This window comes from Paenibacillus sp. FSL H7-0942, from assembly GCF_045040715.1.
Classification (GTDB): Bacteria; Bacillota; Bacilli; order Paenibacillales; family Paenibacillaceae; genus Paenibacillus; species Paenibacillus amylolyticus.
This window is the reverse complement of the sequence record NZ_CP150279.1, coordinates 1,384,111-1,441,781: the sequence shown is the minus strand read 5'-3', so window position 1 is coordinate 1,441,781 and position 57,671 is coordinate 1,384,111. Positions and strand designations below refer to the sequence as shown.

The 57,671-nt window shown below is 46.6% G+C and carries 48 protein-coding genes (2 of these 48 only partly in view); 23 read left to right on the top strand and 25 right to left on the bottom strand.

Annotated elements, in window-relative coordinates; translation table 11 throughout:
• On the bottom strand, positions 1–665 hold the beginning of the coding sequence (locus MHI48_RS06350; protein WP_405143449.1) for a GAF domain-containing sensor histidine kinase. It extends 1,060 nt beyond the left edge of the window; only the first 665 of its 1,725 coding nucleotides appear in the window; it begins with the start codon at positions 663–665; its stop codon lies beyond the left edge, outside the window.
• A gap of 42 nt (positions 666–707) precedes the next feature.
• A complete protein-coding gene (locus tag MHI48_RS06345) occupies positions 708–1,190 on the bottom strand; it encodes an ArpU family phage packaging/lysis transcriptional regulator (protein ID WP_253506193.1) in 483 nt (160 codons plus the stop codon).
• A 749-nt stretch (positions 1,191–1,939) separates the two neighbouring features.
• Here MHI48_RS06345 and MHI48_RS06340 point away from each other — a divergent pair.
• The 3 genes from MHI48_RS06340 to MHI48_RS06330 all read left to right on the top strand — a co-directional run bounded on the left by MHI48_RS06340 (position 1,940) and on the right by MHI48_RS06330 (position 4,817).
• Entirely contained in the window at positions 1,940–2,383 is a 444-nt protein-coding gene (locus MHI48_RS06340; RefSeq protein ID WP_082219000.1) for a helix-turn-helix domain-containing protein, read from the top strand.
• A gap of 42 nt (positions 2,384–2,425) precedes the next feature.
• Complete coding sequence (locus tag MHI48_RS06335) at positions 2,426–2,842, top strand: ImmA/IrrE family metallo-endopeptidase (protein ID WP_133386683.1); 417 nt, start codon at positions 2,426–2,428, stop codon at positions 2,840–2,842.
• 175 nt (positions 2,843–3,017) lie between these two features.
• A complete protein-coding gene (locus tag MHI48_RS06330) occupies positions 3,018–4,817 on the top strand; it encodes a 5'-nucleotidase C-terminal domain-containing protein (protein WP_405143446.1) in 1,800 nt (599 codons plus the stop codon).
• Positions 4,818–5,413: 596 nt separating this feature from the next.
• On the opposite strand, the gene MHI48_RS06325 is transcribed toward MHI48_RS06330, so the two are convergent.
• Positions 5,414–7,198, bottom strand: a complete 1,785-nt coding sequence (locus MHI48_RS06325) for a proline--tRNA ligase (protein ID WP_405144603.1) — start codon at positions 7,196–7,198, stop codon at positions 5,414–5,416.
• Positions 7,199–7,567: 369 nt separating this feature from the next.
• Positions 7,568–9,514 carry an FAD-dependent oxidoreductase gene (locus MHI48_RS06320; RefSeq protein ID WP_405143444.1) on the bottom strand — a complete coding sequence of 649 codons (1,947 nt, stop codon included), beginning with the start codon at positions 9,512–9,514 and terminating at the stop codon, positions 7,568–7,570.
• A gap of 436 nt (positions 9,515–9,950) precedes the next feature.
• Here MHI48_RS06320 and MHI48_RS06315 point away from each other — a divergent pair, with 436 nt between their 5' ends.
• Complete coding sequence (locus MHI48_RS06315) at positions 9,951–10,622, top strand: exonuclease domain-containing protein (RefSeq protein WP_405143442.1); 672 nt, start codon at positions 9,951–9,953, stop codon at positions 10,620–10,622.
• 57 nt (positions 10,623–10,679) lie between these two features.
• Here the strand turns inward: MHI48_RS06315 and MHI48_RS06310 are convergent, their stop codons facing one another.
• The 3 genes from MHI48_RS06310 to MHI48_RS06300 all read right to left on the bottom strand — a co-directional run bounded on the left by MHI48_RS06310 (position 10,680) and on the right by MHI48_RS06300 (position 12,882).
• Positions 10,680–11,651 (bottom strand): WYL domain-containing protein, encoded by a 972-nt coding sequence (locus tag MHI48_RS06310; protein ID WP_340019498.1) that lies wholly within the window; start codon positions 11,649–11,651, stop codon positions 10,680–10,682.
• A gap of 151 nt (positions 11,652–11,802) precedes the next feature.
• Complete coding sequence (locus tag MHI48_RS06305; RefSeq protein WP_405143439.1) at positions 11,803–12,507, bottom strand: hypothetical protein; 705 nt, start codon at positions 12,505–12,507, stop codon at positions 11,803–11,805.
• A gap of 207 nt (positions 12,508–12,714) precedes the next feature.
• On the bottom strand, positions 12,715–12,882 hold the full coding sequence (locus tag MHI48_RS06300) for a hypothetical protein (RefSeq protein WP_200868507.1): 168 nt from the start codon (positions 12,880–12,882) through the stop codon (positions 12,715–12,717).
• Positions 12,883–13,214: 332 nt separating this feature from the next.
• Here MHI48_RS06300 and MHI48_RS06295 point away from each other — a divergent pair, with 332 nt between their 5' ends.
• The 6 genes from MHI48_RS06295 (at position 13,215) to queF (ending at position 17,353) form a co-directional block, all read left to right on the top strand.
• Complete coding sequence (locus MHI48_RS06295) at positions 13,215–13,670, top strand: hypothetical protein (RefSeq protein WP_036611459.1); 456 nt, start codon at positions 13,215–13,217, stop codon at positions 13,668–13,670.
• Positions 13,671–13,688: 18 nt separating this feature from the next.
• On the top strand, positions 13,689–14,393 hold the full coding sequence (locus tag MHI48_RS06290; protein ID WP_036611462.1) for an AIM24 family protein: 705 nt from the start codon (positions 13,689–13,691) through the stop codon (positions 14,391–14,393).
• A 386-nt stretch (positions 14,394–14,779) separates the two neighbouring features.
• Positions 14,780–15,460, top strand: coding sequence for a 7-cyano-7-deazaguanine synthase QueC (gene queC, locus MHI48_RS06285; RefSeq protein ID WP_253509410.1), 681 nt, complete (start codon positions 14,780–14,782; stop codon positions 15,458–15,460).
• A complete protein-coding gene (gene queD, locus MHI48_RS06280; RefSeq protein ID WP_036611465.1) occupies positions 15,457–15,948 on the top strand; it encodes a 6-carboxytetrahydropterin synthase QueD in 492 nt (163 codons plus the stop codon). The genes queC and queD overlap by 4 nt, the downstream gene beginning before the upstream one ends.
• On the top strand, positions 15,941–16,714 hold the full coding sequence (queE, locus tag MHI48_RS06275) for a 7-carboxy-7-deazaguanine synthase QueE (protein ID WP_405143436.1): 774 nt from the start codon (positions 15,941–15,943) through the stop codon (positions 16,712–16,714). The genes queD and queE overlap by 8 nt, the downstream gene beginning before the upstream one ends.
• Positions 16,715–16,861: 147 nt before the next feature.
• The gene (gene queF / locus MHI48_RS06270; protein ID WP_036668798.1) at positions 16,862–17,353 is read left to right on the top strand and encodes a preQ(1) synthase; all 492 of its coding nucleotides are present in this window, start codon (positions 16,862–16,864) and stop codon (positions 17,351–17,353) included.
• Between the two features lie 154 nt (positions 17,354–17,507).
• On the opposite strand, the gene MHI48_RS06265 is transcribed toward queF, so the two are convergent.
• Positions 17,508–17,720, bottom strand: coding sequence for a hypothetical protein (locus MHI48_RS06265; RefSeq protein WP_036611471.1), 213 nt, complete (start codon positions 17,718–17,720; stop codon positions 17,508–17,510).
• 253 nt (positions 17,721–17,973) lie between these two features.
• On the opposite strand from MHI48_RS06265, the gene MHI48_RS06260 reads away from it, so the two are divergent.
• Positions 17,974–19,248, top strand: coding sequence for an MFS transporter (locus MHI48_RS06260; RefSeq protein WP_036668794.1), 1,275 nt, complete (start codon positions 17,974–17,976; stop codon positions 19,246–19,248).
• A gap of 421 nt (positions 19,249–19,669) precedes the next feature.
• Here MHI48_RS06260 and MHI48_RS06255 read toward each other — a convergent pair whose 3' ends face one another.
• The 8 genes from MHI48_RS06255 to MHI48_RS06220 form a co-directional block, all read right to left on the bottom strand.
• Complete coding sequence (locus tag MHI48_RS06255) at positions 19,670–20,158, bottom strand: prolyl-tRNA synthetase associated domain-containing protein (RefSeq protein ID WP_405143433.1); 489 nt, start codon at positions 20,156–20,158, stop codon at positions 19,670–19,672.
• 58 nt (positions 20,159–20,216) lie between these two features.
• On the bottom strand, positions 20,217–21,062 hold the full coding sequence (locus MHI48_RS06250; RefSeq protein WP_083669829.1) for an EcsC family protein: 846 nt from the start codon (positions 21,060–21,062) through the stop codon (positions 20,217–20,219).
• A 194-nt stretch (positions 21,063–21,256) separates the two neighbouring features.
• Complete coding sequence (locus tag MHI48_RS06245) at positions 21,257–22,237, bottom strand: family 43 glycosylhydrolase (protein ID WP_282319151.1); 981 nt, start codon at positions 22,235–22,237, stop codon at positions 21,257–21,259.
• 623 nt (positions 22,238–22,860) lie between these two features.
• Entirely contained in the window at positions 22,861–24,282 is a 1,422-nt protein-coding gene (locus tag MHI48_RS06240) for an arabinan endo-1,5-alpha-L-arabinosidase (protein WP_405144600.1), read from the bottom strand.
• Positions 24,283–24,338: 56 nt separating this feature from the next.
• Entirely contained in the window at positions 24,339–25,181 is an 843-nt protein-coding gene (locus MHI48_RS06235) for a carbohydrate ABC transporter permease (protein ID WP_036611483.1), read from the bottom strand.
• 26 nt (positions 25,182–25,207) lie between these two features.
• Entirely contained in the window at positions 25,208–26,098 is an 891-nt protein-coding gene (locus MHI48_RS06230; protein ID WP_036611613.1) for a carbohydrate ABC transporter permease, read from the bottom strand.
• Positions 26,099–26,255: 157 nt separating this feature from the next.
• The gene (locus MHI48_RS06225; protein WP_405143430.1) at positions 26,256–27,596 is read right to left on the bottom strand and encodes an ABC transporter substrate-binding protein; all 1,341 of its coding nucleotides are present in this window, start codon (positions 27,594–27,596) and stop codon (positions 26,256–26,258) included.
• Positions 27,597–27,728: 132 nt separating this feature from the next.
• Positions 27,729–28,640 (bottom strand): glycoside hydrolase family 43 protein, encoded by a 912-nt coding sequence (locus MHI48_RS06220; protein ID WP_051154000.1) that lies wholly within the window; start codon positions 28,638–28,640, stop codon positions 27,729–27,731.
• 396 nt (positions 28,641–29,036) lie between these two features.
• Between MHI48_RS06220 and MHI48_RS06215 the strand changes: the two genes are divergently transcribed.
• The 4 genes from MHI48_RS06215 (at position 29,037) to MHI48_RS06200 (ending at position 32,318) form a co-directional block, all read left to right on the top strand.
• On the top strand, positions 29,037–29,954 hold the full coding sequence (locus tag MHI48_RS06215) for a transcriptional regulator (protein WP_036668788.1): 918 nt from the start codon (positions 29,037–29,039) through the stop codon (positions 29,952–29,954).
• A 272-nt stretch (positions 29,955–30,226) separates the two neighbouring features.
• Entirely contained in the window at positions 30,227–31,144 is a 918-nt protein-coding gene (locus tag MHI48_RS06210; protein ID WP_405144598.1) for a helix-turn-helix transcriptional regulator, read from the top strand.
• Positions 31,145–31,227: 83 nt separating this feature from the next.
• Positions 31,228–31,737, top strand: a complete 510-nt coding sequence (locus MHI48_RS06205) for a DinB family protein (RefSeq protein WP_405143428.1) — start codon at positions 31,228–31,230, stop codon at positions 31,735–31,737.
• An 11-nt stretch (positions 31,738–31,748) separates the two neighbouring features.
• Entirely contained in the window at positions 31,749–32,318 is a 570-nt protein-coding gene (locus MHI48_RS06200) for a YdeI/OmpD-associated family protein (protein WP_340032125.1), read from the top strand.
• Between the two features lie 80 nt (positions 32,319–32,398).
• Here the strand turns inward: MHI48_RS06200 and MHI48_RS06195 are convergent, their stop codons facing one another.
• Positions 32,399–33,265: a helix-turn-helix domain-containing protein gene (locus tag MHI48_RS06195; protein ID WP_405143426.1), complete on the bottom strand. Its 867-nt coding sequence runs from the start codon at positions 33,263–33,265 to the stop codon at positions 32,399–32,401.
• A gap of 170 nt (positions 33,266–33,435) precedes the next feature.
• Here MHI48_RS06195 and MHI48_RS06190 point away from each other — a divergent pair, with 170 nt between their 5' ends.
• Positions 33,436–34,950, top strand: a complete 1,515-nt coding sequence (locus MHI48_RS06190) for a glycoside hydrolase family 43 protein (protein ID WP_405144596.1) — start codon at positions 33,436–33,438, stop codon at positions 34,948–34,950.
• Between the two features lie 453 nt (positions 34,951–35,403).
• Here the strand turns inward: MHI48_RS06190 and MHI48_RS06185 are convergent, their stop codons facing one another.
• Positions 35,404–36,327 carry an S-layer homology domain-containing protein gene (locus tag MHI48_RS06185; protein WP_047841909.1) on the bottom strand — a complete coding sequence of 308 codons (924 nt, stop codon included), beginning with the start codon at positions 36,325–36,327 and terminating at the stop codon, positions 35,404–35,406.
• Positions 36,328–36,688: 361 nt separating this feature from the next.
• On the opposite strand from MHI48_RS06185, the gene MHI48_RS06180 reads away from it, so the two are divergent.
• The 3 genes from MHI48_RS06180 (at position 36,689) to MHI48_RS06170 (ending at position 40,861) form a co-directional block, all read left to right on the top strand.
• Entirely contained in the window at positions 36,689–38,431 is a 1,743-nt protein-coding gene (locus tag MHI48_RS06180) for an ABC transporter ATP-binding protein (RefSeq protein WP_405143423.1), read from the top strand.
• Positions 38,424–40,241, top strand: coding sequence for an ABC transporter ATP-binding protein (locus tag MHI48_RS06175; RefSeq protein WP_282319157.1), 1,818 nt, complete (start codon positions 38,424–38,426; stop codon positions 40,239–40,241). The genes MHI48_RS06180 and MHI48_RS06175 overlap by 8 nt, the downstream gene beginning before the upstream one ends.
• Before the next feature lie 104 nt (positions 40,242–40,345).
• Entirely contained in the window at positions 40,346–40,861 is a 516-nt protein-coding gene (locus MHI48_RS06170; protein WP_405143421.1) for a hypothetical protein, read from the top strand.
• Between the two features lie 18 nt (positions 40,862–40,879).
• On the opposite strand, the gene MHI48_RS06165 is transcribed toward MHI48_RS06170, so the two are convergent.
• Positions 40,880–41,311, bottom strand: coding sequence for an Lrp/AsnC family transcriptional regulator (locus MHI48_RS06165; protein WP_315371320.1), 432 nt, complete (start codon positions 41,309–41,311; stop codon positions 40,880–40,882).
• Positions 41,312–41,442: 131 nt separating this feature from the next.
• Here MHI48_RS06165 and MHI48_RS06160 point away from each other — a divergent pair, with 131 nt between their 5' ends.
• Positions 41,443–42,195 (top strand): MBL fold metallo-hydrolase, encoded by a 753-nt coding sequence (locus tag MHI48_RS06160; RefSeq protein ID WP_315371321.1) that lies wholly within the window; start codon positions 41,443–41,445, stop codon positions 42,193–42,195.
• A 524-nt stretch (positions 42,196–42,719) separates the two neighbouring features.
• Here MHI48_RS06160 and MHI48_RS06155 read toward each other — a convergent pair.
• Positions 42,720–44,225: an alpha-N-arabinofuranosidase gene (locus MHI48_RS06155; RefSeq protein WP_051449607.1), complete on the bottom strand. Its 1,506-nt coding sequence runs from the start codon at positions 44,223–44,225 to the stop codon at positions 42,720–42,722.
• Positions 44,226–44,407: 182 nt separating this feature from the next.
• Here MHI48_RS06155 and MHI48_RS06150 point away from each other — a divergent pair, with 182 nt between their 5' ends.
• A complete protein-coding gene (locus MHI48_RS06150; RefSeq protein WP_047844139.1) occupies positions 44,408–45,313 on the top strand; it encodes a transcriptional regulator in 906 nt (301 codons plus the stop codon).
• A gap of 120 nt (positions 45,314–45,433) precedes the next feature.
• Here MHI48_RS06150 and MHI48_RS06145 read toward each other — a convergent pair whose 3' ends face one another.
• From MHI48_RS06145 to MHI48_RS06125, 5 genes are all read right to left on the bottom strand, one after another.
• The gene (locus tag MHI48_RS06145; protein ID WP_405143418.1) at positions 45,434–46,228 is read right to left on the bottom strand and encodes a C40 family peptidase; all 795 of its coding nucleotides are present in this window, start codon (positions 46,226–46,228) and stop codon (positions 45,434–45,436) included.
• Between the two features lie 526 nt (positions 46,229–46,754).
• Positions 46,755–50,030, bottom strand: a complete 3,276-nt coding sequence (locus tag MHI48_RS06140) for a glycoside hydrolase family 48 protein (protein ID WP_405143416.1) — start codon at positions 50,028–50,030, stop codon at positions 46,755–46,757.
• 88 nt (positions 50,031–50,118) lie between these two features.
• Positions 50,119–53,112, bottom strand: coding sequence for a glycoside hydrolase family 9 protein (locus tag MHI48_RS06135; protein ID WP_405144593.1), 2,994 nt, complete (start codon positions 53,110–53,112; stop codon positions 50,119–50,121).
• A gap of 341 nt (positions 53,113–53,453) precedes the next feature.
• The gene (locus MHI48_RS06130; RefSeq protein WP_338707948.1) at positions 53,454–55,190 is read right to left on the bottom strand and encodes a methyl-accepting chemotaxis protein; all 1,737 of its coding nucleotides are present in this window, start codon (positions 55,188–55,190) and stop codon (positions 53,454–53,456) included.
• A 207-nt stretch (positions 55,191–55,397) separates the two neighbouring features.
• Entirely contained in the window at positions 55,398–55,949 is a 552-nt protein-coding gene (locus MHI48_RS06125) for an undecaprenyl-diphosphatase (protein ID WP_338707947.1), read from the bottom strand.
• A 184-nt stretch (positions 55,950–56,133) separates the two neighbouring features.
• Here MHI48_RS06125 and MHI48_RS06120 point away from each other — a divergent pair, with 184 nt between their 5' ends.
• Positions 56,134–57,129, top strand: coding sequence for an LCP family protein (locus MHI48_RS06120; protein WP_405143414.1), 996 nt, complete (start codon positions 56,134–56,136; stop codon positions 57,127–57,129).
• Positions 57,130–57,268: 139 nt separating this feature from the next.
• A protein-coding gene (locus MHI48_RS06115; RefSeq protein ID WP_405143412.1) for an acyltransferase crosses the window boundary here: on the top strand, positions 57,269–57,671 show its start. The gene runs 851 nt beyond the window's last position; 403 of the gene's 1,254 nt are visible here — the first part of the coding sequence; the start codon lies at positions 57,269–57,271; the stop codon falls past the right edge of the window.

The following is a 57,671-nucleotide window of genomic DNA, read 5'->3' as shown; positions in this document are numbered from 1 at the left end:
TCAGAATTGGTGCATTCGTTCACTGCAAGACCCAAGGCCGTGCTGAACTCCCCCAGCTTGGCATACAGATCAGCTCGTCGCTGCTCCGTGCGATACAATCTCATCCGCTCTACCGCACTACCAATCTGGTACGCCACGCCCTGTAACAGCGCCAGTTCACTGTCGCTGAAATGTTCCTTGGCTGGCGCAGCCACGTTGAGCAGGCCGAGCATCTTCTCACCTGACCTTAACGGGACGGTTGCATGGTGGGTAATATCATGGGTATCTCCCCATTGGAATTCCACCGCATCCTCCAGCCGTTTACAGTTAATGATGTTGACCGCATGATTGAGTTGACCGTCCTTAAAGCGGTTCACACACCAGCAGGTACCTGTTCGCATGGGCTCTTTATCTTCACGCAGTAATGCCGGGGGCAGATTGTAATCCGAAACACAGGTATAGTCTCCACGTTCATTAATCAGAAACATCCAGCCTGCCGTTAATCCGGTCAACTCCAGTAATTTGCCGACCACGGTATCCAGCATTAAGTTCAGATCATTGGACGTATTGAGCGTTTCCGCGATTGTCTTCAACGTGATCATTTCCTGCATTCCGACTTCTTCCGACATGGCAGACTTCTCTCCTTTGGCTGTACCAACTGTGGTTTGTTCAACTATTGTAACCAATCCACCTTGGATATTAAAGGATCAACTTCTTCAATCGCTCACTCAGCCCAGCTTCTGTCGCTCTTTGCGGGACACAGACAAAGGCTCCATATTAATCAGACCTCGATCTGACAGAGCCAGTGCCATTTTATAGAAAGCACGTGTACGAATCTTCGTATACGTATCCTTGCTGACAGGCGGATCAAACACATGGTTATACACTTTATAGTCAAACACATCATCGTCTTTCAAATATCGTTCACAGACGAGTACACGTTCCTTTTCACTCAGCCGGGATACAACAAAATCAATCGTATCGCAATATGCCTGACGCGCGCGCTGCAAGTCCACATTGTAGATTGCCGTTCTCGCCGTGGAATCCCCCGTCACATTGGTTGCACCGTGGAAACGCTCGGCGTAACTTGCCGTCACCATAACCTCTCGTTCTTCAAATGCAATGGTTTTATAGATTCGGTATTTTTCCAGCGCAGCTTCAACAGCTGTTTGCGTTTTGCGTCGGTCCAATTCGGGCAGCATCAATTCCATATTTATCTTCCTCCTTTAATGTTTTTACTCCATTCATATCTCTCACTCTATCGTTCACGTCATGTTGTTTTGCCATCATTCTTTGCACGATGGAAAAACGCTCTTATTCATAGAGTTGTCCAGTTTCCTAAATAAATAACGACATGTCTTCAATTTCCCGCTGTTGCCTTTTGGAATCACTCCAAATCGGTATAATCCGGGGAATTACCTTCTTCAATGAGTCATTTCTAAAATCCAACCTGTGTCGTTGTTACATTTTGTTCGTATAGTGTTCGTATTTCTATTTGAGGATACCACTTTCTGGAGATCGGAGTAAACCTTCATTTTGGTTCGTTTTGACGATAAAATAAAACCTTCGCTCTCATTTCCTATGCCTTTTGGCATAATTGTTTCATATCTCTTTACCTAATGGTATATATACGTTATAGTACTGTTTAATTAATGAACTTCCGTACAAGTCATTTGATTTTTAATATTAAGAAGCTCCCCTTCTCCTTAATGCCGCTAAGGTATATATCAAGCGCATACGTAGTGAAGGAGACGGAATCGATTCTGAAGAAGCAAAGCGTTCGCCTTTATCAACGGATTTCACCCTTTAGGAAAGGGAAACAGGAAATCCGGGGATAACAGCGATCAAAAGAACGATCCGAATCCGGAACGGCGCACCCGCAGAGGTTTAGGAGTTGTCGCATTCATCTTTCTTCTTAATATTAATTCAAGCACTTGTACGAATCGAAGGAGTTGGCATAATTGTGGAGCACGCTTTTGGTCCTTATATGAAACAACTGCGCGAGCAACAAGGATACAGCATCAATCAGCTCGCCGAAGCAGCCGGAATAAGCAACTCACAGATTTCACGTATTGAGAATGGGGTCCGGGGTGTGCCGAAACCAGCGACCATCCGCAAGATTTCAGATGCACTCTCGGTGCCCTATACAGAGATGATGAAGCAGGCTGGTTATATTGAACCTGGGAGTGCTGCTGAACTTCAGGACGTACCGGAATGGGCTACATACAAAGACCGTCGTGATTTCAAAAAGATGCTGGAGGACGATGATGATCTGATGTTTGACGGTATTCCACTCGATGAAGAGGACAAAAAACGAATCAAGGATGTGCTGACAGGTCTGTTCTGGGAAGCCAAACAGATGAACAAACGCAAAAAGACAGACGAATCGGACAATCGCCCATGAGGCATGACCCACTGAATTTAATGAGGCAGCAGGTGAGATCATATGGATGACATCGTAACAAAGCTGATTCGAAAACACCGGACCAACTGCCCGTTCAGCATTGCCCGCGCGGTTGGAATACAGATTCGTTTCACCAATTTGGGGAAGTCCACCAAGGGACTGTACTTTCGCAAGCTCCGGCGCAGGTTTATCGTCATACACAATGATTTGCCGCCGGAATGGCAACGGTTCGTGTGCGCCCATGAGCTTGGACACGACCGACTTCATAAAGGGATTAATCGATTCTTTCTGGAGGAACATTCCTATTTTGCTCCAGGCAAGCTGGAAAGACAGGCTAACCGTTTTGCCATTCAATTGCTAACCTCCGGAGTGATGCCTGAACCGGAAGAATCTTTGGAGAAATTTTGTTTACGTACCGGACTGCCGCGTGAAGCGCAGCATTTTTTTTACACACTTTAAGAACATACGTTCTTTTCAAAGATTATATTTTCCAACAGCAGATTTACATGTCACTTTCAGGTTACTTATTTTTACGTAATTCGCGAGATTTCCTAATAATAGTCTGTTAAAATACTATTTGAGCTGTGTAAACGCTCAAGTAGATTATTATTATTATGGGAGGTTTCGGATTCATATGAAAATCTGGAAGAATTACGTTTCACTTCTGCTAACGGTCTGTTTGCTGTTTGGCAGTGTAGGTATTGCCGCAGCTGCAACGGATACCACTCCGGGCACAGGTAAACACATTACCATTCTACATACGAATGATACGCATGCCCGTGCAGTTGAATCTTCACCTGCTATGGGTTTTGCCAAAGTAGCTGGAATCGCTGACAAATATCGTAGCGAAAACCCGAACACACTCTTGCTCGATGCTGGAGATGCTGTGCACGGTACAACATTTGCCACTCTCGTGAATGGTGAGAGCATCGTGAAAGTCATGAATGAAATGGGATACCAAGCCATCGTACCGGGTAACCACGAATTCAACTATGGTTCAGATCGCCTGATCGAACTGGCAGACATGATGAACTTCCCCATGCTGAGTGCCAATGTGAAGAAAAAAGACGGAACACGTCTCTTCGATCCTTACCTCATTAAAGAGGTGGATGGCGTGAAGATCGGTATCATTGCTCTTACTACACCAGAAACGATGTACAAAACAAATCCTAAAAATGTAGAAGGTCTTGATATTACAGACCCTACTGCGGAAGCTAAAGTTCTGGTAAACGAAATCCGCAGCAAAGTAGATGTTGTTGTTGTATTGGGACACCTTGGTCAAGATGCATCCAGCACGGATACTAGCTTTAAAGTTGTTAAAGAAGTCCCTGGCATCGACGTATTCATCGATGGTCACAGTCACACTGTACTGCAAGATGGCCTTGTATCCGATAATGGAACATTGATTGCAAGTGCAGGAGAATACACTAACTACGTAGGTGTCATCGATCTGTGGGTAGATGGTGGTAAAGTAACGAAGAAACAAGCAACATTGATTGATGAAACGGAAGCAAAAGACATCAAACCAAATGAGAAAGTCGCTACTCTCGTGAACTCCATTCAAAAAGAACAAGAACCTATTTTGAAAGAAGAAGTAGCCAATACAGCTATTCTGCTGGATGGTAAACGTGAACAGGTACGTGCAGGTGAAACTAACCTGGGTGACCTGCTTGCAGATGCCATTCGTGATGTCAGCAAAGCCGATATTGCACTGACTAACGGTGGTGGTATCCGTGCTTCCATCGAAAAAGGGATCGTAACCAAAGGTGATATCATCACAGTGCTTCCTTTTGGTAATCAAGTGGTAACCCTTGAAGTGAAAGGGTCCGATATTCTGGCAGCCCTTGAAGTCGGTGTAGCTTCCTACCCTGAACCAAGCGGTGGATTCCCGCAAGTATCTGGTATCAAGTTCAAAATCGATACTTCCGCTGCAGAAGGTAGCCGTGTACATTCCGTAACCGTGGGCGATAAAGCCCTTGATCCGGAAGCAACGTATACACTGGCAACGAATGATTTCACAGCTGTTGGTGGTGACGAATATACCATGTTTGCCAAATATCCAACTACGGGTATGTATGGCGCGCTGGACGAGGCATTGATCAATTACATGCAGAAGCTTGGCGCTGTAGACATCAAAACAGATGGTCGGATCAGTGAAGCGGTAAAACCTGCAGTAGAGCCGGAAACTCCGGCAACAGAAACACCAGTTCCAACCAAGCCAAAACCAGAAACACCAAAACCGGAAAAACCGTCTAAACCAACACCAAGTAAACCTGCTCCAGCCAAACTGCATGTTGTGAAATCCGGAGATTCCCTGTACTCTATCTCCAAACAATACGGCACAACTTGGCAGGCATTGCAAAAGCTGAACAATATCAAAAATCCACACTGGATTTATCCAGGTCAACAATTGAAATTGCCCGCAGCTTCTTAAGCTCAGCAAAGCAAAGTGCATATAGGCATGACCGCTTATAGTGCATCAGCATACCGATCTATCTTGGCATAACTAAAAGGGTGTCCCCAAAGCCAGATTACTGGTTAAGGGGACACCCTTTTGTATCTCCGTTCTTAAACATCAATCCATATCAGATACTTGAACATTTCCTGTGGACATATCCTGCTGATCCTGACAATCATCTGAGGCAAAAATAAATCCCAGCCTGGCCTTTACGGACCAACTTCATCATGCGCCTTCCACACCGAACTATATAAAAACTCTCCGGAATGACCGTGTTCATGCGGTTATTGTACTTTTATTTCGACATCTCTATCTTCTCAACATTGCATACTTGCACATAAATCCGCCTGCGTATGATCATCTTCAATCCTTAATCATAAAATCATTTGTATACTAAATACAACTATCCAAATATAGTTATTTCGTATGATATCATTCATAAAATCCTACCAAATTGCATGCCTATAGCCCTCTTTTTTATGCTCTCATTGGAATTTAAGCAATCAAAATCAGCTACCGCATCATATTCGGTACTATTATATGAACTCATATAATTAGCGATTTCCCTGAATTTAGGAAGTGAGCTGTTCCTTCACATAAAGCACAGCTTCCTGTGCAGTCAACCCGATTCGTTTCGATTCACCTGTTGCTGCAAGTGCGTGTGATCCCAGTTCGACCTGTCCTTCGGCTGCTCCTCGGCCAATAACGATCTGCACAGGCAATCCGATCAGCTCCGCATCCTTGAATTTCACACCCGGACGTTCATCCCGGTCATCAACCAATACAGTGAATCCGCCATCGATCAATTGTTGTTCCAGTTCAAGGGTAAGCTGGCGTTGCTGCTCATCCTTCCAACTTACTGTAATCAGATGCACATCATATGGCGCCACAGCAGCCGGCCAACGAATACCGTCATCTCCTGCATATTGTTCAGCTATAGCGGCCATCAGGCGGGATACGCCAATGCCGTAACACCCCATGACTGGCACACACTGGCGACCATTACGATCCAGGAATGAAGCGCCCATGGCATCACTATATTTCGTCCCCAATTTGAAAATATGGCCAACCTCAATACCTTTGGTAAACACAAGTGGTGATCCACATGTTGGACAAGCATCCCCTTCCGCAGCAAAGCGGATTCGTTCTACTCGCTCCAATGCAAAATCAACCCCTGGGCGTACACCGGAAACATGCACATCCACTTCATTGGCTCCTGTAATTGCACTCTTCATCACTGCCACGTCAGCGTCCACCACCATCGGCAGATTTAGTCCAATCGGACCCAGGAATCCTACCTTCAGATTTGGATGAGCCGCAATGGCTGCATCGTCTGCAAGGATCAGTTCCTCTGCCCCCAACACCTGCTTCAATGCGATGTCATTCAGTTCATGATCTCCACGCACAAGCGCAGCGATGAGCTGACCATCCGCCACATAAAGCAGCGTTTTGATCATATGTTCAGCACCTTTGCCCACAAAAGTGGTTAACTCTGCGATCGTACGAACGCCAGGTGTCGAGATACGTACTACGTTTTCCACTCCTGAATGTTGATCCGTTTGAAGCGCGGAGTCTGCACTCGCAGAGTCGGCTGGAACTTCCAAGCTTCCTTCTTTTTTCTCCATATCTCCAGAAGTCTGATAATCCGCTTTCTCCAGATTTGCAGCATATCCACAATGTTTGCAGGTTACAATTGTGTCCTCACCCACATCAGCAAGAGCCATGAACTCATGTGTTTCTCCTTGACCGCCAATGGTTCCTGCGTCCGCCTCAACACGGATATAGTCCAGACCACAACGCTCCAGAATGCGACTATACGCCGTGTTCATCGCCTGATAAGTCCGATCAAGCTCTTCCCAGTCCGAAGCAAAAGAGTACGCATCCTTCATGATGAACTCACGTCCACGCAGCAATCCAAATCGAGGACGGCGCTCATCCCGGAACTTGGTTCCGATCTGGTACAGGGTGAATGGCAGCTTACGATACGAGCTCACCTCGTCCCGCGCTAAAGCGGTTACGACTTCCTCATGTGTTGGTCCAAGAGCAAATTCCCGTGCATGACGATCCTTCAGACGCATCAATTCGGGACCATACTGTGTGTATCTTCCGGATTCTTCCCACAACTCCGCAGGCTGCATAATCGGCAGTAACACTTCCTGACATCCAGCACGATCCATCTCTTCACGAACGATCCGTTCAACATTTAACAATATACGCCGTCCAAGGGGCAGGTAACTGTATATCCCTGCTGCCAGTTGGCGAATCATGCCGGAACGCAGTAACCAGCGATGTCCCGCTGCATCTGCCTCCGCTGGCGCTTCACGTAATGTTGGGACAAGCATTTCACTTTGACGCATCATAACACACTCCTAATCTTCCTTTTTTGTTATCAAATACGGCGCATAAACAGCAAAAAGACACATCCGTCAAGGGACGAATGTGTCGTGGTACCACCCTTATTTAACTGCAAATTAATTCGTTCGCAACCTATGCGATCTGTAACATGCAGTCCTACGGGGCATAACGGGCCCTGCCGGCGGAGGTTGCAACCCTGTATGGGCATTCTCTTCCGCAGCTCGCGAGGTAGGAATTTATGAAACAGCTACAGGAACCTTGCACCACACTGTTCCCTCTCTGTTGAAGCTGGCTTGCACAATCATGTCCTCGTTATAACGCTGTTATCATTTTTGACCACATTAGTTCATTTACAAGTAATTGTCAACCAATTAGTCGAATACAACTCCAGAATAATACTCCACTACATCACGAATGAGCATAAACGCATCCCCATTTGTAAGATTGTTCTTGTCAGCAATGCCAGCAAGCGTGTCGGCACTTATAAAGTTTTGTGTTTGCAAATGAGCGAGTGCCTGTTCAAGTGAAGTTTCCGTTTCTGAAGATCCCATTGCCAGACATAACATATACGCAGCCTGATCCAACGTTAAAGGTAGGGTTACGGCATTCTCCATATTTGCTAGAGCTTGGTCGGCACTGCCTGTGTAGGCTTCTGGAAACATCGCTTGCATTCTTTTCAATTTACTTAAAAATCGTTCTGGATTCATTCCTTTATCCAGTTCCCAACCATCGTTATTATAATTGCCTGAAGTCATATACATACTCGCTGCAGCCAGCAATCCCTTGTAATCCTTATGCTCCATATAATCAGGCTGTTCGAAACGATGTACTTTCAGATCCATCCCCTGATTCTCCAGCATCTTACGTAGTTCAGATGCTCGCTCTTCGGAAGTTGAGAGTTCGCGGAAGGACTCCTTATGGATATATGCCAGCTTGACCGCCGCTCCTGCTGCTTCTCCCTCTGCCATTCCCAGTGGGACAACTCTTGCACTACCGTGTGGGATTGTATCAAAACTTGCTGCACGTCCAACGACGAGCAAACCATCAACCTTTAGCGGTACAAGCGAGCGAAAAGGTACACCATATTGAATCGGACTCAACATAATCGTGCCGGGATTTCCAACACTCGTGCTCTGAATATCAATATCGTATGAGCCGTATCCAATGGCATCCCAATGATCACGATTTTCCATGACATCAGCTAATGTTAATCGGTACTCGCCATAGATATGACGTGATTCTCTCACGTAAAGCTCGTCTGCTGTTCCAGCATATTTTAACCCTGCAAATTCATCATAATTTTTCTTCAGAAAATCAACAATTAGTGGGGCTTCTTTACGCCCGATTTCCAGACCTTTTTTCACAGATATCGGATCTAACGGATCTACCCCAAAGATTTGCATCGTATTAATCAAGATTGTATCATCATTTTGTCTTCCGATATTCAGACTTCGAATCTTAATATGTTGTGGATTGGAGGATTCATATTTTCTAGCATCACCGTACCCCCAAGCACTCATCTTATCAACCCCGGTTCCCTCTCTTTCCCTAAACTTTTGCCATACCTCATCAGTAACACCGCTTAACTTGAATACAAGCGTAGAGACCATTTTGGATTTACCATCTCCAATATCTTGTCTACCTATGGAGTATGGAACTCCTGCAGCGGCTGCAATATCCGCATCTTGCGTTGCATCAATGATGGAGCGGGTTGAAATCTGAACAGTTGTTCCATCTTCTTTAGTTATGCTCATACCCGTTATTGTCGTGTGATCTCCCGTAGATTGTTCAGTAAGAGGGACTAATTCCTTAACATTCATCAACAGGTCAATATTAGGTTCAGAACGAACCATCCGATAGAAAATGTTAGCCGCTGTGTTGGTATCAAATGAACTACCCTCGATCTGGTCAAACCATTCCTGGAAAATGCCTTTGTTCAAAAAGTCAGGCTGCCGCAAACTACTCAATAACTGCGGTTGTTCAGGGGAATAATTTAGATCCAGCGTATTAAGACCTCCCTCGGTCAACAATCCTCCCAACATGTTGCGATCTCTTGCTTCCACCAGCAATACACGCATCCCATTACGAGCAGCTGATAAGGCAGCAGTAATACCTTCCGGATCCGTTCCAGCTACAATAACGTTATAGGAATCTTTCAGGTTTAGTGTAGAGTGCACGTCCTCCAAAGGCTGCCATACATAATTATTATTAAATTTATAATTCTTGTTCCAAATATAGAATGCACCATATGCAGCGCTCATTAAAACAATAAACACACTGGCTATAATTGCTGTTATTTTCAATTTTCTACTAATCAAAGAAACAAACCTCCATATGTACTTTAAATTCAATAATACTAACTCGTGAAGTAATTTTCCTATGTTATACCAACAACCGACTAACTTTTTTCTCCTTTCCTACATGAGTATGCTATAAATAATAAAAAACTCCCCAACACTTCAAACGGTGTTAGGAAGTTTTGATAATAAGACGGAAAATTCTACTTTTATGTTGCCATAAATACAAACAAAACATAGGAAAGTCCCTAACTTTCCTCATTATAACGACCACTTTTGGCGAAGTAAAGACTTACCAAAACCGGAAATGCATTAGAAAGATCATTAAACACTCAGACTGTCCGTTCATCCTGACTACAATGAATTCTCTGGCGATGGCTGACATGGCAGCACGTTCCCTGTAATATAGAGAAATAGAAATCTATCACAGGTATTAATCGATAAAGGAGCTTGTCCTATGCCATATATCATATATGATCTTGAATTCACGGTAAGCCGCAATACTCGCTATTCTTCTGAAATTATTGATATCGGTGCCGTCAAAGTTACGGAAAGTGCAGATGGATTAGTCGTAACGGATACGTTCCATACGTATGTTCGTCCTTCCAATAAGTCTGTTCTGTCCACTGACACGATTCAGTTTACAGGTATCACCCAGAAAGATATTGATGCAGCCCCCCTTTTTCCGGCAGCACTGGATCAATTCATCGCCTGGATGGGAAGTGACCCCTATTACATGTGTTCCTGGGGACCCGATGACCGCAGCAAACTGATCTCTCATTGTCGCACCCATCAACTTGATGTGGCCTGGATCACCAATCATAACGATCTCCAGCAACAATGGTCCCGCACCGTTCGTAAAGAAGGCAAGTTCCGTCAACTCGGACTCGCTCAGGCTCTTGAAATCTGCGGAATTGAATTTGATGGTACCCAGCATCGTGCCTTGGATGATGCCATCAATACAGCCAAGGTGTTTATGCATCAATTTGACCGTTTCACTCTGGAAAACAACTGTGCAGCCGATGATGAGGGCATTACATCCAAGGTTGTTTATTCCAGCTCCACAGAAGATGAAGAAAAAGAATCTCCATTTGGCAATCTGGCAAGCCTTTTCAAAACCAAAGAGTAACCGTCCACAGCACAGTACTTAATCGTGTTTTGGCTTAGGATAGGTGGCATTCTAATCTCAACTTTTATTGTACATTTGTTGCCAATAGTTTAGACGTTCTTTCATCTTGATGCGGCAGATCTCCGGTTCGAGAATTTCCGCATCAGGTCCATATTTAGATATCCATACAAGAAATTCGTCAACATCACTTAATATGGCTTCAAATAACAGGCTACCTTCCGGTTCAATGGTTAGGATGGGTCGCATAAAAAATTGCTCCTGCATCACACGCTCCACAGCATGGGGTGCAAATCGAATTTTGAACGCAGTCCACTCCGTACTTCCCTCGTATGCCCAAGGAATGCGGAAGTGCGATTGCATCAGATAATCCTCTTTGCGAAACGTGCGTGGCAATATTCGTATCTTTTGCAGTCGGCTCACCTGAAATATTCGAAGTTTCTCCGACAGGTGACAATACCCTAACAGCTCAAATCTGTATTCACGAGGGATAAGACAGTAAGGATCTATACGTACGATCCCTTTTTTACCTTGAGACAGATACTCCCCTTCAATGGTGTTCTGTGAAATGCCAGCCTGAAGCAGGGTAATCATGGATTGATTCTGCGAATCGTTGTTTTCATTTTGCCATGCGGGCAATCCCGCTTTGAACAATCCACTAATTTGCTCCGACCATTCCACTCGTTCTGTTTTGTTTTTCTGACTCGCAGCAACCACTTTCTCATAAGCGCTCTCAAAAGCAGGTTTCAGCAAAGGACGAATATTCTCCATAACTTCAGCAAGATGCATGAAGGCTTGGGCTTCTTCATCAGACCAATTTAGCGGATACATGGCAAATTGGCTGATAAACATGTACCCTTGCCCGTGTCCCATATTGGCGATCGGGATATGCATTGCACTGAGGGCCTCCATGTCGCGGTATATCGTCCTTTCCGTCGTCTCGCATCGCTGGGCGAGCTCACGTGCCAGTATGCCTGGCTTCGCCTGCACCAGCGTTATAATGCGCATTAATCGGATTAGTCGGTCTGTCATTTTGCCGGACCCTCCACGATGTTGTTTCAATAAATTTGATACAACTCCATCCATTGTTTAATATGATATTGATACATACATTCGACCTTCTCCTAAACTTCACCTTCAAATATGTAGACTCTCTCTATACCGTTAACATCTGAAATCAACCCTATTCCCCTAATATCTTTTTTGCACGGTCATGATATCCTGTTGTAAACGTTATCTCATAGTGATAACGCAACTTTTCAACGATCTCGGCTTCCGCGTAATAGTCCAGATCTTGCTTCCGCGCAGCTTCAATTAACAAGGCATCAGCATGACGACGTAACATATTACTTCCCTCTTGAACCCGGCCTCTTTCGTAGGCGCGCAGGGCTTGTTTGATCAGGGGCACGGTTTCACTTAATTTGATCGTCTTCTCCACCTTGGGATCTTCCGGCTGTCGCAACATGCCCAGATGACTGGTGTACTGAATATACAACTGTTCTCTTCGTAACAATACACGTTGACTTTGCTTCAACTTCCTTGTGCTCCAGTAGGCTGAACATACGGCAGCTTTTCCTGATACACGGGGTCCCATGACGAATTCAAGCAAAATTTGTTTACTTTCTCCCTTGTACATATCCCCAAGCCTCAACAACCAGCCAATATCCGTTTCCTTGGAACGACATCCATAAATGCCTTTTAGCTGTACTCCATATTCCGGTTTGAGCAAAAGTTCCAAATCTCTTGATACAATTTTGGGTGCTATTTTCCTAAGTCTTTTGGCAGGGGCACCGTTACGCCACTCTACCATCATATATACGGGGTCGGCTCCCCCTGTCGGTATGGCCTCTTTATTCCACGAATAAGATACTTCAAAGACTGAGTTCACTGGTAGTCTCTCCCCCGATTTATGTGTATTATCTTCTAAGTTATCAGGGTGAATGGACACTATATTGTCACGGAACACATGTTCTCATTAAATTTTTCCAATATATTAGTTTTATATCCCTAAATCCGTCTCAATACGACAATAAACGACGAAAAAGCCTGGCACTAGGCCAAGCTTATCAATCACTTATCTATGACAAGTCCCAAATTAAACAGTAGGATGATCAATTCCCATTTTGTGTAAATATTGTACACCATCTACTTCGTTTACCGGTGCATAGGTGACACTGTCAATGACCAGCTTACGCCCTACTGGCTCTCCATTAACAGTGATCATAATCGTTTTGGTTGATGTGTTCTGATCTGCTGTATACATAATGTTTCTACTCCTTCATGTTCACGATCTTATATTCAATCGGATATATTGGTATCGTTCATTAAATTGCGCATTTGTGAATAGCATGCACCCGGAACTGAAGTAAAAGATCTGTAAAACGGTCCGGTGTGCTTGCCTATCGTTCTATTACCCCGCAGATTTGTAAGCTAAACAACCCCTGTGCCTAAATAATTTTATATATTTCGGGTAATAAAACGATATCATCTTGAACCCATCGTCCCGGTTTTGACGTATAATGTAAGAGCCGTATTTCAACAATAGACGACGAATTCGGCGATTGATCTATCTAACCGAAGAAAGAGGTGTTAACGATGCCAAAATCCATTCAGGGTTATTTCATTCGGGTGTTATTCACCACATGCATTCTATTTACCGTTTCGATCGCTTCGACAGTAAGTGCAGCCAGTGCCAATATTTTTACGGATATATACAGCGGATGGGAGCGAGTCTCCGAACTGCCCGGAGAAGTGAACGCTCTGCAGGAAAGTTATAAGCAAACGATGGAGCAATTAAATCAAACGTCTGCTCAGTTGGGACAAGCCCAGGCCAATGTCGAAGCATTTAAGACCCAGAACGAACAACTACTGGCTCAGAACCAGAAACTAACTGAAATGGTAAGTAAATTACAGGACGACCAGAATGCCAAAGCAGCTACCACCAAACGAATTCAGACGACGATCATCACTGTCGTTTCTCTCATATTGGGTTACTTTGTTCTGATTCGTGTGATGCGCTGGGGAATGCGTCGCCGTTCGGGCCGAGTATAAAAGAACAGGAGCAACTGCATGAACATACACCTGAACAATGCTGAAGCAAGCGGAGCAGGACAAGTCGTCACATTTTCACTGATTAAAGATGACCGCCTTCATATTTTGCATCCGCAGCAGATTGTGGCCTTCCGCGGTCCAAGTGGGAGTCGCAATGATAAATTCATGAATATCACGGGCATATATCGCAAAAAAAAGCTGATTAAATCCGAAATCACCGGACCTTGCCAATTTGTGGCTGCCCTGCCTCCCGGATTCACGATGAAGGAAGTGGAGCTCACGGAGGACAGTGATCTGCTCTATGACTTCCGCCACCTGTTCTTCTACTCTGATGGTGTAACCATGCATACCAAAATTCAGAAAATCAAAAACATGCTGATCACCCGTGATGCAGTGAAAATGAAATTTTCCGGCAAAGGCAAAATCGGATTGCTCACTCAAGGTCAGGTCTGCCAACAGGAACTTCACCCAACAGCGCCGCTCTATGTGGATGCTGGTAGCATTATTGCCTATCCCGAAAATGCACATCTGGAACTCACCGTATATGGTAACAACCTTGCCAGTCAGCATATGAATTATCATTGGAAGATGACAGGACATGGATCTGTACTCTTTCAGGCGGGACGTGAGAATCACCGCTTGGAACAGGATCTTAACGATGAGGGACTGTTCAAACGAATTCTGAAAGAAGTGATCCCTTTCGGCAATGTATTGATCAAATAAACTGATCAAATAAGCTGTTAGTTGATGGAGCCGACCAATTAGCTGTCACTATGCTCCAGTGGGGTGGTCACCACACCGTTTCATGTTATAATGGTTCAGACAATTGAAGAAGAAAATCCATGCCTGTGGCATGGGAGAGGTTCGCGAACTCCCTCTATAAGACTTGACCATGTGATGGTCAGTATAAGTCTTGCGTACACATTGCGGTCACCATGCAATCATGTACGTAAAAAACTAAGGACACTTACTCTTGCCTGCTTTTTTGAAGCGGTTATCGAGAAGGTGTGTTTTTTGATGGATGCCAGTTCATGAACTTCTCTGTTCTTCCGACACTCTATGCCTATGTGCATGGTTTGATCTCAAGAAGATAGAGAGGTTTTTTTATGTTGAACGAAGAAAAAGCAGTCGTTGTATTCAGCGGCGGTCAGGATAGTACCACGTGTCTGTTCTGGGCCAAACAACAGTTTGCCGAAGTAGAGGTCGTTACGTTTGATTATGGTCAGCGCCACAAGTTAGAGATTGAATGTGCAACAGAGATCGCACGTGATCTGGGCGTACAGCAAACGGTACTGGATATGAGTCTGTTAAATCAGCTTGCCCCCAATGCGCTCACTCGCACGGATGTGGAGATTACGCATGAAGAAGGTGAACTGCCGAGTACATTTGTGGATGGACGGAATCTGCTGTTCCTCAGTTTTGCAGCCATTATGGCCAAGCAAAAAGGAGCACGTCACCTGGTTACAGGTGTATGCGAGACGGATTTCAGCGGATACCCGGATTGCCGGGATTCATTTGTGAAGTCGATGAATGTGACGCTTAACCTGTCCATGGACTATCCATTTGTCATTCACACCCCGCTCATGTGGCTGGACAAAGCCCAAACGTGGAAGATGGCCGATGATCTCGGTGCTTTTGATTATGTACGTGAGCGTACTCTGACCTGTTATAACGGCGTGATCGGCGATGGATGCGGAGATTGCCCCGCTTGCAAACTTCGCAAAGCCGGATTGGATCGTTATGTACAACAACGTACTGCTACTGAATCGGCGGGAGTGGATGTACGATGAGAGAGCCGGGAACATTCCGTATTGTTGAGCATCTGCAACGTATCGGAGAAGATATTCTACCCACCCAGCTGCGCTATCACCGCAAACGTGTGCTTGTAAGCAAAGAATTCACCTTTGACGCAGCACATCACCTGCATTGTTATGAAGGCAAATGCAAGAACTTGCACGGTCATACGTATAAAGTTATTTTTGGCATCAGCGGTTATCCGGGTGAAACCGGGCTGACAGTTGATTTTGGACATATCAAAGATATATGGAAAACTCAAATTGAAGGATATCTGGATCATCAGTACCTCAACGAGACACTTCCTTTAATGAATACTACGGCTGAAAATATGGTCGTTTGGCTGTTCGAACAGATGGAACATGCGCTCCAGACGGAACCCTATGCCGGGCTGACCGATGGTGGGCGGACGGAGTTTGTCCGACTCTTCGAGACACCCACCAGTTACGCGGAAGCGAGACGGGAGTGGATGATCGATGAGTAGTGTGACACAGCAGGTGAATGAGACGGGATCTCGCAAAGAGGCTCGTATTCCCGTGATGGAGATTTTTGGTCCGACGGTTCAAGGCGAAGGCATGGTCATCGGGCAAAAAACGATGTTTGTTCGCACCGCGGGCTGCGATTATCGCTGCTCCTGGTGCGACTCGGCCTTTACCTGGGACGGCAGTGGCAAGGACCAGATTCGGATGATTACGCCAGAGGATGTATGGGAAGAATTGCGCCGCGTTGGCGGCACCCGTTTCTCCCATGTGACCATCTCTGGCGGTAATCCCGCCCTGCTCGCTTCGCTGGGCGGATTGGTTGCTTTGCTGCGGGAGAACAGCATCCGCACCGCGGTGGAGACACAGGGCTCCCGCTGGCAGCCTTGGCTGGCGAACATTGACGAAGTCACCGTCTCGCCCAAGCCACCGAGCTCCGGCATGGACACCGATTGGGCCGTGCTGGATGATCTGATCGAACGGCTGGCCGCTGGCCCGGTAGAACGAAGTCACAGTCTGAAGATCGTGATCTTCGATGAGACAGACCTGGACTATGCCCGCCGTGTGCATGCACGGTATCCGGGCACGGATCTATTTTTACAAACCGGGAACCCGGATGTGACTTCCGCTGAAACGCCAGATCTGGTGTCCTCACTGCTTGCTCGTTATGAGTGGCTGATTGACCAAGTCAGTGCCTCCGATGACCTGAACAACGTTCGTGTGCTTCCACAGCTTCATACGTTGGTATGGGGCAACAAACGCGGCGTGTGATGGGCAGGATAGGTGGAATGGGCGGCTAATGTAGGATGAGGACGAAATGTCCTCAGACAATGAAGAGAATTATACAGGCAAAATTGCCTATTTATATATACCGCGAGGCTTCGGGCTTTGACGGAAACAAGGAGCGTTTAATAACCAATGAGACAACCTGATGAGATGCAAGATGTGACGTTGCTGGGCAACCAGAACGTTAAATATACGTTTGAATATGATCCCGGAATCTTGGAAAACTTTGACAACAAACATCCGTACCGCGATTATTTTGTGAAATTCAACTGCCCGGAGTTCACTAGTCTGTGCCCGATTACGGGTCAGCCGGACTTTGCAACGATCTATATCAGCTACATTCCGGATGTGAAAATGGTCGAGAGTAAATCACTCAAGCTGTACCTGTTCAGCTTCCGTAACCATGGTGATTTCCACGAGGATTGTGTGAATATCATCATGAACGACCTGATCAAGCTGATGGACCCCCGCTACATCGAAGTATGGGGCAAATTCACACCGCGCGGCGGTATCTCCATTGACCCGTATACGAACTATGGTAAGCCGGGAACAAAGTACGAGCAGATGGCCGACCATCGTATGATGAATCATGATATGTATCCGGAAACGATTGATAATCGTTAAACTGGCGGGTAAATAAACTCTGCTATAAATAAAATCAAATTATAGGACACAAAAAAGCCGAACTCTTCAAAACCTGAAGAGATCCGGCTTTTTCTTTGGTTAGTATACACCTGTATGAGACTAAGTGTCTCAACGCAATTGGATCGCAGCGCATTCAAGTAGACTGATCTTCCTTTAGTTCTCTGACTTTTTTGACGTAATGTCTCAACATCAGCACACCAATCGATTGAAAAATGATAAATATGACGATGGCAGCAGATAGAGATTTTGGTGCAACATAGACAGCCTGAAACGTTATTACAACCATATACAAAATAGTCATCACCAACTCACGTTTGGCGGATTCATAAGGTGATAAGGATTTCATATCCATCCCTCCTCCATCCTTATTACACATAAATATAGGTCTTCTTACAGTAGATGCTAAAGTAATACGTTTATTTTGTAAATGTAATGCTATTAATAAACACCTCGGAAATAGAGTTCAATTCATCAACGTTTTCCCTTGTTCCCCTTGTCGGTCCAATCAATCTATCCTATTATGTAACAATATGCTTACACGCATATATTACAACATCAGGCGCTGATCCCTCGTGACCGCGACCAAAGGAGAATTGTACATGTCTACTCAATCCACTTTAACCAAGGACGCCACAGCGCGTTCGAAAGCCCCACCCGGATCGGATGCCCAAAGCACCGTTTACCGGATACTCATTGCCATCAGTTTGGTTCATCTCTTCAATGATTCGATCCAGTCGGTTATTCCAGCCATTTTTCCGATTCTAAAAGATTCCATGCATCTCACGTATACTCAGATCGGATGGATCTCATTTGCTATTAACTTTACCGCATCCATTATGCAGCCTGTCGTAGGCTGGTTTGCTGATAAAAAACCGACACCATCTATCCTGCCCATTGGCATGGGTTTTACATTTACCGGCATGTTGCTGTTGGCCTTCGCCGACAGTTATATGGCTGTCCTGATCTCCGTTATCTTTGTCGGTCTGGGTTCCGCCGCTTTCCATCCGGAAGGTTCACGGGTATCCCATATGGCTGCTGGTCAACGCCGTGGACTGGCACAGTCCATCTTCCAAGTTGGTGGTAACGCCGGACAGTCCCTTGCCCCATTGCTTACACGCTGGATCTTTATCCCGTTTGGACTGTTCGGTGCCATTGGATTTACAGGCATTGCTGCCATGGGGATTGCAGTTCAGATCTACATAGCCCGTTGGTACGGACGTATGTTGCAATCGGGAGGATATCTGCGTAGACAGGCTGCTGCACGTCGTGCACCCAATCCTGCTTTGCGCAAAAAGATTACTGCCGCCATTACGCTATTAATCTTGCTCGTTTTTGTTCGTTCCTGGTATATCGCTTCCATCGGCAGCTTCTATGCGTTTAATCTGAAAGATACTTTTGGATTGTCCACAGAGGACGCGCAGATCTATATCTTCTTGTTCCTGGCTGCTGGAGCACTTGGTACGTTCTTCGGAGGCCCACTGGCAGATCGATTCGGCAAACGTAACCTGATCTTCCTGTCCATGGCTGGAGCTGCTCCGCTGGCTCTGTTGCTACCCTATGCGAATCTGTTCTGGACAGGTGTACTGCTAACCATTATTGGTTTTATCATGTTATCCAGCTTCTCGGTTACGGTTGTATACGCGCAAATGCTGATTCCGGGCAAAATCGGAACGGTTTCCGGTCTAATTACTGGTCTGGCATTTGGTATGGGAGGCCTGGGCGCACTCGTGCTGGGGAACTGGATTGACGTCTTCGGCGTATCACCGGTAATGCAGATGTGCAGCTTCCTGCCCCTGCTCGGGATTTTCACATTCCTGCTTCCATCCGATAAATTACTCAATATCTGGGCGAAAGAAAATGGTAGTGAGGAATAAAGAATACATCAACAGATGTCCACTTTTTATTCTATATTAGATCCATTCCTTACGTGGCAGCATCGCCTTATAAGACGTTATCTTGCGCTAACGAACCTGACAGCACTTATTTGAACGAATACTGCCGGTTTCGCAATCTAAAGAATCTGAGCAACGCTATTCCTGAGAAAAAGGCCGAAAACCTTGGAATGTGCGTGTGAGATGCAGAAATAACGTGTCTGAGATTCTTTAGAAATCGGGATTAGTGAAATATCGCCGAATAACGTCTGCTGAGTTCGTTAGATTTCACTTTAGTCACCAACATTTGTAGTCTAAATAAAATGTTTGAACCATAACAAAAGGGTTCTTGCCAACTCTGTATTGACAGACTGGCAGGAACCCTTTTGTTATATATGTTTTTCTCGTATTTAGCTTCAACCATTTATTCCACGTCACACATGACAACGCTGCTACCTTGAGCTGTAATCAGTTCCTTCACATCTTCAAATTCAAGAAATACCGTTGCCGTATTTTCCATGGGATGAATTCCAATTTTCTGACCAACTAAATCCTTGTCAAAAACTACGGTCACGTTTTTCTGAATATTATTGATAACCCCCATAGGGTTGACGTGCCCTTTTTCCAATCCGAGGAACTCCAACAAATCCTTTTCACTGGCAAAACTTAATTTGCGGCTAGGTATCTTTTCGCTTAAACTTCTCAAATCAACTGACTTCGTTCCAGCAATCGTCACCAGATAATAGTTGCGCTTCTTATCATCACGCAGAAACAGATTTTTAACGATACGTTCTGTATGTGGAATCTGATAAGAGAATATTTCCTCCATCGTGTATACTGCGGGATGTTCAATACTTTTGTAAACGATATTATTGCGATCTAAAAGATCATAGAAACCCTGTTTGTTTAACATATCAAATTCATCTCTTTCAATATAAATATTCTTCTATAATATGACTTCTTCTGTAATATTACTTCAAACGCTGAAGGATCAGCCGTTTTTTGTACAACATTTTGCCTGCTTCGGCGACATCTCGAATTGTATTTTTGTTGCTCACCGAACCAAACACCATGCCTGCAATCGGCACAAGTTGGAACAGCTTCTTCCAGCCAAAAGATTCACTGTAGGAGTTAAACACTTCCCGCCATCCCTGCATCTGCGATACTACTTCAATGGGTTTGTCGGGATCATCATAAGCGGCCAGTTCTTCAATGATCGCTTTCTTGCCTACAATATCAGCGGAAGAGAATTGCAGACATTTGACAATGAAGATACGCTCCAGCGGTTCATCTGGATCATAACCATAACATAGAGCCATCTCTTGCAGTACCTTCAAGGAAAGCCCCATCACCATCGGAATATCTGCAGCAATGGTTACAATGCCACCAAACCCTGTAGCTGCTCCCTGAGCCGCGGCAAACTTCGTTCGACTCTCGGTAATGTTATCAGCCACCTGGTCCAGCACCTGAAGTGGCAGATTCTCTACACTATGAATCTTTGCTGTCCCCTCCGCTTCAGATTCCTGCTCCAGACGATAGGTCGTATCCATCATGGAATAACCGGACCTCCCGGCTTCCTCTTGCAAAAGCTTGGCTACTTTTTTCTTCTGTACGAGGAACTTGCCCCCATTCTGCACATACTGACCCACATCGTTCAGGGAATCTCCGATCTTCTGTTTCAGCGCTTTAGGCATCACTTTATCCAACATCGCAAAGGGCAAACGCCCGATTTTATCCCAAATAAACAAGTCTTTCTGTTGTTTCTCCCATTTCAAAATCTGTTCAAGTTCCTTGTCCAACGTCTCGCGTGAATCCATATGTGATCCTCCTAATAGGTTCTGCATCGTAATCTGTATCTCTCTCATACGCAGAGATCGTCGTTGTGGTTGCTTTGTTTTGTGTCCAGGACACATATGTTCAGGCCACTCTATCTTATCGTTCACACACAGAAGAGCCCTTAATCAGCATCACTCGCTAACTAAGGGCTCTCATATTAAGGTTTCACTACCTCTTATTTTGCTTCTGCTACCGCGCTGCCATCTGGGACCGGAACACCGAAATCAGGTGTGCCATCTTCACGCCAATGAATCACTTGAGCACGGGCATGGCGGTTCGGATCATACAAGGGATCACCCTCGATGTCTTTGTAATTACGCGCATGATAAATCAGAATATCGGTCTTGCCATCCGGTGACACCGTAAAGCTATTATGACCCGGGCCGTATTGGCCGTTCGCTTCACAAGTCTGGAATACCGGCTTGGGTGATTTCACCCAGCTGGCCGGATCAAGCAAGTCGGCATTTTCATCTGCAGTGAGCAGACCCATACAATAATTGTAATCAGTCGCGCTGGCCGAGTAGCCGATGAACAAACGCCCATTCCGATGCATCACGGCTGCTCCTTCATTGACCTTAAAGCCGATGATCTCCCAATCATACTCTGGCGTAGAGATCATAACCTGTTCGCCGCGTAGCGTCCATGGGTTCTCCATTTCGGCAATGTACAGGTTGGAGTTGCCCACAATATCGGGATCTTTCTGTGCCCAGACCAGATAGCGGATTCCCTTATGTTCAAAGGTCGTTGCATCCAGCGCAAATGATTCCCACCGGGTGTGAATCTGCCCTTTCTCTACCCACTCTCCTTCGAGTGGATTCGCGGAATCGTTCTCCAGGACATACATCCGATGATCGAACAGACCTTCGTTGGTCTCACTGGTGTGAGCCGCAGCGTAGTGTATGTACCATTTGCCATCGATAAAATGAATCTCCGGTGCCCAGATGTTGGCACTCATTGGCCCTGTGTCACGCTTGGTCCAAGCCGTTACTGGTTCAGCATCTCTTAACTCTTCCAACGTCTCTGCTCTCCGGATTTCAATCCGGTCAAAGGCTGGCACGGAAGCGGAGAAATAATAGTAACCGTCTGTATGACGGTACACCCACGGATCAGCACGCTGCTCCAGGATAGGATTAGTAAATGTAATGGAATCAGTCATGGGAATGCTCCCCTTTCAAATGTTGTTTGGCTCGAAGTTTAGGGATGTAACCCAATTGCGAAAAAGCGAAAACCCTTTTGGGGTGGTGCACAGCGGACGTTCGGGGGTGGCAGGGCCTTGGTGCTCTCTTGTCCTCCGATTTCCACCGCTCTCTGCGGTTGAAATCGGATGCCAAACTCGCTCCTGCGGCTCCTTCCTCCCCCTCACTGCTTGTGCACCCTCAGAGCGGTAGCTCGCTCTTTCCGCGCTCGCTGGGTCACAACCTCACTTCGAGCCTTTTTTGTTGGCTCGATCTTATGGGGTCGACCGCTTCGCAGGGTCAACTCTCCCCATATTTAGTGCATGATTGGCCTCAGACATAGGCCAGCACAGATTAATCTTAAGTGTCTAAAAGCTGCAACACCTTGGCGTTAGCGCACCTTAACATGCCAACTTTGTCATGCACAGCAGACGCTCGGGGGGGGGAGAGCCTTGGTGCTCTCTTGTCCTCCGATTTCTCTTTCCACCGCTCTTGGCGGTTGAAATCGGATGCCAAACTCGCTCCTGCGGTTCCTTCCTCCCCCTCACTGCTTGTGCACCATCAGAGCAGCAGCCCGCTCTTACCGCGCTCGCTGCTCGCTCCCTTACTCCTCCGCTGCGCTGATCTGCTTGCCCCAGACCGCTACACCGCGGTCATTGAGGCCTGTTACCACCAGCGCGGGCTGGCTTCGCTCCCAGTCCCAGGACGGGAGCAACTTCAGCTCTTCCGTGGAAGCTCCGCCCCATGGGCTTTCTTTCCACTTCAGTGTCAGTGTTTGTTTGTCATCAAAGGTCCAGGTTCCTGAACCATTTTCGCTTTTAATCTTACCTTTGCTTGTTAGGGTATAAGGCACGGCTTGAATCTGCCCGTCTACGGACGGATCAAGCGCCATGCCTTCCCACTCCCCGGCAATCATGGACTTCGGAATGTCCTGTGCTGTCTCACCAGCGTACCGTTCAGGTGAAACCACAGGCCAGCCATCCTTCGTCCATAACATTTTGCGTACATGCAGATATGGCCAGTTTTTATCCGTCTCGCCCCGTGCATGATGCACGATGTAATAATCGTCTCCGTCCTTCAGAACGGAGTTATGTCCAGGCGCAACCCAGCCCTCGCCTTCTGTGAAACGATAACCGCCGAGAATTTTGGTGCCGATCTCATATTGCGGCAGATAATCTGTATCCAGCATGTTATTGCCGTTTATGTCTGTGTACGGTCCTGTGATCGAATCAGCACGCGCAACCCGCACGTTATAATCTTCGAATAAGGAATCATAGGAGACGAATAGATAATACTTTTTGAACTCCGGGTTATACACAATGTATGGACCTTCCACTGCACCCTCTTCAGTTGCACGATCACGAGCGGCAATGCGAGTACCATAACCCTCGTCCTTGAATTTCCCGGTGTCGGGATCAAGTGGCGCAATGTAGATTCCGTCAAAGAATGAACCATATACCATCCACGAATTACCCTCGGCATCCACAATGGGATTGGCATCAATGGCATTTAATTTGTCCTGTTCATTCGCAGAAGTTTTCACAACCAGTCCTTCATCTGTCCAAGGACCTTCGGGAGATGAGGATGTCTGAAGACCAATAGCCGACTGGGTACTGCCAAAAGAAGAAGCGGAATAATACATCCGATAGGTATCGCCATCCTGGATCACATCCGGTGCCCACAGATTGACCGCACCTGTCCAGTCCAACGCTTCTTGCGGAATGCCCGGCAGAGCCTGACCTACCCATGTCCAGTGGATCAGATCATCTGATTTGCGTACCATGACACCGGGTTTCGCTTCTCCTGCTACACGAACGTCTGTGGAATAGACGTAGTATCCCTGGTCTGTTTTGATAATGGCCGGATCATGCGCATTGTTCACCGTCCAGCGTGATTCATCATCCAGTATGGACGTGTCATACAGCTGAGTATCTTGAGGAGCTTCAGGAAAGACGGGACGGGACACCGTTTCTCCTGCTCCTTCTCCAGAACAACCCGTAGCTCCAACAATCAGCATCAGCAACATGGAAGCAACCACTCCTTTTCCTGAATTCGACCACCGTCGGAATTTCTTCCGCTGGTTCATCCCTTCACTCCCGAAATGGCAACCGATTCAATAATCTGTTTCTGGAAGATCAGGAAGATGATTAATACAGGTAACAGAGCCACAATCGACGCCGCCATAATAAGCGGGTAATCGGTTTGAATCGCATACGTGGCATTAAAGTTTGCTATAACGAGTTGTAACGTCTGCTTCTCCGGTGAATTCAGATAAATAATTGGTGCCAGATAATCGTTCCAGATGCCCATGAACCAGAGAATCAACTGTGCAGCAATCGCCGGTTTGATGAGCGGGAACGTAATACTGGAGTACAGCCGGAAGTAGGAACTACCGTCAATCTTGGCCGCCTCAATAATCGCATCAGGTACACTAAGCAGGTACTGGCGCAGGAAAAAGATCATGATTACGTTACCGAACAGGCCAGGAACAATCAATGGTAATAGCGTATCCACCCAGCCCAGCTTTGCAAACATGATGAATTGTGGGATCATGACTGTTGGATAAGGAATCATCATGGATGCCAGCAACGCGAGAAACAGTTTGTTTTTGTGCGGGAATCTTAACTTGGCAAAAGCAAAGGCTGCAATACTGGACGTAAACGTACCCACCACCGTTACACTCACCGCGACAATGAGACTGTTTTTGATCCCGCTGAGTAGGGGACCGGCTTCCCAGATTTCTTTATACTTACCAAATTGGAATACTTCAGGTATCCATACAGGCGGAAGCGCGAACACATCCTGCTTCTCCTTCAATGACGTGGACAACATCCAGATCAGTGGTGCAATCATCGCAATCGCACCAATCGCGAGTACGATAAAGATGATAGAGTTCGTTAATTTCCTCTTTTGACTGTAAGACATCTCCGGTTCACTCCTTTCCTTGACAATCAATCCCCATCATAGGCTGATTTTTCGTTCATTTTGAATTGCACCAGGGTAATGACAAAAATGAAAATACCAAGAATCATGGCCATTGCTGAGGCATAACCCATCTGCAAGTTACTGAAGGCTTTCTGCCAGATGTAGAAAACGATTGATGCCGAAGAATATTCAGGACCACCCGTAGGTGTCATAATGTTCATCTCGGTGAAGATCTGGGAACCGCCAATGATATTTGTAACAATGAGGAAAAAGGTAACTGGCTTCACCATAGGCCAGGTGATATTGCGGAAGATTTGGAACCCGTTCGCTCCATCCAGCTCAGCCGCCTCGTAGTATGTACGTGATACACTTTGCAGTGCTGCCAGGTACAACAACATCGTGTATCCCAAGCCTTTCCACACCGTCATAATAATCAAAGCCGGTTTAACCGTGTCTTTGTTCGCTAGCCAGTTAGGACCTTTAATCCCAAACAGGTCAAGGAACTGGTTCACCAGACCGTAATCCCCGTTGTACGCCCAGTTCCACATGATGGACACCGCAGCGAGGGAAGAAATGACCGGGATGTAATAGATTACTCGGAATGTCGTCGTGCCGGGAATTTTACGATTCAGACCCATCGCCAGCAATAATGCGAGCAACAAACCAATCGGAATACCGAGCATCAGGAAAAATGTATTAAACATCGCTTTGTAGAAGAGGTCATCCGTGAGCAAATCCTTGAAGTTGGCCAAACCGATAAAGTTCATCTGTCCCAGTCCGTCCCAATCCGTAAAGGAACCATAAAGGGAGTAGAGGAACGGGAACATGACAAAGATCAGCAATCCAAGAATCGGAGGTAAAATAAACAGATATCCGTACAGCATCTCTTTGCGATACAAACTCGATTTCGTAATCACGGCGTTCACCCCTGTTTCTAGTATCAGCATGTGGCATTCTTCGATTGAACCTTGTCGATCAACGAATGCCACATGCCCGTATGGAATCCAATAAGTTCCAATACGAATGATGCCAGCAGCATGATTGCAGGCTGCCGGCATCACCCTTTCCTATCTACTATTTCTGAGATTTCTTTTCTTGTTCTACCGCTTTGTCGAGCAGTTTCTGCATTTTCGGTTGTTGCTGCTTCACATAGTCTGCGGCTGTAATCTTGCCATCCAATACCGGCTGGATGTCCGTGAAGAACAGGTCATACCATTCCGCATTGTACGTGTAGTTACCTGGCAGAGCCCTGCCGTAATCTTCAACGATATCAATGAATTCCTGTTTGTTGGCTGGTTTCGTGGATGTATCTTTGGCCCACTCGTCTGCCATATCAAGCAAGTTCGGAATCTGTACCTTGGCATCTACCAGTTGTTGCATGCCTTCCTTCGAAGCCGTAAGGTAGTTCACCAATGCTGCTGCTTCTTCTGGATGTTTCGTTTTGGCAGATACTCCGATTCCCAGAGACCCGATCCACGTTGCCGATTTGCCAGTAGATCCCGCAGGGAATGGCAGCAAATCATAATCGAAAGGCAATTTCTCAAATGTACTCATATCCCATGGGCCTACAGGGAAGAAAGCCATTTCACCTTTCATCCAGCGTTGATACGTATCCAATGTTTGCGCTTCCTCAATGGAAGGTGTAATTTTGTATACGTTCTGCATATCCGCGAAGAATTGCAGTGCTTCAGCGAATTTCGGATCATCAATCGTTACCTTTGTTTTGGTCTCATCCAACCAATCCCCACCGTTGCTCCATACAAAGGATTGCAGGGCCCACTGTACGTTGAATCCAGTACCGTATACATCCGGTTTACCATCTCCATTGGTATCCTTGGTCGCTTGCTGGTTCACCTTGATGAACTCTTCCCATGTGTATGGTTTATCCTTGTCAGGGAGTGGGATGCCCTCTTTTTCAAACAACGTTTTGTTGTAGCCCAGTGCAAATGGCCCCAGATCCTTCGGCATACCGTAGATATCACCTTGACCTGCCATTTGGCCGTCATAACGATACAGGTCCACGCCGTATTTCCAGATATTATCGAGATCAACATCCGGATTGTTTTCAATATACGAAGTGAGGTTCATCAGCACATTGCTGTTCACATACGCTTTCACGTCACCCGGATTGATATAAAATACGTCAGGCAAGCTGTTGCCTGTAATTGCCGCTCTTAGCTTGGTTGCATATTGATCCGCAGCCGTTACGATAATTTTGACTTTCACACCCGGATGATCTTCTTCGAATTTCTTGACCACCGCTTGGTATGCTTTCTGCTCATCAGTACCGCCGCGGAACATAAATGTTAACTCCTTGTCCCCACTTGCACCGCTGCCTCCTCCGCACCCCGCAAGTACCAGTGCACTTACCAGCATAAGAAGCATAAATGTGACCCAATTCTTTTTCTTTACCATCTGAACCCCTCCTGATCTGGACTTGTAACCGTATTCAATTGGATGAAATAAGATTTCTGTTGTTAAATTTATCAAATCCAGATCACTTTAGTCAACACTTTTATAAAACATTTTATATTTATATAAAATAAATCAGTATTTCGGCCAGCCACTCGAGTCCCAAAGCAAGTCATTAATCAGCAATTTCGGATTGCCATTATCCTCTGCATCATAGGCATGTCTTGCGATGACATTGCCGTTGTACACGTCCTGACCACCTGGACCTTTCCACTTCACATTGCCTGTATCCAATATCGTTCCGCCACCATTCAGCATATTAACTCCGTTTTTGTCCACATAAGGGCCTGTTATACTGGTCGAACGTCCATAGACCATTTTGTAGGTACTGTTCACCCCTTGGCAGCAAGAATCGATGGAAGCAAACAGGTAATAGTAGCCGCCACGATATACAATACTTGGTCCTTCAATAGCACCTCCGTTATTCGGGCGCGCAGCAATGGAAGTTATACTTCCCGTCGGTTTCATCGTGTTTTTGTCCAGCTTGACAATCTTCAGGCCACTCCAGAAAGAACCAAAGGCCAGCCATGGATTGCCTGAAGCATCAATGACCAGATTTGGATCAATGGCATTATAATTATTGGCGGTCGTGGTTTGAAGCACCAATCCTTCATCCTTCCATTGCCCTGCCCCAATGCTGTTCGCAGAAGCAAGACCAATCGCAGACCGATTGGAGCCAAAGGTGGAGATTGAATAATAGAGCCATACTTTTCCGTTATACTGCTCTACATCCGGTGCCCATACATCCAATCCGCTTTGTCCCGGAACGGCAGAAGCCCACCAGGATGGCTTACTTAAGAAGATTTGTGGAACACGATACCAGGACGAACCATTATCGGATTTCAATACTTGAATGCCCGGGCCGGTTGAAAAGGTGTACCAGGAACTGCCCTCTTTGATAATCGACGGATCATGAACAGCGGTATCTCCGGTCAGATTCCAGAATGCCGCCAAAGCTTTTGACTGACCTGCCAGCAGTAATACCATCACAAGTAATGCCGGTAACGCCAACCGTTTCCACTTAAACCTCTTCACATTGCTTAACTTTTCCAAACCAACTCCACCTTTCCTGTTCAAATGGTTAATTAGGTTCATGAAGTATTGAATCAATTTAGGTATAATAGGATTATAAAAGCGGTTACATTACATTTCAATGGTATATTTCAAATATATGTGAACTGATTAACACTTATTTTAACCGGAATAGTGGACAAAATATAGATTATATTTTCGTATTTGCGCTATATACAAGGGTTTTGGCTTCTATTTCTCCACCCTTCCCTTCCATGAGGGAATGATTTATAATTATCTGAAATAAAACATATAAATGTGCAAATGTCTGTGTCGAAGACTTTGTTCAGAACGGGGAAAGGAAATCCACCTATGATTTATATTAAAGATCTGATGTCGGGTGTGAATATCTTCAAAGCGCTCAGTTCGGAAATCCGGATTCAGATCATCGAGCTGCTGGCCAAGAACCAAAGTCTTAATCTCAATGATCTTGCAACCAAGCTGGGACTGAGCAATGGCGCCATCACGATGCATATCAAGAAGCTTGAAGAGAGCGGATTGATCGAGATCAACACCGCCGTTGGCAAACATGGAATTCAGAAGATATGTTATCTCAATGAGGAAAAATTGATGGTTGATCTGCGTTCACAAGAGATTAACAATCGTTATGAGGTGGAAATTCAGGTCGGTCATTACAGCGATTATCAGGCCGCACCTACATGTGGTCTCGCTACCCGGGACAGCATTGTTGGAGAGTTCGATGATCCGCGGTACTTTGCTGATCCACTGCGAATTGATGCGGAGATGATCTGGCTGGCTGAAGGTTATCTGGAATATCGGATTCCCAACTATCTCAAGCCTAATCAGTCGTTTAGCGAAATTCAGTTGTCGATGGAACTGGGTTCGGAGGCCCCTGGCTTTTGTGACAATTACCCTTCGGATATTTACTTCTATGTCAATGGGATTGAGATTGGCTGCTGGACAAGTCCGGGGGATTTTGGCAATACACGCGGTACCTTTAATCCGGAATGGTGGCCTCCGCACTTGAATCAGTACGGCATGCTGAAGCTGATCCGGATTACACAGGAAGGCAGCTATATTGACGGATGCCGCATCTCGGACGTAACGCTGGACCAGATTGGGCTGGATTACAAAAGCGATATTCACTTCCGCATTGCCGTTACGGACGAACCTTTGAACAAACGGGGCTTAACGATCTTTGGTAAAAACTTCGGAAACTATGGACAGAATCTGCTCGCTCGGGTTCTCTATAACGTACAAGAAGAGTAGAGCCAGCTCTGACTATTCACTCGATATGAAGTTCGACCGATCTGCTAACGTAACTGTTCAACACAACAACAATCATGTGTCTTCGAAAGGGTGCTATCCAGCACTCTTTTTTTGTTTCATCACACCGAAGAACTTGTCCAATCATGTTGGAACAAAACTTACTGCATGATATGACCTCCTATAGCCCCTCTGTAATCCTCCATTTTGTTTACCCTGGCGTGATATAATAATGGCCTGTAATGACAAAATGGAATAACGGGCGGGGATACCTTTTGAAATTGGAGCGATTAATCTCAATCATATACAAACTGCTGAACCACGAAGTATTGTCTGCTTCCACCTTGGCTGAAGAGTTTCAGGTGTCCCCAAGAACGATCTATCGGGATATTGATGTAATCTGTGCCGCCGGCTTCCCGGTCGTCTCCCATCAGGGACTCAAAGGCGGCTACGGCATGATGGACGGATACAAGATGGATAAAAGCTTGCTCGGTTCTTATGATGTGGATTCCCTGATCACGGTTCTGAGCAGTCTATCCACAGTATTCGAAGATGCACGTGCACAAGGCACGATTGAACGTCTGCAAACGATTGGACCGGAGCATCAAACCTCAAGTCTATCGGTGGATCTGGAGACACGCCGAACAGAACCTGATGCCCTTCCTCATCTGCGTAAAGGTATTACGGATCATCAGGTTGTCCGTTTTGACTACATTAATACAAAGAATGAACATACACCCCGCCATCTGGAACCGGTAAAATTACATTTTAAATATCGTAATTGGTATGTATATGGATTTTGCCAGACACGGCAGGATTATCGCGAGTTCCGACTGTCCCGGATGATGAACGTGCAACTGACATCGGAACACTTCCAACCCCACCTTGAGCTTCCCCAAGAGACGGTTGTCTCAGATCCGTCATGGCAAGATCAGGTAAGTGATGTGGTATTTCGGGTGAACCCGGAAGCGCTCGCGGAAGCCATGGATCATTTTCAACAGGCAGATAAGCAATTTCACGAGGATGGAAGTATGACGATGCGTATCCCGGTTCATCAACCGTTACAAGCCAAGTGGTTATGGTCGTTTCTACTTAGTTTGGGAAGTGGCGCCGAGGTGCTTGAACCGATTGAATTACGAGGCATTCTGAAAGAACAACTTCGAAACGCACTTAAGCTCTATGAAGAAGTATGACACGCTGTTGTCATACTTCTTTTTTTATAATCATCTCAGTAAGTTCATCTAATCCATCGCCAAATTAAAGGAGACGATCATCAATGAATCATCCGGAACAAATGTATAACTACCACGCATGGGCCAACCAAACCATCCTGGACAGAATCAAGGAACTGCCCTCTTCTGTACTGAGTCAGGAAGTGAACAGTTCATATCCAACTATTGCTCACGCACTCAGCCATATCTATACAGTGGATAAGATGTGGTATCTGGTGTTAACTGGCACCGGGATGCCCGAGGCACTGCAAGCATGCATACCACTCAATAGTGAAATTCACGGTTCTGTGGATGAGTACTTCCAATGTTTTACCGACCTGTCGGCACAATACAGTGAGTGGTTACGAGGCCAAGCTGATCTGGAGCAAACCATTCTACTCAATAATCCATTTGCAGGAGTTCGTGAAACCAGCTTATCGGATATCGTCATCCATGTGGTTAACCACGGAACCTATCATCGAGGCAATGTTTCTACCATGCTGCGTCAATTGGGGTATGCCTCCATCATGAATGACTATTCACTCTTTTGGTATCAGGAACCGGCTCAAGTATAGTTGACAATCGGATGGAAAATGTACATTGTATCCCCATGACGTCGAGGGATGAATTGAGAAATTGGTTGCAGACACATGGAAAAGTTGAGAAATCTTGCTGGGTAATAATAAGCATAAAACCCGTGCCGAATACCCTGCTGTATTTGGACGTGGTTGAGGAGTCGCTGTGCTTTGGCTGGATCGATGGAGTCAAAAAGAAAATATCCGAGACTCAATTAGCACAGAGATTATCTCCTAGAAGTAAACGCAGCTCATGGACTGAATTGAACAAGGAACGTGTCCGTCGTCTTGAAAAGTTGGGCTTCATGCATGACGAGGGTAGACAGGTTCTTCCTGTTATGGAGCCGACTGCTTTCATAATTGATGGTGTGATCGAACAAAGGCTGAAAGAAGACCATCAGGTTTTTGCAAATTTCATGGCCTTCCCTACCCTGTACCAAAACGTTCGGATCGATACGATCCAAAGTGTTAAGAATCAGCCAGTATTATTCCAGAGCAGATTGGATAAGTTCATAACCAACACAAAGGAAAATAAAATGTACGGTCAGTGGCATGACAACGGACGGCTTTTGGACTATTAAATTCCCCCTTTTCCCTGAGACAGCAGACAGGACCTCCCTATGAGGAGGCCCTGTTTTGGTGTTTTATATTCGATCAGGTATTAATGAGTCTGCCTGTATGTTTTGGGGGATTCGCCAAAGGCTTTCTTAAACTGGCGGGTAAAATAATTACTGTCGTTAAACCCGCATTCATACGAAATTTCCGTAATGGACAGATTCCCGTTTTTCAACAAATGACATGCCTTCTCCAGACGCAACTTTTGCAGATAAGAGATCGGGGTCATCTGATAATAGGATCGAAAAATCCGATTCAGATGCCTTATTGAGATATTTGACTTCCCCGCAATATCCTCTAGCGACAGTGGCTCCAGATAATGATCTTCAATGAATGAAATGGCATTTGCCAGATGCATCAGATTATTACCTTCGATCCCTTTCTCCTGTGTATCATATTGCCTCGACAAATAAACAACCATCTCCGTAAGACGTGAGATCAACATCGTCTGATACCCTTGCTGTTTACTCTGATACTCCTCAATCATGAACGATATCAGTGATTCTATATACTCCAGACTAGAAATGGATAACGCCAATTTACTCGGAAAGGAGTGAATATTACGATAAAACGGTTCCAAAACAAACAGCGCCTGGAAGCCGTTAGATTTTCTCAGATCGGGCCCAGCCGAAGCAAGCATCTCGGGACTGAACATAATGTTACAGATCCTAAAATCATGAGGGTCTTTATACGCATGATGGGTGTCGCCATTAATCACAAATGCGTTCCCTTTTTTAATAAAAAATTCTTCAGTGTTCACCACATGGGTTGCATGACCATTCAGAACAATCACAAGTTCCGTAAAATCCATATGATTATGAAGCTCCATGTCCTCAACATGTCCACCGTACTGAATAAAAAACGGAAATTGTTGATGGTCCGAGGTAAACCATCTCAAATATGCATTACTCAAAAGCATTCCCCTCCGCGAACATAGTTGGGTTGAATGTCTATATCATGCTATTCCAAGACCGAAAAATCAAGGTTCCGTATACTTATAAGCGTTATAATTCGCCTTGTAGCAGGGATTTTCAATGTGTCCAGATTCATACTAAACTCTCACAATGAATAGGAGCATAAATGATGAAATATACCAATCCGGTCATTCCGGGGTTTTACCCAGATCCAAGTATCTGCCGTGTAGATGAAGACTATTATCTGGTAACCAGTACCTTTGAATATTTCCCGGGTGTGCCCATCTTCCACAGCAAAGACCTTGTGAACTGGCGACAGATCGGCCATGTCCTCACAACAACTGAGCAACTCCCTTTAGCGAACGCGGGCAGTTCTGGCGGCATTTTCGCCCCAACACTCCGGCACCACGATGGCTGGTTCTACATGACAACAACCAATGTCAGCGGCGGCGGAAATTTTTATGTGAGTAGTGCCCTGCCCGAGGGACCATGGTCTGCTCCGATTTTTATTGATCAGGGCGGCATTGATCCCTCTTTTCTCTTTGATGAAGATGGACGTGTGTATTTTCAAACGGCCTGTAACGGCGATGAAGGCGAAGGCATCTATCAGTGCGAGATAGACATCACGACCGGAGCCAGACTAACCGATAGTCGATTGATCTGGACTGGAACCGGAGGAGCAGCCCCCGAAGCTCCCCACATGTATAAAATAAACGGCCTCTATTATCTGATGATCGCCGAAGGTGGAACCGAGTATGGCCATATGGAGACCATTGCTCGGAGCACAGAGCCATACGGACCATTTGATCCGTGTCCTCATAATCCGATTCTGTCCAATCGGAGCATGAAATCCAGCATTCACGCAACCGGTCATGCAGACCTTGTCCAGATCCAGGATGAAAGCTGGTGGGCCGTATGTCTGGGCCTTCGTCCAGCAGGTTACCCCATGCGACACCATCTGGGACGCGAGACCTTCCTGGCACCTGTCACTTGGACGGATGACGGTTGGCCGATAATCGGTGTGGACGGACATATTGAACCAGAGATGACCGGACCTTCATTGCCTGAGCATCCTTGGTCACCTCGGGCTATACGGGATCATTTTGACGAACCATCATTAGGCATGAACTGGATCTTCTTACGTAATCCGGCTCCGGGTAGTTGGACGCTCACTGAAAATCCCGGGCAACTCATCCTGCGGGGTCAGCCGGTTTCACTCGATGATGGAGGAAATCCAGCCTTTGTCGGACGTCGCTTGAGCCATTTCTTATGCGAAATGGCGGCCGAGCTGCATTATGAACCAAGTGCGAGCGGTGAGGAAGCTGGATTAACCTTATTTATGAATGATAAATATCATTACGACTTGGCTGTAACACAGATCGATGGGCAGAAAAAAATCGTATTGCGGCGAACCGTCGGCTCTCTGCGAACCGAACAGGTGCTTGACTGTGACACGGGGCCGGTTGTATTACAAATCAAGGCTGACCGTAATCACTTCACGTTCCTCTATCAGCAAGGTTCATCCGATGCCATCGAAGTGGGTTCAGGAGAAACACATCTGTTATCTACCGAAGTAGCAAGTGGTTTCACAGGTGTGATGATCTCCATGTACGCTTATGCTCCATCGGGGGAGTGTACGCCTGCAAGTTTCGATTGGTTTGACTATGAACCTCTGGACGAATAATCAAACCGCTAGATCCAATACCTTTCGATCAGGTTTGTAACTATGTAACCTCTCACTAATTTACCTTTCGCAGAAGCGTCGTGAATCTGGAAAGTCTAACGAACCCAGCACACGTTATTCGACGCTATTTCACTGATTGGGATTTTTAACGAATCGTAGATGCGTTATTCCTGCCTGTTAGATGCTTTATATGTTGTTTCCAGTCTTATTTGCGGGAATAACGCGTCTCAAGTTCGTTAGAATTGCATAACCACTATAAACGTCCAAATAAGGTGCGCTGAGTTCGTTAGCGTATCTCACCTTGCATTAGTTGAATGCTGGTAATTGGTGTCGCCTCTCCAGCAACTTAAAAACTCACCCTCCATGCACGCATGAAGGGTGAGTTTTTAAGTTAAGCTATATTCTGTTCATTGACGTTGTGCTTAGCGCAAGTTTGATATCTCAAAGAATAATTTACTTACCAGAAGGTTGAGCTTCTGCTGTATAGCCTGTTGGGATATCCGTTTCGGCAGTCACATTGGTGATAACCATCGGATACATCATGTCTGGATCAGGTTGAATAATGGAATAGAGCACGATAGCGCGTCCATCCTTCTCCAATTTCACATCATCAATCTTCAATCCATAACCAGGATGCGGCATTTCAGCACTGAGTTTAACTTTGGTTGTTTTGTCATCAACCTTTGTCGTTGTTACTTCAGGTACAATCGCTTGTTGGCCTTCACCTGGATTGGTTGGAGTTGGCTCTGCTGAGCCGCCATTGCCGTGTTTATCCACAAATTCGAGTGCATTAAAGATCATGCTTGCAGCCTCCATACGGGTAAGCGACTGATCTGGACGGAAATTCCCGTCCTTATCCAGTTCAATGATGTTCATGTTCAGCAAGTTCTGGACTGCAGATATGGCGTCCTTACCGATTTTATTTTCGTCCTTAACAAGATTATACTTCATGATGACCGGATAATTCCCGGTGGTGTTAATCCCTTCATTCAGCAAAATGACAAACAGTTCACGTGTCATCTTGCCCTGCGGGTTCACTTCAACCGGAATGGACAGTCCATTCTGAGTAGCGGCCTGCACCGCATCGGCATACCACGTATCCGGACTGATTTTATTCTGAGCGGATGCTTCCGCAAATTCATTTTTCAGACCAAATGCATTCACAATCAGTTGAACACCCTGTGGCTCGGACAATGCAAGATCTGGACGGAACAGATCCGCCGTTACTCCGTTAACAATGCCTTTTGATTTCAAAGAATCCACAACCGACTTCTGACCTTCATCCTTCACATCTGTGAAAGCAAATACCGATGCACCTCCTGCTGTCAAAGAAACGCAGAGCGCAAGCGTTGCAGCCAATCCTTTTTTATGTTTCATTTCCTGGCACCTCCATATGATTAGTAAAGCCTATTTTTTACCTCTTCATTCCTACAGACGGGGCATCCTTAGAAAATGTTTCAGTAATTTCGACATCTGGTGAATACAACAGGAGAACACGGCATAGAACCCTTCTCCAACGCCGATAATCTAAATCACCTGCTTTTTGCTAAGTGGCTTCGTTGACATCCCATCGGATTAGCGCAAAAATAAGAATAGAGAAATCTATCGGATGACGGATAAACAACGAACTGGATCGCATACAGTAAGAGGGCACGACGCGCTAATAACAGGTGTCGGCCCTTTTCTTGACTCCACCTGCTGAACTGACTTCACCTATAACAAAAGGAGAACAACGCTTATGTCCAAGAAAGGATTACTTCGTGGTTATGTTGTGTCGAACTGGCCTGTTTATCTGGTTGCTGTTCTTCTGATTATTGCCTCCAATGTCGGGCAAGCATCCTTGCCCCGCATACTCGGCAGCTTCACGGATCAGTTGATGCAGAACACACTTCAGATGCAGACGGTCGTAAAGTACAGCCTGTTCCTTTTGGCTATTGCCATCGGGTATAATCTGCTGTTCGGCACCGGGCAGTTCATGATTATGAAGCTCGGGCGACGCTTTGAATTCATGACGCGCGAGCGTATATTCAGTAAGTTTTCCGAACTTAGCGAACATTATTTCTCCAAACAGGGGAACGGAAAGCTGCTCAGTTATGTCATGAATGACGTGACTTCCGTACGTGAAGCGATATCCAATGGTGTGACACTCATGACCAATGCCACCTTCCTGCTGTTGTCCTGCATTGTCATGATGTTGCTTAGCGGGATTCCGTTGACGCTCATTCTAATCAGTGTTGTTCCTTTGCTGGCGATTCCATTTCTGGTCGTGTTTTTTGGTCCGCGGATTCGCAAGCGCTCTCGCGACGTGCAGGAAGCTCTTGCAACCATGACGGAATCGGCGGAAGAGCAGCTGGGTGGCATTCGCGTAACCAAGACGTTTGCCATCGAAGACAGTGCTCGTGCACGCTTTGGAACCACCGTCGATGAGATCAAGAGCAAACAGCTTCGACTCGTTCGTCTGTCTTCCTTGTTTCAAGCCCTGCTCCCGCTGCTGGGAGCCATCTCATTGGTCGTTTCTCTGCTTGTCGGAGGTATTATGACCATGCAGAATTCCATTACACTCGGGAGTTTTGTCGCCTTGACCTTATATCTACGCATGATCATGGGACCGCTTCAACAGATCGGCAATGTTATTAATACCGTTCAGCGCTCAGGCGCATCACTGGAGCGGGTGAATGACCTGCTCAGCGAAGTAGCGGATGTGCGTGAACTTCCTGAAGCCACATCGCTCCAAACCGTACATGATATCACCATGGAGAATCTAACCTTCTCCTATCCTGGCAGTTCATCTCCTGCTCTCCAAAACATTCAACTCCATATCCGTGCCGGGCGAACGGTCGGTATTGTAGGCAAGACCGGCTCAGGTAAAAGTACCCTCGTTAAGCTATTGCTGCGTACATATGAACCACCTGAAGGAACGATTCGCATCAATGGTACCGATATTCGGCAGTTGTCGCTGGAAAGTCTAAGATCGCGCATCGCCTATGTCCCTCAGGATGGATTCCTGTTTAGTACCACCATCCGAGATAACATCGCATTTAGCGACCGAGAAGTATCGCTGGATACAGTGGAACATAGTGCACGGCAAGCCATGATCTATGATAATATTGTCCGTTTTCCTGATCGCTTTGATACACTGCTTGGCGAACGTGGACTCACCTTGTCTGGTGGACAGCGTCAGCGAACCAGTCTTGCAAGAGGACTGATCAAACAAGCACAGTTACTTATTCTGGATGACAGCATGAGCGCGGTTGATGCTGTCACCGAGAGTGGTATTCTGCGTAGCCTGCGTGAGATCGGCAAGGGCAAGACTACATTAATCATCTCTCATCGCATCAGCGCGGTCCGTCATGCGGACGATATTATCGTTCTGGATGAAGGGCGAGTCGCTGAACAGGGAACACATGCGCAGTTGATGGCTGCCAAGGGGTTATATGCGGCCACCTACCGTTTGCAGGAGGAGGGATTACATCATGTCTAACACTAACGCTGAACTTCACCCAGATGCAGAGGCCGATCAGAGTAAACGAACTTCGTTTAAGGCGATGATGGCATACGCCAAACCGCATAAATGGGCTTTTGCCGGTATCTTCTTCTGCTCACTGCTTGGCATATCGGCAGATCTGCTGCAACCCTATCTGGTGAAGATCGCCATCGATGATCATCTGGCCGTGGGCCAGACCAGTGTGGGCTTTCTCGTTCAGCTCGCAGCCATCTTTCTTGGGCTGGCTGTCATCAGTTTTATTTTTACCTATATCCAGAATAATCTGTTGCAGCATGTGGGTCAGAACATTGTATCCCGGATCAGAAAGGACCTGTTCAAGCATATCTCCAAGATGTCCATGTCCTTCTTTGACCGTTTTCATATCGGCAGTCTGGTCACGAACGTATCCAGTGATACGGAGACCATCAGCAGCTTTTTCACTCAAGTACTGCTCAGTCTGATTCGGGATGGTATGATGCTGGTGCTCATTATCGTCTTTATGTTCCAACTTGATCCTGTGCTGGCGACATACTCCCTGATCGTTCTGCCTGTCATTGCGGTGGTTGCGGTATTATTCCGTAGTCGACTGCGAAAAGCTTATCAAAATGCCCGTACGCGTCTTTCCCGTCTGATCGCATTTACGGCGGAGAACCTGTCCGGTATGTTTCTGATTCAGGCTTTTCACCAAGAGGAAGAACAGAAGAAACGTTTCTCGGAACAGAACGCACTTCACCTGAAAGCCAACATTGCTCAAGCCCGCTCCAATGTTATCTTCAACCGGACGTTTGATATCCTTGGCAATGCGGCACTGGTTATGATGGTCTGGCTTGGAGGTCGCGCTGTACTGGGTGAGTCCCTGCAAGTCGGGGTATTGTATGCGTTTATCAGCTATATTCGTCAGTTCTTTCAACCGATTAACCAGATTACGATGCAATGGAATACATTCCAGTCCACGACCGTATCAATGGATCGCATCTGGAACATTCTGAATACACAGCCTGAAGTTGCCGATCCCAAACCCGGTATGGCTTCCTTGCTGGAACCAAAAAATGTGATGGGTCAGATTGATTTTAATGATGTGTCGTTTGGTTATCGGGCAGACCGGCCTTTGATCCAACAGATGAACCTGCACCTCTATCCGGGTGAAATGGTAGGTATCGTAGGCACAACAGGCGCTGGCAAAAGCACACTGATCTCCCTGCTCAATCGCTTCTATGATGTAGACAAGGGCAGTATCGAGATTGATGGTACTGATATCCGGCATCTGCCGCAGGCTAAGCTTCATCGGATCGTGGGTCTGATTCAACAGGAACCTTTCCTGTTCTCCGGTTCCATTATTGATAATGTGAGGATGTTTCGTGAGGATATTACGCGAGAGCAGGCGATTGAGGCCTGCCGGTTTGTCGGAGCACATGCGATGATTTCACGTTTGCCTCACGGATATGATACACATCTATCCGAACGCGGAAGCGGACTATCCGCTGGGGAGCGGCAGTTGATTTCATTTGCCCGGATCGTGGTGTTCCAACCCCGAGTGCTCATCCTGGATGAGGCAACCGCCAATCTGGACTCACACACGGAACAGCTTGTGCAGCAGGCGCTGGAATCGGTATCCCAGGGACGCACCACCATTGTCATTGCTCATCGCCTGTCTACGGTGATGCATGCCGATCGAATTCTGGTGATGGAAAATGGTGAGATTGTGGAGGAAGGACCGCACCAGGAACTAATCACAGCCAAAGGTGTATATGCAGACTTGTACACCCATGCGCGTGATGCAGGTAAAAATTCAGCTATATCAGGGTAATGAACCTGAGTTATAGTAAATACAGAACGTTGAACATGCCGCTCTGCTTATGCAGGCGGCACGTTTGGCATATCGATCAGCATTGTTAATTAGGAGGAACATCCATGCAACAACCCGAAACACCCAAGCGTGACCATCAGCAGATTCGTTACCAACGCAGCACAGCTCTATGGAAGGGAAGTTTATGCTTCCTTTTCCTTCTCTTGTGCGTGAGCTTATTATGGATCATCGTGGACGGACAAGCCGAAAGACTGGAGACCATATACTATTCCATTGCAGCCGTGCTGGGTATGTGGTTGATCGGACCGCTGTTCTTCATGTTTGTGTCACGACTAACCAAAACCCCTGCCGTGTTGTTATCCTGGGATGATGATGCGTTAAGCACGGGCAAACGTAAGATTGCTTGGAGCCAGATTCGCAAAGTCGAACTCGCCTCACCTGCCCGTAGCAAGTGGCTCCTGTCCGCTTCTCCCATGTTTGTCCTGTACTTAAAGGACGGCACACGGTCTCATATTCAGACAGATCATCTGCTGAGCAAAAAAGAGCTGAACCAGGCTGTGACTTTGCTCAGGAGACTTTGCAGGAACAGCAGCAGGATCGTTGAGTACCGGGATGGATGAGGACAAGCTCCCCACTCATCACTGTGATTTCTCTACACCTATGGACAGGCTGACTTTGTAATTGCCGTAGGGCAGTAATGCTTCAAGCAGTTGGCCAAGCTGCTCTGTGGTGCCTGTCTGCACTCTCATCAGATAACAGCCTTCTCCGCTGACGCGATGGACTTCAACGATGTCCTCACGTTCAGCAATGAATGTACGAAAGGCGGCATGTCTGTCGCCGGAGTTCAAGAAAACTGTGACAAAGGCCTGTAGACCAAGGCCAAGGCGTTCCGGGTTCCATTTTACCGTATACCCTTCAATCACACCCAGATCTTGCAGCTTGCGCACTCTTGCACCAACGGCCTGTCCCGTGAGATGAACCTCTTCACCGATCTCTTTGTGAGAACGTTTGGCATCCTGAATCAGAATCTGCAAAATACGTATATCCGTGTCATCTATTATTTCATTCATCTTGCTTCAGCAATCCTTTCACGGTGAAATTAGCGTGGCCTAATTCCATTCATCATGTTATGTACGCTGTTAAACGGGTTGTATACCATATAGGGTAATACTATTAAACAACTCGAAGGAGTGCAAATATAATGAAAATCCAATTGATTCGCAATGCTACACTGTGGCTGGAATACGGAGGGCTGAACATTCTCGTTGATCCGATGCTGATGGACGCCGAAGTCATGCCCGCTTTTCCAAACACACCCAATGAGTTACGTAATCCAAGAGTGAGTTTGCCCGAAACAGAAACGGATTATCTGAATCCGGATCTGTTGATTGTGACACACACCCATGTGGACCACTGGGATGAAGCAGCGGCGAAACAACTTGGCAAAGACATTCCCCTAATCTGCCAGCCTGGGGATGAGAATGTATTTCTGGGTGTCGGATTCACGAATGTAACAGCTGTAGATAAAAAACATGAGCATCACTCTGTCCGATTCGCCCGTACATCCGGGCATCATGGCACAGGTGAAATCGGTGAACGTATGGGCAAGGTGTCCGGCTTCGTACTTGAAGCAGATGGAGAACCTGTCACCTATATTGCGGGGGATACCATCTGGTGTGAAGAACCTGCTGAGGCCATCCGCCAATATACGCCTGAAGTCATTGTCGTGAATGCCGGAGGTGCACGCTTCGTAGAGGGTGATCCCATTACGATGGACGGGCCTGACGTTGTCGCCGTGAAGCTCCATGCGCCATCTGCTCATGTCATCGCTGTGCACATGGATGCGATTAACCATTGTGTGATGTCTCGTACGGATCTTGCGACTTATCTGGCATCCGAGCAGATGGATGGTCAGGTGCTCATCCCACGTGACGGCGAAAGTTTTGAGTTTTGAATTGGAGCGGAAGCTACGCTGAATCAAAGCGGAAGAGAAATAAACTTTTCACACAGGTGGGTGGAGTGTAACGAACTCAGCACACGTTATTAGTCTGTTTTTGGATACTCTAATATTCTAACGAATCCTAGACACCTTATTTCCGCTCTGGGAATGCTTTTACCGAGATTCATCCATCATTTTGCCAGGATAACGTGTCTCCGATTCGTTAAATTTCTACTATAACGATAGTCGGCACAATAAGGTGTCCTAGATTCGTTAGCGCGTATGCACAGGACCATGCACTTCATTTTCAACACACGCCGTTACCTAACTTATATGCTATCTTGTCTGCCACATCATCACTCATGTCACCCATGCCTCCCTTTCCCTATAAAATACAACGAAAAAAAGCTGGATGCGATGAACTCGCACCCAGCTTTTTTGATTGAAAGAACACGCTAATCCGCTGTTCGCTGGCTTCCCTCTTGGGCATCATACCTGCCATTGCGCTCCAACGTGTCCCATCCCTTTATGCTAATCCATTACTGCACTTTCAAACGGATCACGTTCCATGATGCTTTTGCCAAGCTCGCCGTAATCAGGGTATCAGATACAACTGCACCCCCGCGATTATGAGGAGCAACGCGGTTTGGTTGTGCTGCCGTATTAGATGCTTTGAGATCATCACTTTCCAGCACGATATGCTCAATCACGGTACACTTCCCGAAGCTGCGCAGGTCCACTTCGAGCGGAAGGGATTCTTCCAGATGACGGTTGACTGCAAATACAGTCACTTCACCCTGCTCTTCGTTATGAACCGCAATAGCTTCCAGATAAGGGACATCTGTGATTTGTTTTGTATCGTATTTTGGAGACTGGATCAATGGCACCAATGCTGTTCCACGTCCGAAGAGAGATGTATGCATGAATGGATAGAAGATTGTCTGTCTCCATGAACCACCGCCCGTATCTGTCATGATCGGTGCAATCACGTTCACGAGTTGTGCCAGACAGGCCATTTTAACCCGATCCGCATGTTTGAGCATACTGATCAACATACAACCAACAAGCAGTGCATCCTCGTGGTTATAGATATCCTCCAGCTGTGGCGGAGCAATCTGCCAAGGGTCCATCTTCGAATCATTTTCATTGGAGTGATACCATACATTCCACTCATCAAAGGACAGATACATCGTCTTTTTGCTACGTTTCTTCGCTTTGATATAATCACAAGTCGCCTTCACGGTATCGATAAAACGATCCATTTCAAGCGAGCGTGCCAGGAACGTTGGCGTATCTTGCTCTTGATTGCCGTAGTATTGATGCAAGGACAGATACTCCACGTGATCATACGTATGATCCAGCACCGTTGCTTCCCATTCCGGGAACGATGGCATATTCAGATTCGAACTTCCGCAGGCTACCAGCTCAATCGTCGGGTCCGTCCACTTCATGACTTTTGCCGCTTCAACTGCTAACCGTCCATACTCTTCTGCTGTTTTGTGACCAATCTGCCAAGGACCATCCATCTCGTTGCCCAGACACCATGTTTTGATCGCATGTGGCTGCTTGTATCCATGCTTGATGCGAAGATCACTATAATACGAACCTTCCGGATGGTTGCTGTACTCCACAATGTTGCGAGCTGCATCCGTACCCCGTGTTCCCAGATTAACGGCCATCATGACTTCAGAATTAGCCTGTTTTGCCCAGTCCACGAATTCGTTGAAGCCAAATTCATTGGTCTCAATCGTTCTCCAGGCCAGTTCCAGTCTGCGTTTGCGTTCTGACACAGGTCCAACCGAATCTTCCCAATTGTAACCGGATACAAAATTACCTCCAGGATAACGTACAATCGGTACATTCAACTCCTTGACCATCTCCAGCACATCCGTGCGGAAACCCTGTTCATTCGCTGATGGATGCCCCGGCTCGTAAATCCCGCCATAGACGGCACGTCCCAGATGCTCAATAAATGATCCGTACAAGCGCTTATCCACTACACCAATAGTAAAATCTTTATCTACCGTCATTTTTGCTTTTTCCATAATGAATTTCAACTCCCTAAGATTAATATAAAAATTAATTGATATTCTATGGATCAACGTTCATATTTATATTAAAATCGATTATAGCCTTAATTTCAACCTGAATTTTGCAAATTGTTATTCTTTTTACTGAATTTATGTTTAACTTAATTCTATACAGATAAAATGGAGGAACAACTGTGATTAGAGCAAATACCGATGCCGAATGGCTCCCCCTATATGAAGCACTTGCCAGTGAAGTCCGTCTACAGATCATCCGCCTTGTTGCAGAGACCCCGATGAATGTGAAAGACCTTGCTGCTTCACTGGGTCTGAGTAGTGCCATCGTGACCATGCATGTCCGCAAACTTCAGGATGTAGGCATTATTCAGTCCAAAATGATACGCAAAGACGGCGGCACACATAAAATGAACAGCCTTGCTGTAGACTGGATTGGCATCTCCATGCCGCAGGAAAGCGGGACAGCCCGCAAGCTTCACGAGGTTTCCGTCCCTGTGGGACACTATACTCACTTTGACGTCTATCCGACATGTGGTCTGGCTACATCCAATCATGTTATCGGACAGTATGATGACCCTCGTTATTTTCTCGACCCCGAGCGGATGCATGCGCATATTCTGTGGTTTGGCCGTGGATTTGTGGAGTACAAAATTCCAAACTATATTTTATCCGGACAGCAGATCAATGCGATTGAATTGTCCCTTGAGATCGGATCAGAAGCACCTTCGGTTAATCCGAATTGGCCCTCGGATATTACATTCATGCTGAATGGCATCCGATTGGGGGAATGGACAAGCCCTGGAGATTCAGGCAACGGACGTGGCATGTTCACCCCGGAATGGTGGAGTGACAGTGTCAATCAGTACGGCATGCTCAAGGTACTGCGAATTACCAATGAGGGTACGTTTATTGATGGACAACATCTATCCGACATTACACTCGCAGATATCCCGGTCGAACGCAACCAATGGACTCTTCGTCTTTCGGTGGAGGAAGATGCTCAGCATGTAGGCGGGCTTACCTTATATGGCGAGGGATTCGGCAACTACAATCAGGATATCCTGTTCCGGCTGTACTATCACGATTGAGTTCTTCAAAATAATAAATAACACCAAAACACCTCCCACTCGCCTGTCAAAGGCAGAATGGGAGGTGTTTTGTATGCATATGAACATGCGTGGATTATTTAAGAAGGTTCTTGTTTCAACCTACAGCGCACTGCCACCAAACAGGAAGCGATACTCCCAGTGTTTGCCGAAGATATCACTAGTTGTTACACCACCACCAGCGTTGGAATACGTATGTAATACCTTGCCGTCGCCCAGGTAAATCCCTGTGTGCGTAATGGTTGCGCTAGATTTATTCACGCCCGAATACGATGATGCAGAGCTGCCTTTATACGACATGAAATACATCAGATCGCCGCGTTTCAGGTTTTTCCAGTTCGTCTGAACTGTACCCTTGGCTTTTACATAGTCTCCCTGTTTGCGGGAATCCGCTGGAAGCTTGATGCCCAGTGCATCAATGAAGGCCTGGCGTACAAAGCTGGAACAGTCAAAAGTAGCTGTGCTGTTACGACTGGCTCCGAACTCATAAGGTGTTCCCAAATATTTCATTCCCGCTGCAATCACTTTCTCTACAGACGTATTGCCGGTCACCGATGTACCACTATTCGAACCCGATCCGCTTGTGCCGCCACTAATCGCTTGTGTGTATTTGGATGAAGAAGATATGTAGCCTGTCCGGTTAGCAGAATCCTTAATCTTATACCAATCCGAACCGGATTGCTGAAGCACCGTTACCGTTTCCCCTTTAGCGACCAAGCGAACAATCTTCGCAGAAGAAGAAGGTGTTGTGCGTAGGTTTACGCCCCAAATTACTTTTACTTGTGAATTGTTAACAGCAGCTGCCGATACCTGTGCCGTTAGTGCTCCTGTCGTCAGACTTCCCATCAGCATCGTTGCTGTGACACTTGCCGTAATAATCGTTTTTTTCCAGTTCATGATGTCGAGTTCCCCCTGATGTTACAGAATTTTAACCTGGCTTGGTTCTCCCGGGCTTGCCCCATTGTAAACGGGCTATCCATAACGTTCATCAGTCGAAAGTCCTGTATTGATATAGGCGAACTTGAGCACTAAGTATCAGGGTGTGTCCATAATCTACTGGAAAAATTCACTGGTGATCCCTTCTTTTTGAAAGGTTAAATTATTGTAACTATTTGATATACTTCATTTTACCGCGATAAAAGAGTTAGGTCGTTTCTCATTCAGGGCATATGCCATACGACCTAGATTTTAATGTTTAAAATCGCAAATATGGTAAACATTACTATGATTTATTTGCCGATTACCGTTCACCGAATTCACATTTATGCCTCCAACCTCAATACGGATCGATTTATCAGCAGTGTCCGTTTGATTATTTTGTATTTCATTTTTGCTTTCCATAAAAAAAGAAAAGCCAGGGATTTCTCCCCGGCTTAACCTGTATGATTGGTAACATCACTCTAAAATTGGTCGATCAACTCATTTAAGGTTCAATTCCCCATACCTTGGCGCCATCCTGATAAGCTGTCACTTTTGTCCAGGCACTGAAGGCCGATTGGGTGGAATCAAAGGAATAATCATTCGTTTGATCAAAATTCGTCCAGTTGTTTTTCGAGAAACGTCCCTGGATGATTCCGGTTTCGGCACCCGCGGCCAAACTGCCGGCACCCGCTTTGAATTCAATCTCCAGATACGTATCTGCTGTGCCCTTGGCCGGATCTATCGAAACAAAATGCCCTTCCACGTTACCGCTGCCAATCTGTGCATAATCACACCAGAAACTCAGATCAGCGGCACTATCCTTGGTGAAATAATACCGGACCTTCACTTTGCTCAAGTCCACAGCAGTTGTACCTGTATTCTTCACATTAAATTGTGGAGTAATCGCATTGACCGAAGCCCCTGAACTACCATTACGGTATTGTACTTCAAGCGTTCCCGTTGTAACTGGAGGTTCCAATGGGGTCAACACCAATACATTTGAATTCGTCTGACCACTCGTATTAATGGCTACGACTCTATAATTATAAGCCGTACCATTCACCGCTGTAGCGTCGGTATACGTCAGTGCGGTCAAACCTGTTGCCAGATCAGCATATGCCCCGGTGCCTACCGAACGTTGTACCTTATAACTCGCTGCTCCAGTTGATGCGGTCCATGTCAGTACCGCCTGGGCATTGCCAGCCGTTCCAGTAAGGTTGAATACGCCTGGCACAACGGTACCTGCGAGTGGTGTTGCAGATGCCTGTGTCGACGGTGCAGACTCACCTACGGCATTCACCGCAGTGATGACATAATAATACGTTGTGCCGTTGGTCAAGCCTGTATCCGTGAATGTCGATCCTGTGACCCCTGTCGCTACAGACGTATAAGGACCACCATTCACCTCTGCACGTTTCACGGTATACGAGGCTGCACCAGCGGCTGCGTTCCAATTCAGAACCACTTGCTCACTTCCTCCAGTTGCTGTTACGCCAGCAGGAGCAGCGGGTACTTCCACTTCCGGACTATCCGAATCTCCGAGGAGACGATCATACTCGCCGTACGCTGTAGCCATATCCACCTGTGACCAGAACCGGTGATACGTAAAGGTAGGTGCACCGTTTTCCCACTGTTTCGTGGTTGTGTTATATGACGTTTTGTACAGATTATCAAGGTAAGCCCATGCCGGATCTTGCTTGATAGCTGGACGCAGATCGGAGTATCCAATGTATACGCCATTGCCACCTTTTGCAGGATCGGAAGGTACACCTGCTGTACCTGGAATTGTATTGCCTTGACCAAAGGTTCCAGACCAGTTCGCCGGGATATAGATCTCTTTGGCAAAGAAGCGGAAGTAGTCTTTACGCTCTTCTTCCGTAACAATCCCCACACCATCATTGTAATCCCAAGCTGTATCCAACAAAGCCTCAGCCAAATCCTTGGCTTCTTGGCCTTCCGCGCTAAGTGTACCGTTCTCTGCCTGTGTTCCCGCTGCGAAGAAGGTCAGAGCTTTAACGTAACTTCCCAGAACTCCTGTGTCCTGCACTGGATCTTTGGTCGTTACACGGAAGTTCGGATTTTCCGTAAACGAACTGAATCCATTCCATTTGTCCGGTTGACCCTGCCATTCCTGACCACCCGGAATCCAGAACTCTCCCGGAGCCGGCGTTGTTGCTACCTGAACATTAGTTCCACCCAAAATGCGCTGTCCAGCCGCATTCAGATAATAGCCTTGCGCATCCGTCACCGGACGTTCACCTACAAATACATAATCCTTACTCCAGTCGATCCACTTCGTGATTACCTTCTTGGCCATCTGGAAGTTCTCAGAGGTCAAGTCCCCGCTCTCCGCAAGAATATAGTACATCTCGGCTACACGCTCCAGCGGCCATGCCTGGAATCCAAACCAGGTGTTGGAATCCGGATCACGATATACAGGCGCCTCCTGATATGCCATGTCATAGAATGTACTTACCCCTGCTGGATAAGCTTTGTATGAACCATCCAGACTGTTCGTTGCTCCCCCGCCGATGGCTCCTTCATGGGATTGTAGCCAAGTGTAGAATTCCAACTGACGTTTCAGCGTCGCATTCCAATCTGCCTTCGCTGTTGCTGATTCCGGAATCAAGCCTCCAGCCGGGTCAGACAAGGCATACGCTGCAACCGGGTTTTGATAAGCCTGATGGGTATGGCTCGCTCCAATGCGCCAAGCCCAATCCCCACCTTGACCCAAGCCACCTCCCCAAGACGTATACCAAGCCATGAGATACATGTTGGAATCCTTGCCTGTACCCGGAGTTGGTGTACCACTCTTTGCACTTCCAATTTTCTGGAAGTATTTATCATACATGCCATAGCGCAGATAGTCCCCCATCTTCTTCGCTTTATCCAGATATTCCGGATTGTTGTATCCCATCTCCTTCGCCCAATACAGCACCTGTACTGCACGTGCATCGGCATCCGTTGCATTTGTGTAACGCCATTGCGCTGACGGTACCTGAGTTTCCTTTGTGAACAAGCTCATGAAGCCTTCGTTTGCCTTACCAAAAGATTTATCATCCTGAGATGGATGCGGAATGGCTTCCCACACAGACTCCTGCTCCCCACGCTGGAACGTGTTCACATAGGTAGCCGTATGTGATGGATTCAACAGGTTTCCATATCCATACCAGTCATCCACATCGACCAGCCAGTGCATGAGATAAGTCTGATTGTCACCATAGGTCGCCTTAAGTTCGGCATCAATCGGGTCTTTACCCGCTGCATATTGACCATTAAGTGGCGATGGATATTGATCAGGAAAAGGTTTTTCCGCTGCATACGTAGCAGGGCTGTTCGGATTGTACGAGCTCATCGTAGGCTGTTCTTCCTTGCCGTCACCTTCGTTGACCGGGATAATGTATTTCTCCATACTGTCCCAAGCTGCTTCCAGTTGGGACCAGTCTCCAGTGTAGTGACCATACATGGTTTCCAACCACAGCCAGTAACTGTATGCCTCTGACGTCGTCATATGACCATAATCCGGGGCCTCACTCAACAGGGTCTCAATGGAATGATACGGTAGACCCTCTGGCGAAAAATATCCGTTCGCCGGATCTTTCAACTGATCATATAATTGCAAAAACCGGGCTTCATTAATGCCGTCTGCCTGAATCTCGATGGCCTGATCTGCGGCATGCGCTGTTTGCGGCCCTGCCCAGAGTCCGGTGTATCCGGTCAACATGACGGTTCCCGCCAGCATGGCTGTTAAACTTTTTTTCGCAGCTGATTTCAACATTAATATATACCTCCCTGGAATAGTGGAAATTGAATATAAACGCTGTTGGTCTGCCCATGCTGCTATTCGGCCAATGATCTTGAGCTAGTTACGGCTCCAAGCCCCATACTTTGGTGTTTCCCTGATACCCGGTTACCTTGTTCCATACGGCAAAAGCCGTCTTGGAAGCATCATAGGAATAATCATTACTTTGATCGAAATTACTCCAGTTATTTTTGGAAAAGCGTGCTTGAATCACGCCGGTCTCTGCTCCAGCGGCCAAACTGCCTGCTCCAGGCTTAAAGCTAATCTCCAGATACGTATCTGCGGTACCCTTCGCCGGATTCACTGCGATAAATGTACCTTCAACATTGGCCGTGCCCATCTCGGCATAATCACACCAGAAGGTCATTTGATCCGCACCATCCTTGGTGAAATAATATCGGATCTTCACGCTACTGAGATCAATCGCCTGTGTTCCGGTATTCTTCACGTTGAACTGCGGAGTCGCCGCATTACTTGAATTCCCGGACCCTCCGCTGCGGTACTGCACTTCGAGTGTACCAGTCGTCACCGGAGGTGCAGAAGGCGTCAGTGCCAGGACATTGGACAGTGTCTGTCCGTTCGCATTCACAGCTGCAATCCGGTAATTGTACGTGGTGCCATTCAGCGCTGTTGTGTCGGTGTAAGTCAACACGGACAATCCGGTTGCCACATCTGCATATGTCCCGCCTGCCACCGAACGTTGTACCTTATAGCTAGTAGCGCCCGAGGCTGCTGTCCAGGTCAGGACCGACTGCGCATCACCAGCTGTCCCACTTAAAGTCAGTGCTCCCGGCACCGTCGAAGCTGCTTGCGGGGTTGCCGACACCTGCACAGAACCCGATGATTCCCCTGCTGAATTCACAGCAGTCACTACATAATAATAAGCCGCCCCGTTGGTCAGTCCCGTGTTTGTGTAGGTCAATCCATTAACCCCTGTCGCAACAGTTGTATATGGTCCTCCACTCACCTCGGAACGCTTCACCGTATACGATTCGGCCCCGGATACAGCGGCCCAAGTCAGGTTAACCTGACTGCTTCCTGCTACAGCCTGCACGCCAGCAGGTGCGCCTGGAACCGTGACTGGTGTAACACCAGGCTCCTGTCCATACACCTTCACCCCTGCATCATAGACTGGAAGATATATACTCTTCACAGGAGTTCCTGTGGTCAGTGTCTGGAACGAATGGTCATTGCTGGCATTCCATGCACCCTGTGGGCCTGTAATGCGGAACTGTACTTCTTTACGATAATTTCCTTCCCCACCTGGATAGATCTTGGTATTACCGAAGTTCGCCGTAATGGCATAGATATGCTGGGCTGTATTCACCACAACTGGTTGGGATACCGTCGCCCCCTCCGTATAGGAGGTTGTCACTTGCACGTCCGATACTGTACGTCCGGCAGCATACACTTCACTCAAATCCAGGAAATACTTAAAAGAAAGTTGATCTCCCATTCGGGCAGGCCAAGCGGAACGATTATTAAGCTGTGCTCTGATTTCCGTATAATTGGCACCTGATGATTTGATCGCAGCCTCCACAAAGAACTCATCTCCCTTCACCTCAGGTGCAGGGAAGTTCGCCAGGGGCTGATGATTCTGACCAAACAGCAAATTCATCTTTGCCAGTGCGCCGGTAAAACCAGCATTGTAATCGGTTGCGACCTCATTACTCACGTAATCCCCGATATCATCGGTATATCCATCCGATGCATCCGGGCCACCAACCATGGCACCATACAGAATGTGGCGATGGTTAGCCGGGATATCTTCGTTATTCAGCCATGAACTGTGAGCGGTCCGATGATGCGGATGTTGAGGTGCATTTTGCCCATATCCGACCACATAACTGCTCTGACGCGGATTATCGCCCATAATATAATTCATCTGTGAGACAGCAAAATCCTGATATCTTGACTTTTTCACAGGATCACTGACCCAGTCGGAGTATACAAAAGAAATAAAGGATGCATTCGCTGCATATCGGAGCGAGCCCCACTGATCCAGCCACGCCAGACCTCCTGGCGTATACTTGACTCGTGTCCCATTGACTCCAACCGTCCAATAATCCAGATTACGCTCAGTCGACTGAATAAATCTCGTCGCCTCCGGCATGTTCAAACTAGACGTAATACGGGCAAGCAGAATCTGGGCACCATAATGTTTACTGTCCCAACCTTGTGTCCAGGTATAGGGCCAATTGGCTGAGCCTCCGCTAGAAGACCACCGGTCCGTAGCTGCAATGGCTTTGGACAAGTAAGCGCTATCATTAGTAGCTAAATAAAGCCATGCGCCACCCCATGCCAGCTCGTCTTCGTATCCTGTCCACGAATTATAAAACGCTGCAGCATCAGTGATACAATCGGTGTATTCCCCCCGATATGTATCTGCGAAGTTGTACAGCTCTTTCGCATGTTGGAGCAGTCTGGCCGAATATGCCGGATCATCATCTGCAAATACAATCGATGACGCTGCCAGCGCTGCAGCCGTTTCTGCCGCCAGATCACTGCCCGGGCATGAAGCATCAATCTTGAACGAAGGACGGTTCATCTGCATGACTTCTGCAGGTCCCCACCAGGCATGGTCGGTATTACCTGCCCCCACTTGTCCCCATAATTCATTTGGTTTCGTATGCGCTTTCATAAAATAGTCGGTCGCCCATCGGATATTATCCTTGATCTCCTCCAGTTGTCCGGCCTGTTCATATCCGTCACTGTATTCCACGACAGACCAGGCGAGCATCGTTGCGGAAGCAGCCATCGGAAAACCAAACTTCACGTGATCTCCGGCATCATACCATCCTCCGGTCAGATCAACGCCTACATCAGCTCCATCCTGCATGCCCGAATTACCACGCCATTCGACCCGATTACTCGCTGGCAACGGACCCGAGCGCTGTGCCTCATAGAAGTAAATGGCCTTTTGCAGTGCTTCAGCATAGTTCTGATTTCCGGCGGCCGCATCCGCCTTACGAATTCCTGTACCCATCGATAAACTCCCTGCCAGTAATCCTGCCGATAACGCGATCATAGCGACTCGTCTCCACCAGCTCCCCTTCATGTTCAACTATTCATCTCCTCTTCATCAATATTCCGTATGCATTACTCTGGACTGCAAGTTTATATCGCTCCTCTCCATGGTGTATTTCAGTGTAAGTTCCACCATTAATTACCATTATAGCCGTTTGTTTCACCAGCTATATAAGCGTTGGTGACTTCTGAAATAACATTGTTGTGACCTGCTCTGCGTCATGTGACAAAAAAAGCTGTTTCTCTAACGCATATGCGCGTTAGAGAAACAGCTTCTCGCCCTTGGTATCATCAACAGTACAAATCGAATGGCATTCTGACCATCCTGTCAGTATGCCCCTGTACACCTTAGGTATCAGAACATCTCATTGGTTACACTTTGAACTTGTTAATCTGCTCCTGCAGTTCTTCGGCCATTTTGGATAATGAACCTGCGGATGAAGCAATCTCTTCCATCGAAGCCAACTGCTGCTGAGTTGCGGCTGATACATTATGAACCCCGCCAGCTGCCTCTCCAGCAATGTTGGAAATTTGACTTACATATCCTACAACCTCAGTTGTACTCGCCGACATTTCCTCTGAACCTGCAGATACTTCCTGAATTTCACCCGCTACTTTGTTGACCGCATCCGAGATCTGCTCGAACGCTTGTCCTGCCGCAGTAACCATCTCGATTCCTGCTTCTGTCTCACTGCTGTTCACTTTGACTGCCTGAACAGCATGATCCGTATCTTTCTGAATCAATTGAACGAGATCCGTAATTCGTTGCGCAGATGTAGAAGATTCCTCAGCCAACTTACGCACTTCTCCCGCAACTACGGCGAAACCACGTCCATGCTCTCCTGCTCGTGCGGCTTCAATGGCTGCATTCAGTGCAAGCAGATTGGTCTGCCGGGCAATGTTGTTGATTACCTCGGTAATGGTTCCAATCTCTGCTGAACGTTCCCCCAGCCCTGTAACCAATTCAGTAAGCGAAGCAATGGAATTTCGAACAGAACCCATCTGTTCAACCGCTTGCTGAATAATCATATTTCCTTCGGAAGATTGATTCGCCGCATCCACAGCAGATACGGATACACTCTGAGCAAGCTCGGCAATCTGCTCCGATCCGAGAGCCATCTCATTCATCGCCTGTGAAGAGCGTTTTACAATATCAACTTGATCCGACGTACCTACGGCCAGTTCCTCAACCGTTTCGGAAATCTGTTCCGAGGCTTGAGTATTCTGCTCCGCACTTGCAAGAAGCTCCTCCGATGAAGCAGCTACCTGTTCGGAAGTCATCGACACCGATTCAATCATGGAGCGCAGATTACCACTCATGGTATTGAAGGAAGCCGCGAGCGTTCCCAATTCGTCTTTGTTCTTGAGCACAATCGTCTCACCCGTCAGATCACCATTGGCAATAGCCAAGGCCGCTTCATTCATCTTTTTGATTGGACGTGAAATAATGCTTGCAATGAAGAATGCAATGAATATCGCGACCAGGAATGCAAAAATTGTCACTGCCAAAATCACATTAAATGTATTCTCAGCCAACTCGACAGAATCACCCGTTGCGGCTTGCGATCCTTCATTGCCTAAAGTGATTAACTTGGTGATAGAGTCGTTTGCTGTGTACCACATTGGATAGGCTTCAGTGTGCAGTCTACTTGCTTCTTCATAGTTATTTGCAATACCGAATTCTATGAATGCAGGCATTTTCTCCAGATACGCATCATAATTGGTACTGAAATCATTGTAGAGCTTCATCGATTCATCATTGCTCTCAATGTATGTAAGCAACTGTTTACGCTCATCCTCAATCTTGGTGAGGAGCAACTTTAACGCTTCATTCACCTTGACATTTTCTTCTTCGTCTTGTTCAACGATAATTGCCAGCGCCAACCGCTCTACATCCGAAACATCGCCATTCATCAAGCCAAGGAGGCTTACACTCGGCATCCAGGTCTGATCCACATCATTGGCTTTACCAGACATATTATGGATCTGTATTAACGCATAAACGCTTACAACAACCAGCAGAGCCACGACGATAAGAAAACCTGTCAGTAACTTGCCTCGAATCGTTAACTTCAATATCCCCAACTTATTCCCCCGCGTGTCTTCCATGTGTCCCACTCCTCAAAATAATACATATTTATAATATATCGTCACCTATCGTCATGAATTGTAGATGTTAGAATTCAATTTCTATAAATTTCAGGTAACTTCGAACATAACACAAAAAAAGTCTCCCATCTTTGGCAGAACCAGAGATAAGAGACTTCTTTCAATAAACTAAACTACCAAAACTTCACTAGACATTGCTTTCAAAAGCTAACGAAAAACACGTCGGTGTATGTTAATGAAGAAGTCGGGAATCGACTTGGTATAATTGCGGGTTGTAATCAGAACCACACTAAGCAGACTTCCGAGAATGAATCCTCCCAGAATATCTCCTGGATAATGCACACCAACATATACACGCGACACCCCTGTCAACACAGCGAGTAACAACATCCATAACCCGAAGCGACGTCCAATAAAGAATGAAGCAGCCGCTAGAGCAAATACAAAGGAAGCATGTTTACTTGGAAAAGAAGGATCAGGTACATGGGCAACCAGCTGATGCACAGTCCCTTCTACAAAAGGTCTTGGGTGACCGACTGCTGGTGAAATCCCCCATTTGGCCAGAACCAGCGCTACAATGGAAGCCACACAGGCATAGAAAACAATTCGTTGTTTCGATGGATCGCCGAGAAACCATACAATAACGAGCAGTGCGATCATGATCCAAACCGCATACTCGGATGATGTGATCATAAACCAGTCCAGAAACGGTATTTGGTCTGCAAACTGATTAATCCAATTAAATAGTGATTGATTCATAACTGGCTTTTAATACCCCCATTACACAAAACAAGATTATTTTTTACATAATAAATATACACTAACTATTTGTCAAACATTCCTCACATTGACCGAAGTTACGAAATCAAAGAGGACATTTTGCTTTCTTTTTGTTAAACTAGTTTGGGTTACATATCAGTTCAATCATAGAAAGGTGAAGATTATGCTTAAAAAATGGTTATGGGGTACAGCCCTGACCCTGGCACTTGCGATTACAGGTGTCGTTGTATATTACGGATATTCGATTGTTCATTTTGCCAATAGCATCTCCACGGCTTCCGGGACTTCATCCAACTCGTCCTCTTCCGGCACAGACAGCGATTCAGACACACCAACGACAACGATTCCCAGATGGGAGGGCCAGGAACGGGTGAACATTCTGCTCCTTGGTGGAGACTCAAGAGGCGACGATGCAGGACGCTCGGACTCGGTCATGGTCGCTTCCATTGATCCGGTCACCAAGAAAGCCCATCTATTCTCCGTACTGCGTGATACCTATGTCGCCATTCCCGGGCATGGCAAAAGCAGACTTAATGCAGCCTTTTCCTACGGGGGTGCGGAGCTGACCAAACAAACCGTCAGTGATCTGCTCGGTATTCCCATTCAGCATTATGTCTACACAGACTTTACAGGTTTCATGGCACTTGTTGATGCGGTAGGCGGTATTGAGATCGATGTGGAGAAAGACATGTATTACACCAGTAAAGCAGATAAACATATGTACGACATTGACTTAAAAAAAGGATTGCAGCATATGGACGGCAAAACCGCCCTGCAATATGTTCGGTTCCGGCATGATGCCACCTCGGATTTTACGCGCACCGAACGGCAGCGGATCTTCATGACCGAGCTGGCCAAGAAAATGCAGAGTACCACGTCACTCTTCAAAATCCCGGATATCCTGGAAGCGATCGCTCCCTACATTGAGACGGACCTCAGTCCAACCCAGATGTTAAAACTCGCATCACTTGGCTTCGATATCCATGTGAACGATATCGATCAGCAGCAAATTCCACCGAACAAACTACTCACCAATGAACTCGTCGGCTCAGCTCAGGTGCTGGGTGTTGATGTGACCAAACTCCAGTCCTACATTCAGAAAATGTTTGAAGAAGATGCCGAGTCCTCAGAGACTCCATCATCAGAGGAACAGAACTAAAACAAGCATGAGATATATCAATAGAAAAGACGGCCAAAGCCGTCTTTTTTTGTACCTATTTTCTCCATTTAATGCAGTCTTAATGTTTAACGGGTACCCTTATATGATGAACTCCGGTTCCTGGAGGGAGGATTACAATGTGAAAAAACCGCGAATAACCGAATGGACCGAACTGCGGGGCATTGCCTTTCTGGCAATCGTCATGCAGCATAGTATCGCTGAGTATATCTATCGCGCTGATATTGAACAACCGGATTCCATTATGCTGACCATGATTTATCATCTGACCCGATTTGGTACGCCAACGTTTGTATTTCTATCGGGTGTAATGTTGTTTTACCATCATCGTAACACCAAACCGGACTATCCTCGCTTCATTCGAAAGCGATTTGGCGATATCTATATGCCGTTTGTCGTATGGACACTGATCTACTGGCTTTCTGTCCGTATCTTCACCCCCGCGTTCTGGCTTGCAGGCATACCGGATTTTCGCAGTCTGATTCGTGAACTGTTTATACCACAGACGGGATATCATCTCTGGT

Bases quoted from the DNA above. Each gene is read 5' to 3' on its own strand.
- MHI48_RS06345 (WP_253506193.1), bottom strand. From the start codon at position 1,190: ATGGAATTGATGCTGCCCGAATTGGACCGACGCAAAACGCAAACAGCT.
- MHI48_RS06335 (WP_133386683.1), top strand. From the start codon at position 2,426: ATGGATGACATCGTAACAAAGCTGATTCGAAAACACCGGACCAACTGC.
- MHI48_RS06330 (WP_405143446.1), top strand. From the start codon at position 3,018: ATGAAAATCTGGAAGAATTACGTTTCACTTCTGCTAACGGTCTGTTTG.
- MHI48_RS06325 (WP_405144603.1), bottom strand. From the start codon at position 7,198: ATGCGTCAAAGTGAAATGCTTGTCCCAACATTACGTGAAGCGCCAGCG.
- MHI48_RS06315 (WP_405143442.1), top strand. From the start codon at position 9,951: ATGCCATATATCATATATGATCTTGAATTCACGGTAAGCCGCAATACT.
- MHI48_RS06310 (WP_340019498.1), bottom strand. From the start codon at position 11,651: ATGACAGACCGACTAATCCGATTAATGCGCATTATAACGCTGGTGCAG.
- MHI48_RS06300 (WP_200868507.1), bottom strand. From the start codon at position 12,882: ATGTATACAGCAGATCAGAACACATCAACCAAAACGATTATGATCACT.
- MHI48_RS06295 (WP_036611459.1), top strand. From the start codon at position 13,215: ATGCCAAAATCCATTCAGGGTTATTTCATTCGGGTGTTATTCACCACA.
- MHI48_RS06290 (WP_036611462.1), top strand. From the start codon at position 13,689: ATGAACATACACCTGAACAATGCTGAAGCAAGCGGAGCAGGACAAGTC.
- queD (WP_036611465.1), top strand. From the start codon at position 15,457: ATGAGAGAGCCGGGAACATTCCGTATTGTTGAGCATCTGCAACGTATC.
- queE (WP_405143436.1), top strand. From the start codon at position 15,941: ATGAGTAGTGTGACACAGCAGGTGAATGAGACGGGATCTCGCAAAGAG.
- queF (WP_036668798.1), top strand. From the start codon at position 16,862: ATGAGACAACCTGATGAGATGCAAGATGTGACGTTGCTGGGCAACCAG.
- MHI48_RS06265 (WP_036611471.1), bottom strand. From the start codon at position 17,720: ATGAAATCCTTATCACCTTATGAATCCGCCAAACGTGAGTTGGTGATG.
- MHI48_RS06260 (WP_036668794.1), top strand. From the start codon at position 17,974: ATGTCTACTCAATCCACTTTAACCAAGGACGCCACAGCGCGTTCGAAA.
- MHI48_RS06255 (WP_405143433.1), bottom strand. From the start codon at position 20,158: ATGTTAAACAAACAGGGTTTCTATGATCTTTTAGATCGCAATAATATC.
- MHI48_RS06250 (WP_083669829.1), bottom strand. From the start codon at position 21,062: ATGGATTCACGCGAGACGTTGGACAAGGAACTTGAACAGATTTTGAAA.
- MHI48_RS06245 (WP_282319151.1), bottom strand. From the start codon at position 22,237: ATGACTGATTCCATTACATTTACTAATCCTATCCTGGAGCAGCGTGCT.
- MHI48_RS06240 (WP_405144600.1), bottom strand. From the start codon at position 24,282: ATGTTGCTGATGCTGATTGTTGGAGCTACGGGTTGTTCTGGAGAAGGA.
- MHI48_RS06235 (WP_036611483.1), bottom strand. From the start codon at position 25,181: ATGTCTTACAGTCAAAAGAGGAAATTAACGAACTCTATCATCTTTATC.
- MHI48_RS06225 (WP_405143430.1), bottom strand. From the start codon at position 27,596: ATGGTAAAGAAAAAGAATTGGGTCACATTTATGCTTCTTATGCTGGTA.
- MHI48_RS06220 (WP_051154000.1), bottom strand. From the start codon at position 28,640: ATGGTATTACTGCTGGCAGGTCAGTCAAAAGCTTTGGCGGCATTCTGG.
- MHI48_RS06215 (WP_036668788.1), top strand. From the start codon at position 29,037: ATGATTTATATTAAAGATCTGATGTCGGGTGTGAATATCTTCAAAGCG.
- MHI48_RS06205 (WP_405143428.1), top strand. From the start codon at position 31,228: ATGAATCATCCGGAACAAATGTATAACTACCACGCATGGGCCAACCAA.
- MHI48_RS06200 (WP_340032125.1), top strand. From the start codon at position 31,749: ATGGAAAATGTACATTGTATCCCCATGACGTCGAGGGATGAATTGAGA.
- MHI48_RS06190 (WP_405144596.1), top strand. From the start codon at position 33,436: ATGAAATATACCAATCCGGTCATTCCGGGGTTTTACCCAGATCCAAGT.
- MHI48_RS06185 (WP_047841909.1), bottom strand. From the start codon at position 36,327: ATGAAACATAAAAAAGGATTGGCTGCAACGCTTGCGCTCTGCGTTTCT.
- MHI48_RS06180 (WP_405143423.1), top strand. From the start codon at position 36,689: ATGTCCAAGAAAGGATTACTTCGTGGTTATGTTGTGTCGAACTGGCCT.
- MHI48_RS06175 (WP_282319157.1), top strand. From the start codon at position 38,424: ATGTCTAACACTAACGCTGAACTTCACCCAGATGCAGAGGCCGATCAG.
- MHI48_RS06170 (WP_405143421.1), top strand. From the start codon at position 40,346: ATGCAACAACCCGAAACACCCAAGCGTGACCATCAGCAGATTCGTTAC.
- MHI48_RS06165 (WP_315371320.1), bottom strand. From the start codon at position 41,311: ATGAATGAAATAATAGATGACACGGATATACGTATTTTGCAGATTCTG.
- MHI48_RS06160 (WP_315371321.1), top strand. From the start codon at position 41,443: ATGAAAATCCAATTGATTCGCAATGCTACACTGTGGCTGGAATACGGA.
- MHI48_RS06155 (WP_051449607.1), bottom strand. From the start codon at position 44,225: ATGGAAAAAGCAAAAATGACGGTAGATAAAGATTTTACTATTGGTGTA.
- MHI48_RS06145 (WP_405143418.1), bottom strand. From the start codon at position 46,228: ATGAACTGGAAAAAAACGATTATTACGGCAAGTGTCACAGCAACGATG.
- MHI48_RS06140 (WP_405143416.1), bottom strand. From the start codon at position 50,030: ATGTTGAAATCAGCTGCGAAAAAAAGTTTAACAGCCATGCTGGCGGGA.
- MHI48_RS06135 (WP_405144593.1), bottom strand. From the start codon at position 53,112: ATGAAGGGGAGCTGGTGGAGACGAGTCGCTATGATCGCGTTATCGGCA.
- MHI48_RS06130 (WP_338707948.1), bottom strand. From the start codon at position 55,190: ATGGAAGACACGCGGGGGAATAAGTTGGGGATATTGAAGTTAACGATT.
- MHI48_RS06125 (WP_338707947.1), bottom strand. From the start codon at position 55,949: ATGAATCAATCACTATTTAATTGGATTAATCAGTTTGCAGACCAAATA.
- MHI48_RS06120 (WP_405143414.1), top strand. From the start codon at position 56,134: ATGCTTAAAAAATGGTTATGGGGTACAGCCCTGACCCTGGCACTTGCG.